Genomic DNA, 56504 nt, shown 5'->3' with positions numbered 1-56504 from the left:
CAGAGCGGTGATCTGCGAGGCCGAGTAGACCATCACCAGACCCAGTACGGTGATCAGCAGGCTGCCGCCGAGGATCAGGTAGTAGGCGGTCAGCGGCCGGTCCCAGGCCTTGCGCGCCCGTGTGTGGAGCCTGCGCAGGGGGTTCTCGCGCGGCGGCCGGGAGACGGGTGGCCGTCGGGTGACGCGCTGGAGGGGCGCACGGCTCGTACGGCTACTCGGCATCGGGGGCGCCCTCGCCGCCGACCGACCAGTTCCGTGTCACGCGTCCCTCCCAGTTTCACCCGGCGCCGCCAGGCGAAGCCTGGCCGGGTCAGCCGTCCGTGGAGGAGAGTTCGCGCACAGCCTCCGCGAACGCGTCCCCACGCCTGTTGTAGTTGACGAACATGTCCATCGACGCACAGGCCGGCGCCAGCAGCACCGTGTCGCCCGTCCGTGCCAGTGTCCGCGCCTCGCGGACGGCGGCGAGCATCGCCCCAGTGTCGGTCCGGTCGAGGTCGACGACCGGCACTTCGGGCGCGTGTCGCGCCAGCGCTTCCCGGATCAGCGCGCGGTCCGCGCCGATCAGCACGACCCCCCGCAGCCGCCCTGCCGCACCGGCGACGAGTTCGTCGAAGGTGGCCCCCTTGGCGAGGCCGCCCGCGATCCACACGATGGACTCGTACGCCGCCAACGAGGCCTGCGCGGCATGCGTGTTGGTGGCCTTGGAGTCGTCGATGTACGCGACGCCGTCCACATCGGCCACGTGCGCGATGCGGTGCGCGTCCGGGGTGAAGGCCCGCAGCCCGTCCCGTACGGCCGCGGCGGGCACCCCGTAGGCGCGGGCGAGGGCGGCCGCCGCGAGGGCGTTGGCGATGTTGTGCGGGGCCGGCGGGCGCACGTCCGCGACCTCGGCGAGTTCCTGGGCGTTCTTCTGCCGGTTCTCGACGAAGGCGCGGTCGACCAGGATGCCGTCCACGACGCCCAGTTGGGACGGCCCCGGGGTACCGAGCGTGAACCCGACGGCCCGGCAGCCCTCCTCGACGTCCGCCTCGCGCACCAGGTCCTCGGTGGCCTTGTCAGCCACGTTGTAGACGCAGGCGACCCGATTGCCCTCGTAGACGCGGCCCTTGTCCGCGGCGTACGCCTCCATGGAGCCGTGCCAGTCGAGGTGGTCGGGGGCGAGGTTGAGGACGGCGGCGGAGTGGGCGCGCAGGGAGGGCGCCCAGTGGAGCTGGTAGCTGGACAGCTCGACGGCGAGGACGTCGTAGGGCTCGTCGCCCAGGACGACGTCCAGCAGCGAGACCCCGATGTTGCCGACGGCGGCCGTGCGCAGCCCCGCGGCCGTCAGGATCGAGGCGAGCATCTGGACCGTCGTGGTCTTGCCGTTGGTGCCCGTGACGGCCAGCCAGGGTGCGGCGTCGGGGCCCCGCAGCCGCCAGGCGAGTTCGACGTCGCCCCAGATCTCCAGACCGGCCGCGCGGGCGGCCGCGAACAGCGGCTTGTCCGGCTTCCAGCCCGGGGTGGTGACGACGAGTTCGGTGCCCTCCGGCAGGGTCGCGCCGTCGCCGAGGCGCACGGTGATGCCGAGTGCCTCCAGGTCGGCGGCCTGCGCGCGGGCACGGTCGTCGTCGCCGTCGTTGACGACCGTGACGGCCGCGCCGAGGCCGTGCAGGACCTTGGCCGCCGGGATGCCGGAGACGCCCAGCCCGGCGACGGTGACGTGCTTACCCTGCCAGTCGGTCACTTGTCCGCTGCCCATCCCGCGTAGAAGAGGCCCAGTCCGACGATCACACAGATGCCCTGGATGATCCAGAAGCGGACCACGACCAGGACCTCGGACCAGCCCTTGAGCTCGAAGTGGTGCTGGAGCGGTGCCATCCGGAAGACGCGCTTGCCGGTGAGGCGGAACGAGCCGACCTGGATGACGACCGACATGGTGATGAGGACGAACAGACCGCCGAGGAGCGCGAGGAGCAGCTCGGTGCGGGAGCAGATCGCGAGACCCGCGAGCGCGCCGCCGAGGGCCAGCGAACCGGTGTCGCCCATGAAGATCTTGGCCGGCGAGGTGTTCCACCACAGGAAGCCGAGGCAGGCGCCCATCAGCGCGGAGGCCACGATCGCCAGGTCGAGCGGATCCCGTACCTCGTAACAGGCGGACGGGTTGGTCAGGGTCTGCGTGTTGGCGCAGGACTCCTGGAACTGCCAGACGCCGATGAAGGTGTACGCGCCGAAGACGAGCACGGAGGCACCGGTGGCGAGGCCGTCCAGACCGTCGGTCAGGTTCACGCCGTTCGACATGGCGAGGATCATGAACAGGGCCCAGATGACGAACAGCACGGGGCCGATCGACCAGCCGAAGTCCTGGACGAAGGAGATCTTGGTGGAGGCCGGCGTCTGGTCGCGGGCGTCGGGGAACTGCAGCGCGAGGACCGCGAAGGCGATACCGACGATCAGCTGGCCGGCCATCTTCGCCTTGGCCCGCAGACCGAGCGAACGGCGCTTGACGATCTTGATGTAGTCGTCGAGGAAGCCGACGAGGCCCATGCCCGCCATCAGGCCGAGCACCAGCAGACCGGAGAAGGTCGGCGGCTGGCCCGAGATCACCTTGGCCAGGAAGTACGCGACGATCGTCGCCAGGATGAAGGCGATACCACCCATGGTCGGCGTACCACGCTTGCTGGCGTGCTCGCGGGGGCCGTCGTCACGGATGTACTGGCCGTAGCCCTTGCGGGCCAGCAGCTTGATCAGCAGCGGGGTGCCGACCAGGGTCAGGAAGAGACCGATGACTCCTGCGAACAGGATCTGATTCATCATCGCGCGGCAACCTCACCCTCGTTGCCGCTGTCGAGCAGCGCCTGCGCCACGCTCTCGAGCCCGACCGACCGGGACGCCTTCACGAGTACGACGTCTCCCGGGCGCAACTGACTGCGCAACAGGTCGATCGCCGCCTGTGCGTCGGACACGTGCACCGACTCCTCACCCCACGAACCCTCGTTATATGCGCCCAGTTGCAGCCAGGACGCTTCCCTGCCCCCGACCGCGACGAGCTTGCCGACATTGAGCCGGACGGCGAGCCGTCCGACCGCGTCGTGCTCGGCGAGCGATTCGTCCCCGAGCTCGGCCATCTTGCCGAGCACCGCCCAGGTCCGCCGCCCCTTGCCCATGGCCGCGAGCGCGCGCAGAGCGGCCCGCATGGACTCGGGGTTCGCGTTGTAGGCGTCGTTGACGACCGTCACGCCGTCCGGGCGCTCGGTGACCTCCATGCGCCAGCGGGAGAGGGAGCCCGCCTCGGAGAGCGCGGTGGCGATCTCACTTGCGGACATGCCCAGCTCATGGGCGACGGCGGCCGCGGCGAGCGCGTTCGACACGTGGTGCTCACCGTACAGGCGCATGGTCACATCGCTTGCACCGGAGGGTGTGTGAAGCCTGAAGGCGGGCTGTCCGGCCTCGGTGAGCGTCACGTTCTCTGCGCGTACGTCCGCTTCGCCGGACTCTCCGAAGAGGATCACCCGGGCCTTCGTGCGGGACGCCATGGCCCGGACGAGGGGGTCGTCGGCGTTGAGGATCGCGGCGCCGCCCTCGTCCGCGGAAGGCAGTGCCTCCACCAGCTCGCCCTTGGCCTGCGCGATCTGCTCGCGGCCGCCGAACTCGCCGATGTGGGCGGTGCCGACGTTGAGCACGAGGCCGATCTTCGGCGGCGTCAGCTCCGTGAGGTACCGGATGTGGCCGATGCCGCGGGCGCCCATCTCCAGGACGAGGAAACGGGTTTCCTCGGTGGCGCTGAGCGCGGTGAGGGGCAGCCCGATCTCGTTGTTGAGGGAACCGGGCGTGAACACCGTCGGCGCCTTGCGCCGGAGCACCTGGGCGATCAGGTCCTTGGTGCTGGTCTTGCCGGCGGAGCCGGTGAGGGCCACGAGGGTCGTGCCGAGCTTGCGCACGACGTGCCGGGCGAGGGCGCCGAGCGCCGCCTGCACATCGGGCACGACGATCGCGGGCACGCCGACGGGACGGGACGCCAGCACCGCTGCCGCGCCCGCCTCGACGACCGCGGCCGCGAAGTCGTGTCCGTCCACGCGCTCGCCGGCGAAGGCGACGAAGAGGCTGCCGGGCTCCACCTCGCGGGAGTCCCGGACGACCGGTCCGGTGACCAGCGCCGACGGATCCGGTATGTCGTGCGTCTGCCCGCCGACGACTTCTGCGATCTCGGCGAGAGAGAGGGCGATCACAAGTTCATCCCTGGGTCTGCTGGATAGCTTCGCGGAGCACCTGGCGGTCGTCGAAGGGACGGACCACGCCGGCGATGTCCTGGCCCTGCTCATGGCCCTTGCCCGCGACCAGCACGGTGTCGCCCGGACGTGCGCGGGCCACCGCAGCGGCGATCGCCGCGGCCCGGTCCTCGAAGAGGAGGACCTCGCCACGCTCGTGGGCCGGCACGGACGCCGCGCCTTCGAGCATGGCCGCGAGGATCGCGAGGGGGTCCTCGGAGCGGGGGTTGTCGGAGGTCAGCACGGCGGTGTCGGAGAGCCGGGCCATGGCGGCGCCCATCGGTCCGCGCTTGGTGGTGTCCCGGTCGCCGCCGCAGCCGAGCACGACGTGCAGGCTGCCCTCGGTGACCTTGCGCAGCGCCTTGAGGACCGACTCGACGGCGTCCGTCTTGTGGGCGTAGTCGACGACCGCGAGGTACGGCTGCCCGGCGTCCACCCGCTCCAGCCGGCCCGGCACGCCCGGTACGGCGGCGACGCCGTCGGCGGCGGTCTGCGGGTCGATCCCGGCGACGGCCAGCGCGGCGACGGCCGCCAGGGTGTTGGCGACGTTGAAGGAGCCCGGCAGCGGCGCCCTGGCGGCGATCCGCTCACCCTTGGGTCCCACCACCGTGAACGTCGAGTCCATCGGCCCGACCAGGACGTCCTCGGCGCGCCAGTCGGCGTCGGGATGCCCCTCGGCGGAGAAGGTGACGACCGGGACCGTGGCCTCGTCGACGAGCCGACGGCCGTACTCGTCGTCGAGGTTGACGACGCCGAGCCTGCTGCGCTCCGGGGTGAAGAGCTGTGCCTTGGCCCGGAAGTAGTCCTCCATGTCGGAGTGGAACTCCATGTGCTCCGGGCTGAGGTTGTTGAAGACCGCCACGTCGAAGACGCAGCCGTCGACCCGGCCGAGAACCAGGGCGTGGCTGGAGACCTCCATGACGACCGAGTCGACGCCGCGTTCGCGCATGACCGCGAAGAGGGCCTGGAGGTCGGTGGCCTCGGGGGTGGTGCGCTCGGACTTGATGCGCTCGTCGCCGATGCGCATCTCGACCGTGCCGATGAGTCCGGTGGAGCGGACGGTCTTCAGGCCGCCCTCCACGAGATACGCGGTGGTGGTCTTGCCCGAGGTGCCGGTGATGCCGATCTGCAGCAGGTCGCCGCCCGGCCGGCCGTAGATGGTGGCCGCCAGCTCGCCCATCCGCGCGCGCGGATGGGCGACGACGAGGGCGGGGAGTCCGGCCGCGGCGGCGCGCTCGGCGCCGCTGGGGTCGGTGAGGACGGCGACGGCACCGAGGCCGACCGCCTGGTCCACGAAGTCGGCTCCGTGCAGACGGGCACCGGGCAGGGCGGCGTACAGGTCGCCGGGTCGGACGGCGCGCGAGTCGTGGGTGATGCCCGTGACCTGGACGGTGTCCGCGCTCGTCGGCTGCTCGGCACCCAGCTGACCGGCGAGTTCCGCGAGGGGTGTGGCGGAGACGTGGGCCGGCCTGGGCGGTCCCGGATACGTCACGGGAACGTCCTTCTGGGTGGTTTGGGACTGATCAGCGTGTGGCACGGCGGTGAGCGTACCGGGCGTACCCCCACGGGAGCCAAAGGGCAGCCCGCGCGAAGCGCGGTCCGGCAAGGGCGCTGGTGGGTGACGGGCGGGCGAGGGTTTGTGCGAGCGGGGCTCGGGGGCGGGGTTCCCGGGGTCGGGGGTGATCATGGTCACGAGGCGGTTCCTGGCTGGTTGCGCTGATCAGCGGGCCGATCAGGGTGGGGGCAGGAGGCGGGTCAGGGTGCGAAGGTGACGGGCAGGTTCGCGGGCTTGGCCCCGGTGGGTGGCACCTGGAGGGACTTCAGGGCGAACTCCATGACCTCCTTGTAGATGGGTCCGCAGATCTGGCCGCCGAAGTAGTTGCCCTTGGTGGCGTTCTGGATCGCGCAGTAGACGGTGATCCTCGGGTTGTCGGCGGGCGCGAACCCGGCGAACGACGACGTGTAGCCCCGGTATCTGCCGGTGGCCGGATCCACACGGTTGGCCGTACCCGTTTTGCCCGCGACCCGGTAGCCCGGGATGCGGGCTTTGGTGCCCGTGCCCTCCTCGTCGTCCACGACGGACTCCAGCATCCGGGCGAGGGTCTTCGCCGTCTTCTCGCTCACGACCCGGGTCTTGCCGGGCTTCGGGGCGGGGGTGAAGCGGCCGTCCGGTCCCTTGGTTCCTCGTACGAGGGTCGGTTCGACGCGTACGCCGCCGTTGGCGATCGTCGAGTAGACGGAGGCCGCCTGCATGGCGTTTATCGACACGCCCTGGCCGAAAGGGATCGTGTACTGCTGCGAGGTCGACCAGTCGCCGGGCGCGGCGAGGATGCCCTTGGTCTCGCCGGGGAAGCCGAGGCCGGTGTAGCTGCCGATGCCGAACTTGCGCAGGTAGGAGTGGAGGATCGTGTTGGACTCGCGCTGGTTCCTGCCGAGTTCGCCGGTGGCGAGGATGGTGCCGATGTTGCTGGACTTGGCGAGGACGCCGTTGAGCGTCAGGTACCAGGTCGGGTGGTCGATGTCGTCCTTGAAGAGCCGGTCGCCCCGGTGCAGCCGGTTGGGCACGGTGACGTGCGTCTGCGGGGTGGCGACGTTCTCCTCCAGTACGGCGGCCATCGACATGACCTTGGCGGTGGAGCCGGGCTCGTAGGCGTCCTGGAGGGCCGCGTTGCCGAGCGCGTCCGGGTTCGCCCTGGTCAGGTCGTTGGGGTCGAAGCCGGGCGAGTTGGCCATGGCGAGGATCTCGCCGGTGCGGGTGTCCTGCACGATCACGTAACCGCGGTCCGCCTTGGACTTCTTCACCTGCTCGGTGATGGCGTTCTGCGCGGCCCACTGGATGTCGCGGTCGATGGTCAGCTCGACGTCGGAGCCGGCCACGGCGGGGGTCTCGGTGGAACCCGCGGTGGGCACGAGACGGCCGCCCGACTGGGCGTAGCGGATCTTGCCGTCCTTCCCCGCCAGACGGCTGTTCCACTGCTGCTCGACGCCACCGCCGCCCTTGCCCTCGGCGTTGACCCAGCCCAGTATCCCGGCGGCGAGGTCACCGTTGGGGTACACCCGCTTGCTGCTGGGCTCCTGGAAGACGCCGGCCAGGACGTTGACGGTGCCCTTCTCGTCCGCGGCCCGCTTGACGAGCGCGGTCTTCAGGTCGCTGATCTGGTTCCAGACCTGCGGGGTCTGGCGGCGGGCGAGCAGCACGTACCGCGTGTTCTTCGTGCGGAGCTTCTCGGTGAGCGTCTCCTGGTCCGCGCCGAGGATCGGCGCGAGGAGCGCGGCGGCCTGCTCGGGCCCGTCGTCGATCTTCAGCTGCTCGCGCGTGAACATCGTGGGGTCGGCCGTGATGTCGTTGGCGTCGGTGCTGATCGCCAGGGCGACGCCGTTGCGGTCGGTGATCCCGCCGCGCTCGGCGGCCAGCACCCGGCCGACGTAACGGTTCTGGTCGGCCTTGGCCGCGTACTCGCTCGCGTCGACGGCCTGCACCTGCAGCAGCCGTACGACGAAGGCGATCATCACCAGGGTCAGCGCGAGGCTCACCATGCGCAGCCGGGGGCGGGGGCTGCCCAGCCGGATGGTGCGCGCGGGCGGCTGCCGGGACGTGGCCGGGCGGCGCTGTGCGGCGGGGCGGGCGCCGGGGCCCGGTCGCCGTTGCTGGCCGCCCGGTCGGACGGGCCGGGCGGGCCCGGGTACGCGGCGGCGCGGGGGCTGCCTGCCTGAGTCGGCCACTTCCGTCACCTGCCGGGGGTCGTCGGGAGCTGGGTGGGCTGTACGGGCGGGATCGTGGGGGTGGGTGTGGGGGTGGGGGTGGGTGTGGGGGTGACCGGGGGCTCCGGCGTCCGCGCGTGCGACTGCGGCTCAGGTTCGGTCGGCGTCGCCGGCGTCGGCGTCGGCGTCGGCGTCGGGGAGCCGGAGGGGGTAGGGCTCCCGGAGGGCGTGGGGCTCCCGGTGGGCGTCGGGCTCACGGGCGGACCGGGGTCGAGGATCTCGGGCGCGAGGACGAGCGGCATCCGGGCCACGGACTGCTGGGCGGCGCTCGGAACACCCTTGACCGTGCCGTCGGGGTTCAGGAAGGCCGGGTCGCCGCCGGGGACCATGCCCAGCTCGCGGGCGCGGCGCTGGAGGGCGTCGGGCGCCGAGTAGGCGTCCACGTCCCGTTGGAGCGCCTGTTCCTCGTCGGTGTAGCTCTTGACGTCGTCCTGGAGGTCGTCGAGCTTGAACGACCCTTCACTCAGCGCGGAGTTCAGCACGAGAAGGCCGATGAGGCCGCCGCCCAGGAGGAGGACGACCAGGAGGACGAAGGGGGTGCGGGCGGCGCCCCTGGGCCGCGTGGGCAGGAGTCGCGCGAGACGGGCCGCCCGGCCCCTCAGTTCGGGTTTCCTGCTCACGCGCCCTCCCTGGGAGTCCGGGCTTCGGACTCGCTCGCCGTCCCCGCGCGTTCGCTTGTCGGACTCACTCACCGTCCCCTTCACGCACCGTGTGCGGTCGCCTCGTACGCCTCATGCGCCTCATGCAGCTCATGTGCATCACGCGCCTCATGCGACGTCCTCCCGCACGCGTTCCGCCCCGCGCAGACGTGCGGGGGCGGCGCGCCGGTTCTCGGCGATCTCTTCCTCGGTGGGAAGTTCGGCACCACGGGTGAGGAGCTTGAGCCTCGGCTGATAGCGCTCGGGGACGACGGGCAGTCCGGGCGGGGCGGTGGTGGCGGCTCCGGCCGCGAACACCTGCTTCACCAGCCGGTCCTCGAGCGAGTGGTACGACAGGACGGCGATCCGGCCGCCGACCGCGAGGGCCTTCACGGCGGAGGGGATCGCCCGCTCCAGGACGGCGAGTTCGCCGTTGACCTCGATGCGCAGGGCCTGGAAGGTGCGCTTGGCGGGGTTGCCACCGGTGCGCTTGGCGGCCTGTGGCAGGGAGTCGCGGATCAGTTCGACGAGGCGGGCGCTGTTGCTGAACGGCTCCTTGTCGCGCTCGCGCACGATCGCGGAGACGATCCGCTTGGCCTGCTTCTCCTCGCCGTAGGCCCGGAGGATCCGGACGAGTTCGCCCGGAGGGTACGTGTTGAGGACCTCGGCGGCGCTGATGCCCGTCGTCTGGTCCATCCGCATGTCGAGGGGGGCGTCCTGGGCGTACGCGAAGCCCCGGTCCGCCTCGTCGAGTTGCATGGAGGAGACGCCCAGGTCGAACAGGATGCCCTGAACGCGTGGCAGGCCCAGGCGGTCGAGCACGTCGGGGAGTTCGTCGTAGACGGCGTGCACGAGGGTGGCGCGCTCACCGAAGGGGGCGAGGCGTTCGCCGGAGAGACGCAGGGCCTCCTTGTCCCGGTCGAGGGCGACGAGCCGTGCCTCGGGGAACCGGGTGAGGAGCGCTTCGCTGTGGCCGCCGAGGCCGAGTGTGCAGTCGACCACCACCGCGCCGGGCGCCGTGAGGGCCGGGGCCAGCATGTCCAGACAACGCTGGAGCATGACGGGGACGTGGCGGCTGTTGCTCAAGGGGCCCTCTCAGGTCCGGCGCGAGCCGCACGTACGCGCCGCGCACGCGGGGAGACGCCGGGCTGTCGCCGGTTCTCCTTGGGGTTTCGGTCCAGCGGGGGGCCTCGCCTCCCGCTCGGCGTCACTTTAGTCCACGGCCCTTCGCGGTCAATCAACCGGCCTGCGCGTCGCGGCGCTCCCCCGGGCGAAGCCGTGAATCCGGAGAAATCACTCGTACGGCCGTGATCCAGCCACTCCTGTGGGTTACCTCACAACAAGGCTCAATGACGTTCTTTGTCCTCTCTCACAGAGCGCCCTCAGCGGTCGTGACCAGTACCGTCTTCGCTATGACGACCTCCGCAGCAGTTCCCACCGGCCCCGAAGGCGCCATATCCGACGGCACCGTCACCGACCGCCTCGTCGAGGCGAACCAGCGCTATGCCGCCGCGTTCTCCGACCCCGGGATGGACGCCCGTCCCGTCCTGCGTGTCGCGGTCGTGGCCTGCATGGACGCCCGCCTCGACCTGCACGACGCGCTCGGCCTCGAGCTGGGCGACTGTCACACCATCCGCAACGCGGGCGGCGTGGTCACCGACGACGTGATCCGCTCCCTCACCATCAGCCAGCGCAAGCTCGGCACCCGCAGCATCGTCCTCATCCACCACACCGGCTGCGGCCTCGAGTCCCTCACCGAGGACTTCCGCACCGAGCTGGAGGCCGAGGTCGGCCAGCGTCCGGCCTGGGCGGTGGAGTCCTTCCGGGACGTGGACCAGGACGTACGGCAGTCCATGCAGCGGATCCGCACCAACCCGTTCCTGCTGCACTCCGACGACGTACGCGGCTTCGTCTTCGATGTGAAGACCGGCCTGCTCCGGGAGATCGACGCGGCCTGAGCACGGTCGAACCGCGCGACCGGAACCGCCCTTCTACTGCCCGAGGGCGGTTCCGCGCAGCCCCGGTTTCCTGTCAATCTGCTGGCATCTCACCCCGTAAAACATCGCAAAACTGACATATCGCGGACAGTTGTCCACAGGCGAGTGACACGGATTGGTAACGGCAGCAAGAATGCCAATGTGGCGTCACGCTGAGCAGTTCACGCGTGGTGTCCGTGTTTCGGGGTGGGCCGGTCCGCATCGCAGAGCGACGGCCCGGAGAAAGAACGGGCCGAGGAGGGCCGGGTGACGACCTATGACGATCGAGCGAGCCTCACTGATCTGACCAGCACTGTGGAGCGAGTCCGCAGTTCGGTCGAAGGAGTGATCGAAGGCAAGCCTGAGGTCGTACGGCTTTCGCTGACAGTGCTGCTCGCCGAGGGACATCTTCTGATCGAAGACGTACCCGGCGTCGGCAAGACCATGCTGGCCAAGGCACTGGCGCGGTCCATCGACTGCTCGGTGCGGCGTATCCAGTTCACGCCGGACCTGCTGCCGTCGGACATCACAGGTGTGTCCATCTGGGATCAGCAGCGCAAGGAGTTCGAGTTCAAACCGGGCGCGATCTTCTCGCAGATCGTGATCGGCGACGAGATCAACCGCGCCTCGCCGAAGACGCAGTCCGCGCTCCTGGAGTCCCTGGAGGAGCGCCAGGTCACGATCGACGGCACCACCTACGAGCTGCCGAGCCCCTTCATGGTGGTGGCCACGCAGAACCCGGTGGAGATGGAGGGCACCTACCCGCTGCCGGAGGCCCAGCGCGACCGCTTCATGGCCCGTGTCTCCGTCGGCTACCCGAGCCCGGAGGCCGAGCTGCAGATGCTCGACGTCCACGGCGGGGTCTCGCCGCTGGAGGACATGCAGCCGGTGGCGCACGCGCACGAGATCGTCAAGCTGATCGAGGCCGTCCGGGGCGTGCACGTCGCGGAATCGGTTCGGCGGTACGCGGTGGACCTGGTCGGCGCCACCCGCACCCATCCGGACCTCAGACTCGGTGCCTCGCCGCGCGCCACGCTGCATCTGCTGCGTGCGGCGAGGGCGACCGCCGCCCTGAGCGGCCGGGAGTACGCGCTGCCGGACGACATCCAGTCGCTGGCCGTGTCCATCCTCGCCCACCGGCTGCTGCCCACCGCCCAGGCCCAGCTCAATCGCCGTACGCCGGAGCAGGTGGTCCAGGAGATCCTCCAGCGCACACCCGTGCCGCAGGCCCCCCAGGCGCAGAGCGGGTACGGCTCGGTCCACACCGCGCCCGCGTACCCGCAGCAGCCGCCGCGGAGGCTTGGATGACCACCGCGGGGCCGGCGCCCGCCCCGGAACAGGACAAGGGCGGCCTGCGCACGGCCCTCGCCGGCCTCACCACGCGCGGGCGCTCCTTCCTGGCCGCCGGCGTGGCGGCCGCCGTCTGCGCGTACGTCCTCGGACAGAGCGATCTGCTCCGGGTCGGCCTGCTGCTCGCCGTGCTGCCGCTGGTCTGCGCGACCGTGCTGTACCGCACCCGCTACCGGGTCGCGGGCAGCCGCCGCCTCTCCCCCGCGCGCGTGCCCGCCGGGAGCGAGGCCCGGGTCCATCTGCGGATGGACAACGTCTCGCGGCTGCCCACCGGGCTGCTGATGCTCCAGGACCGGGTGCCGTACGTGCTCGGTCCGCGGCCCCGTTTCGTGCTGGACCGGGTGGAGGCGGGCGGCCGCCGCGAGGTGTCGTACCGCGTCCGCTCCGATCTGCGCGGCCGCTACCCGCTGGGCCCGCTCCAGCTGCGTCTGACCGACCCGTTCGGCATGTGCGAGCTGACCCGGTCCTTCTCGACGTACGACACGCTGACCGTCGTCCCGCGCGTGGAGGCGCTGCCGCCGGTGCGGCTGAACGGCGAGGCCAAGGGATACGGCGACGGGCGGCAGCGGTCGCTGGCGCTGGCCGGCGAGGACGACGTGATCCCGCGCGGCTACCGGCACGGCGACGATCTGCGCCGGGTGCACTGGCGTTCGACCGCACGCTACGGCGAGCTGATGGTGCGCCGCGAGGAACAGCCGCAGCGTGCCCGCTGCACGGTGCTGCTGGACACCCGGGCCGAGGCGTTCCTCGGCGCGGGCCCCGACTCCGCCTTCGAGTGGGCCGTCTCCGGCGCCGCCTCCATGCTGGTTCACATGCTCGAACGGGGCTTCTCGGTGAAGCTGTTGACGGACACCGGCAACTCGGTGCCCGGCGACGGCGCCGACGGGTTCGCGGGCGCCAGCCAGGAGTCCGCCGACGCGGCCGGTCTGATGATGGACACCCTCGCGGTGATCGACCACTCCGACGGCACGAGCCTGTCACCCGCGTACGACGTGCTGCGCGGTGGCAACGAGGGGCTGCTGGTCGCCTTCCTCGGCGACCTCGACGAGGAGCAGGCGACGGTGATCGGCAAGATGCGCCAGCGCGGCGGTGGGGCGGTCGCCTTCCTGCTGGACAGCGAGGCGTGGACGACCGAACCGGGTGAGGTGCCCGGTGCCGGGAGCGCGAGCGAGGAGTCGCTGCGGCTGCTGCACGAGGCGGGCTGGACGGCGCTGACCGTGCCGCGCGGCGCCTCGCTGACGGACCTGTGGCGACAGGCGGACAGGCAGCGCACCGGAGTGATGTCCGGGAGCGGTACGGAGGGACGGTCATGAGCGGGCGGGCGAGACTGGCGCTGTGCGCCTGGGCCGCCACGATCATGGCCGCGTGTGCACTGCTGCCGCTGGTCGACCCGGCGACGTGGATCTTCCAGGCGGCGCTCATGCTGGGCGTACAGGCCGGCGTGGGAGCGCTCACCCGGCGCGTCCCGCTGGCCAGGCCGCTGACCGTGGCCGCCCAGGCGCTGGTCACCCTGATGATGCTGACGCTGGTCTTCGCCCGGGAGCGGGCGGTGGCCGGGATCGTCCCGGGCCCGGAGGCGTTCCAGTACTTCGCGAGGCTGTTGCAGACCGGCGCCGAGGACGTCGGACGGTACGCCATCCCGGCACCGTTGACCGACGGAATCCGGCTGATGATCATCGGCGGCGTGCTGGTGATAGGCCTGCTGGTGGACGCGCTCGCGGTGACGTTCCGCAGCGCCGCCCCGGCCGGTCTGCCGCTGCTCGCGCTGTACTCGGTCGCCGCGGGACTCTCCGACGGCGCCGCCTGGCTGTGGTTCGTGCTGGCCTCGGCCGGCTATCTGCTGCTGCTCCTGACCGAGAGCCGCGACCGGCTCTCGCAGTGGGGCCGGGTCTTCGCCGGCGCGCCCCAGGGTCCGCGGGCGGAGTCCGCGAACGGCGCCGTGGCACCCGTGCGCACCGGGCGGCGTATCGGCGCGGTCGCGCTGGGCATCGCCCTGGTGGTGCCGCTCGGCCTGCCCTCCCTCGACGGCGGGCTGCTCGACGGCACGGGCGCCGGCATCGGCGGGGGTTCCGGGGGTGGCGGCACGATCGCCGCGGTGAACCCGGTGGTGCAGCTGCGCGGCAGCCTGAACGTGGACGAGGACCGCCAGGTCCTGTCCTACCGCACGAACACCGACGACGTGCAGGAGATGTATCTGCGGATCGTCTCCCTGGACGACTTCAACGGCACCTCCTGGACCCCGACCGAGCGCTCCATCACGGGTGTCCCGGACGACTTCGGCACCCCCACCGGGCTCGCCTCCGATGTCAAGCGGTCGTCGATCGAGACCCGGATCGTCGCGTCGGAGGACTACGAGCAGAACTGGCTGCCGATGCCGTACCCGGTCACCGGCGTGGACATCGACGGCGACTGGCGGTACGAGCCCGTGGGGCGCACTCTCGTCGGTGACCACGGCCAGGACACCAAGGGCGCCCAGTACAAGGTCGAGAGCCTGATCGTGGAGCCCACCGCGGAGCAGTTGGCCTCGGCGCCGGAGCCGCCGCCGTCCCTGCGGCGGGAGTACACCAAGGTGCCGGCCTCGCTGCCGCCGGTGGTGGCACAGACCGCGCTGGAGGTCACCGAGGGCGCGAAGAACAACTACGAGCGGGCGGTGAAGCTCCAGGACTGGTTCGCGTTCAGCGGCGAGTTCACGTACGACACGGAGGTGCGGTCGGGCACGGGCGCTCGGGCGATAGCCCGGTTCCTGCAGGACAAGGAGGGCTTCTGCGTCCACTTCTCCTTCGCGATGGCGTCCATGGCCCGCACCCTGGGCATACCGGCGCGGGTGGCGGTGGGCTTCACCCCCGGCACCCCGCAGACGAACGGCACGATGTCGGTGGGCCTGCGCGACGCGCACGCCTGGCCGGAGCTGTACTTCGAGGGCGTGGGCTGGACCCGCTTCGAGCCGACCCCCAACCGGGGCTCGACTCCCGAGTACACGGTCCCGGAGGACACCGGTACCGGCGGTCTTCCCGAGGTGCCCCGTCCCTCCACGTCGGCGTCCACGGCGCCGTCGGCCGAGCCGTCGGCGAGCGAGAGCTGCACGCCGCAGGAGGCGAAGCTGGGGGCCTGCGGGAGCGAGTCCGCGGCGGCCCTGCCGGGTTCGGACGACGGGGAGCGCTCGTTCTGGGGCCTGGTGTTCTTCTCGCCCTGGACCCTGTTGATCCTCCCGGGAGCGCTTCTGGCGCTGGCGATCCCGTTGCTGCCGATGCTGTGGCGGCTACGGGTCCGGTCCGTGCGGCTGGGCTCGCACCAGGGCGGGGTGCCGAAGGGGACCCAGGCCCAGGAGCCCGCCGTCGCGCGGGAGGTGACCCATGAAGGCGCCGGGGCCCCGGGCTCCCCGGAAGAGCCGGGCAGGGCCACGTCGTACGGCCGTACGGAGGCCGCGGCGGCTCATGCGCTGGCCGCCTGGCAGGAGGTGGCCGACACGGCGTGGGACTACGGGATCGCGCCGGACGAGTCGCAGACACCCCGCAAGGCCGCCGCGCGGATCGTGCGGCTCGGGGAGCTGGAACCGACAGCCGCCGACGCGGTGCACCGGGTGGCGGCGGCGGTGGAGCAGGTTCTCTTCGCTCCGCGTCCTCAGATCCCCGCGGGTCTCGCCCGGGACGCGCACCAGGTCGAGATCGGCCTCAAGGCCCACGCCGGCCGCCGCACCCGACTGCGGGCACTGCTGCTGCCGCGTTCGACCGTCCGGGTGGCGTGGGCCCTTGCCGCGCGCTGGGCGGACACCAGGGACGAGCTGTTGTCCCGCCTCCCCGCGCCGCGCCTGCCCTGGCGGCGCCCCACACCGAGCCGGAACGGCTAGCGCCGACGCGTCACGGTCCTGTCCCCACCGGGTTCGCCCGGCGGGGACAGGACCGTTCGACTGTCGCTGCCGCAGCCGTGGCAGTGGCAGTGGCAGTGGCAGTGGCAGCACGACGATGCGGGCCGGCCCCCCAGGGCCGTACGGCGATGTGGGGCGGCCCCCAGGGCCCCTACGACGATGCAGGGTGGCCCCCGCGGAGGGCGCACGGTGATGCGCGGGCCCTCGCCTGAGGGCATGCTCGAAGGGTGACCGCCGCTCGGGTGGTCACCCTTCGTCCGTGTTCAGCTGTGGCTGTCGGGTCGGCGGTTCGGCGGGCTCAGTGGCCGCCCTGCTCGTCACGACGGCGCTGCCAGCGCTGTTCGATTCGTTCCATCATGGAGCGGCGCTGTCGCGTCTGCCGACGCTCACCGGCGGAGCCTGCGGCACCGGCGGGCTGCTCACCCGGCTTGGGGGCCTTGCGCCAACCGGTTACGGCGAGCACGGCGCAGCCCAGCATGACGAGGAATCCCACCACGCTGACCCAGATCTGCTGTGCGACCATTCCGGCCATGAGGAGCGCGATACCCACCAGAAAGCCCGCGACCGCCTGGTAGACCCGCCGCCGGGTGTACGTACGCAGCCCGCTTCCCTCAAGCGCTGACGCGAACTTGGGATCTTCGGCGTACAGCGCTCGCTCCATCTGCTCGAGCATGCGCTGCTCGTGCTCTGAGAGCGGCACGGAGTCCTCCTCATCGTGCGGTCGCCGGGGCGACCCGGGGGGTCCTCTTCAGGATAGGCAGGGAATCGCCCCCTTGAAACCCGCCCCTCTACGCCAATTCGCCAACCGGAACCCGCCATGGCACCCCGACTCGCTGAGGTGTGAATTCCCCAGCGGACGGCCCGTCATGCCGGAACGGTCTCCCTCGATCATACGGCTCCGAGCGCCCGATCGGGGGGCCTGTGGCGTACTCCATCCGCCGCCGAGCCCCTGATCAGCGGGGCATGCTCGTCCGTCGCGGGAGACGGCTCAGGACTCGGTGGCCCCTCGCGTCTCCCCCAGCACATGAAGTTGGGTGGCCACGGAGTGGAAGGCGGGCAGCTCTGCGGCCACCGCCTCCAGCTTGAGCAGCGCGTCCAGGGCGCCGGGCTCGGTGTCGACGAGGACACCGGGGACGAGGTCGGCGAAGACCCGGACGCCGTGCACGGCGGCGACCCGGAGGCCCGCGCCCTCGACGAGCGCGGTGAGCTGTTCGACGGTGAAGCGGTGCGGAACCGGATCACCCTCGCCCCAGCGTCCGTTCGGGTCGTCGAGCGCCTGCCGGGCCTCCTTGAAGTGCCCGGCGAGGGCGCGGGCGAGGACGGCGCCGCCCAGGCCGGCGGCGAGCAGGCTGAGGACGCCCTCGGAGCGCAGCGCGGCGACCGCGTTGCCGATGCCCTCGGCGGGGTCGTCCACGTATTCGAGGACACCGTGGCAGAGCACGGCGTCGTACCCGCCGCGCTCGACGACGTCGAAGAGGCCGTGCGCGTCGCCCTGGACGCCCCGGACACGGTCGGCGACGCCGGCCTCGGCGGCCCTCCGCTCCAGCGCGAACAGCGCGTTCGGGCTGGGGTCGACCACGGTGACGCGGTGGCCGAGGCGTGCGGCGGGCACGGCGAACCGGCCGCTGCCGCCTCCGGTGTCCAGTACGTCGAGCGACTCGCGCCCCGTCGCCTTCACCCGGCGGTCGAGGGCGTCCTGGAGGACCTCCCAGACCACGGCGGTACGGAGAGAGGCGCGGGGTCGCATCGGGTCCGACACGGCAGTTGACTCCTCGGCGCGGCACCGCCTGGTGTGCGGGCGGAGCGATGGGCTTGCGTCTCCGCCGGGCCGGTGGCCGTGACGGAGGGTGCTGGTGCCCCCAACCCTAATGGGCGGCGCCGGGACGGTCGGTCAGCCCGCGTCCGGGACCTCCGGGCCGCCGTCCCGCCGGGGTTGCGGCAGTACCGGCTGGAGCACCAGCATCCGTTCGACCAGGCGCAGGAACATCGCCACGTCGCGTATGAGGTCGTCGGCGTCGCGCGCGCTCGCCGCGCCCTGTATCCCGGCCTCGGCCCGTGCCCGGCGGGCGGCGCCGGAGGCGAACAGCGCGCTCCACTCGGCGAGTTCGGGCGCTATCTCGGGGAGCACTTCCCAGGCGCTCCGGATCTTGGCCCGGCGCTTCGGGGTGGGTTCGGGGCGCCCCCGGGCGGCGAGCACCGCGGCGGCGGTGCGCAGGGCGGCGAGGTGTGCGGTGGCGTATCGCTCGTTCGGCGTGCGGAGTCCGGACGCCTCGTCGAGCCCGGAGCGGGCCTGGGCGAGCAGGTCGAGGGCGGCGGGCGGGGCCGTCGCCCGGCGCAGCACGGGGTGCACGTCGCTCGCCGGGCCGGTCAGTGAGGGGGCAGGGCCGGTGGCGCGGCGCCGGTTGGCGGCTGCTGCGTGGTAGCTGGCCATGACGAACCTCCTGTCGTCTGCGGACGGCACGCTCTGACACGAGGTGCCGTATGTGCCCATCGTGCGGTATGCCACTGACAATCCGTTCTGACCTGCACTTTTGCTTCGATCAAAGGTTCGGAGTAGTTTTTGCACTGACCAGTCAGTTCAAATATGGCCGGAGGGGTTTCGGAAACATGGCTGAGGCAGGGGAGGCGGACACCGGGCGGGGGACGGCCCACGGTGCCGCCGTCGGCGCGGAGGAGTTCGGGCTCAGAGGTCCGCGCGGCTGGGCCTTCCGGGGCGTCGGGTTCGACGCGGAGGCCGGCTCGCTGGTCGCGATCGCGGGGCCGTCCGGGTCGGGCCGGACCTCTCTGCTGCTCGCGCTGACCGGCCGTATGAAGCCGAGCGAGGGCCGTGCCACGGTCGGCTCCCTACGGCTGCCGAAACGGATGGCGGCCGTGCGCCGCATCAGCGCCCTCGCCCATGTCCCCGGCGTGACGGACCTCGACCCGGCCCTGACCGTCGAGGAGCACCTGCGTGAACGGGCGCTGCTGCAGCGGCGGTTCGACGGCACCCTGCGCGGGCTGCTGCGCCCCCGGGCCGAGCGTGCCGCCGAGACGAGGGACCGGATCGAGGCCGCCGCGACCGCCGCCGGGCTCGACCGCGAGGCGCTGCCCAAGGGCTCGCGGACGGCCGTACGCGACCTCGACCGGATGGAGGCCCTGCGGCTGTCGGTCGCCCTCGCCCTCGTCGCCCGGCCCCGACTGCTGGGCGTCGACGACACCGACCTGAAGCTCTCCGACGCCGAACGGACGGCGATGTGGGCCCTGTTGACATCCCTCACCGAGTCCGGGATCACGGTCGTGGCGGTGTGCAGCGAGGCCCCGGAGGGGGCGGTCGTGGTGACGACGGGGGCCCGTGAACCGAAGAGCGACGAGAAGTCCGACCACGACAACTCCGACCAAGAGAACCAGGACGACGAGAGCTCCGACGCCGAGAACGGCGACGCCGACAGCTCCGACCACGACAAACACGACAAACACGACAACCACGACGACGAGAACCACGACGACGACAAGGAGACGGCAGATGCGCTCGCCGCGACTGGCCGCGCTTGAGCTCAGGCGGTTCGGCCGGGGGAAGCTGCCGCGCGCCGCGCTGGTCTCGCTCCTGCTGCTGCCGCTGCTGTACGGCGCCCTGTACCTGTGGTCCTTCTGGGACCCGTACGGCCGGCTGGACCGCATCCCCGTGGCGCTGGTGAACGACGACCGGGGGGCGTCGGTCGGCAAGGAGAGACTGACGGCCGGCGACGACATCGCGAAGGGGCTGCGGGACAGCGACACCTTCGAGTGGCACCGGGTGAGCGCCGCCGAGGCCCGCGCGGGCGTCGAGGACGGTACGTACTACCTGTCGCTGACCATGCCGGAGGACTTCAGCGAGCGCATCGCGTCCAGTTCGGGGGACGTGCCGGAGACGGGCGCCCTCCAGGTGCGGACGAACGACGCGAACAACTACATCGTCGGGCAGATCTCGCGGACGGTGTTCTCGGAGGTGCGGACGGCTGCGTCGACGAAGGCGTCGCGGTCGTTCCTGGACCGGATCTTCATCTCGTTCTCGGACATCCACGGGAAGACCGAGGAGGCCGCGGACGGCGCCGACGACCTCAAGGGCGGTATCGACAAGGCGGAGCAGGGCTCCAAGGATCTCGCGGACGGGCTGCGGAAGGCCAAGGAGGGCAGCGGGGACCTGTCCGACGGGCTGAATGACCTGGACGAGGGAGCGGGCGACCTCGAGGACGGGGCCCGGCAGGTCGCGGACGGCACCGGGAAGCTCGCCGACAAGGTCGGTGCCGCGGCGGACCAGGTGCGGCCCTTCCTGAAGGAGAACGGCGACACCATCGCCGACACCGCCACCCTGGTCGCCGACTCGGCGGCCACGATCCGTGATCACCTCGACGCGTTCGTCAGGACGGCACCGGCCGCCGCGACCGGCACCCGTACCGCCTCCGACACCCTCGACGACGTCCACCGGCGCCGCTGCGAGGAAGCCGTCCTGCCGGACGCGGCCTGCGCGGACCTGAAGAAGGCGAAGGACGCGGCGGCTCAGGCGGCCGTGCTCGCCGAGGACGTCAACACCGTGGTGAAGAACTACGACGGGGACATGAAGGCCTTCGACAAGGATCTTCAGACCCTGGAGAAGCAGGCCCGCGCCCTCGCGAAGGCGGCGCCCACCCTCTCCACCGACCTCGACGACGCCGTCGCCAAGGTCGACGCGCTCGACAAGGGCGCCGCGCAGGTCGCCAAGGGGGCCAGGGCCCTGCACACCGGCCTCGGGACGGCCAAGTCCGGCGCGGAGGACCTCGACACCGGCGTCGGTGCCCTGAAGACGGGCGCGGTCGACCTCAAGGGCGGCATGTACAAGCTGGCCGACGGCTCCGGGAAGCTCGCGGGCGGTCTGCACGACGGGGCCGAGCGGATCCCCGACTACGACGAGCAGGATCGCGACGAGCGCACCGAAGTGATGGCCGATCCGGTGCAGTTGGCCAGCAGGGACCTGCACAAGGCGCCCAACTACGGCACCGGGTTCGCCCCGTACTTCATCCCGCTGTCCCTGTGGGTGGGCGCGATGGTGGCGTACATGCTGATCCAGCCGCTCAACCGGCGGGCCCTCGCGGCGGGTGCCTCGGCGTGGCGGATCGCGCTGGCGGGCTGGCTGCCGGTGGCCGCCTTGGGCGTGCTGCAGACGGTCGCGCTGATGGCGGTGCTGCACTGGGCGGTCGGCCTGCAGATGGCGCGGGCGGCCGGGACGGTGGGCTTCCTGTTCCTGGTGACGGCGTGCTTCGCGGCGATCGTGCAGTGGCTCAACGCGCGCTTCGGGGCGGCGGGCCGGATCCTCGTCCTCGCCTTCCTGATGCTCCAGTTGACGTCCGCGGGCGGCACGTATCCCGTGCAGACCAGCCCGGACTTCTTCAACGCGGTCCACCCCTTCCTGCCGATGAGCCATGTCGTCGACGCCCTCAGGCGGCTGATCACGGGCGGCGGTCTGGGCCCGGTGTGGCAGGCGTGCGCGGTGCTGGTGGCGTTCACGGTGGGCGCCCTCGCGCTGACCGCCCTGTCGGCTCGCCGCAAACAGGTGTGGACGCTGGACCGGCTGCACCCGGAGTTGAGTCTGTGACCGCGCGGGGAGCGGTTCCCGCCCACGGCGCGGTTCCTGTGACAATCAGGGCCATGGAAAGCAGCAACGCCCCCGGCGGCGCAGGCGGGGGCCGCCGCGAGGCGACCCGGCAGAAACTCTACGAAGCGGCCGTCACCCTCATCGCGGAACAGGGGTTCTCCGCCACCACGGTGGACGAGATCGCCGAACGCGCCGGAGTCGCCAAGGGCACCGTCTACTACAACTTCGCCAGCAAGTCGGTCCTCTTCGAGGAGCTGCTGCGGCACGGCGTGGGACTGCTCACCGCCTCCCTCCGCGAGGCGGCCGAGCGGACCGCGAAGGACGGCGGCAGCAGGGTCGACTCCCTGGACGCGATGGTCCGGGCCGGGCTCGTCTTCATCGACCGCTACCCGTCCTTCACCCAGCTGTACGTGGCCGAGCTGTGGCGCACCAACCGGGCCTGGCAGTCCACGCTCATGGTCGTGCGGCAGGAGGTGGTCGCCGTCGTCGAGGGGGTGCTCCGCGAGGGTGTCGAGCGAGGCGAGCTGAGCGACGAGATCGATGTCGGCCTGACGGCGTCGGCCCTGGTCGGCATGGTCCTGGTGGCCGCGCTGGACTGGAAGGCCTTCCAGCCGGAACGCTCCCTGGACGATGTCCACGCGGCGCTGTCCAGGCTGCTGCAGGGCCGAGTCGGCGGACACGGCTGACCTGCCGGGGCGGAAACGAGAGCGCCGGTCCGAACTGGCCGCGTCCCCCGCGGGCCACCTCGAACCGGCGCTTCCCCGTTCCCCCGTACTCCCCCGTACTCCCCCGTGCCTCGCTCCCGTCGACTCGCGTCGACGGAAGGAGCGGTAGGAGCGCGAGTGCCGTTCCGCCGCCCCGTGTCGGCGGTGCCGGAGCCGTGCCCCTTCCCGTGCCTCCACTCTTCCGTTTCCGCAGGTCGCGACCCATCCGTGCGCGTACTCATCTCCACGACTGGGTACGCGTACTCAGCACTGCGCACTCAGGCCCAGACCGCGCTGTTGCCGACTGGTGACGATCGCGCCCGCGCTCGTACTCCCCGGGTCGTCGGCGCAGCCCGCCACCCAGGGGCGCGGGGAACCGCGCGGCACGCCACGACGCTCCCGCGCCCGCCGGACCGACCCCGACGGACCGGACCCCCCGAGCTCGACCGCGAACAAGGAATGTCAGCGGCGGCCGATAAGGTCGCTGACATGGCAAGGATTGTGGTGATCGGCGCCGGCCTCGGCGCGATGGCAGCCGCCGCCCGGCTGGCCGTCGCGGGCCACCGCGTCGTGGTGCACGAGAGCACGACGACCTACGGCGGAGCCGTGGGCCGCTTCGAGCGCGACGGCTTCGCGTTCGACACGGGACCGGGGCTGCTGCCGCTCCCCGCCGTCCACCGCGATCTGTTCCTCAAGACCGGCAAGGAACCGCTGGAGAAGTGCGTCGACCTGGTCCAGGTCGACCCGGCGGCCCGGCACGTCTTCGCGGACGGCACCGACCTCCTGCTGCCGAACGCCTCACGCGCGGGCGTGGTCGCCGCGCTGAACTCCACGCTCGGCGCGGGCGCCGGCGACCGCTGGGGCGATTTCCTGGTGCGGGCCCGCGAAGCCTGGGACCGCACCCGGCGCCCCCTCCTGGAGGAGCCGCTGTGGTCCGACTGGAAGGTCCTCGCCGAGCGCGAGCCGTACCCCTCGGTCCCCCACAAGCGCCTGCTGCGCACCCGCCGCGCCGCCACCCTCGCGGAGGTCGGCGCGTGGGAGCTGCGCGACCCTCGGCTGACGGCCCTGCTGGAGAGCCACGCCCTCGCGTACGGCCTGGACCCGAGGAGCGTCCCGGCGAGCGCTGCGGTCCTGCCCTACCTGGATCACGCCTTCGGGACCTGGTACGTCCGGGGCGGCGTACGGGAGTTGGCGCGGGCACTGTACGAGCGGTGCCTGGCCCGCAGGGTCGAGTTCGTCTTCGGTGCCGAGGTCACCGGGATCGTCGAGAAGGACGGCCGGGCGGCCGGGGTGGAGCTGGCGGACGGCGCGGTGGCCGGGGCCGACTTCGTGGTCGCCGGGGTCGCGCCCGAGGTGCTGAGCCGCCTGGCGCGGCGGTCGGTCGTGCGGAGTGCCGGCGAGGTACCGGCCCAGCGCGCGACGACGAGCCGGCTGACCGTGCTGCTGGCGCTGCGCGGGGGCCGTCCGCAGGGCGCGGCGCACCGGACGGTGGTGCACGCGGAGGACCGTGACGCCGAGTTGGAGCTCCTGTTCGGTCCGTCACATGGAATGGTCGCCCGGCCCACGATGACGGTGCTGCGGCCGGACGATCCGGGACTGGTCCCGGACGCCGACCATGAGGCGGTCACGATCACCTGCGCGGTCCCCGCCGAGCCCGACTGGAGTCGGGCGGAGTCGGAGGTGTTCGATCTGCGGGCGGAGCAGTTGATCGACGCCGCCGAGCGCGCCGTGCCCGGCCTGCGCGAGCGTCTTCTGTGGAGCGAGGTGCGCACCCCGGCCGACATCGCGCGGACGACGGGTGCGGAGGGCGGCGCGGTCCCGGCCCCGGCGCTCGCCGCGGCGGACGGGCGATGGCTGCACCCGTCCAACACCACCGCTGTGCCGGGCCTGTTCACCGTCGGCGGCTGGTCCCACCCCGGCGGCGGTCTTCCGCACGCCGGGATGTCGGGCGCGCTGGTGGCGGGACTGATCGTGGAGGGACCGGAGTTCCGCGGCTCGCAGTGAGCCCCGGCGGGATCGGACGGGAGGTCGAACGGGTCCTTCAGAAACGGTACTGCTGCTCGTCGTAGCCGTTCTGGCCGTTGCCGTTGCCCTGGTACGGGTACTGCTGGTCCGACGGCAGGTCCGAGCCGAACGGGTCGTCGGTGTTGCGCTGCTGCGGGACCCAGACACCGCCGGGCGGGGTCTCGCCGCCGTAGCCGCCGTTGCCGTACTGGTCCTGGCCGTAGCCCTGTTGACCGTATCCCTGCTGCCCGTAGGACTGGTCGTACGAGGCCGTGGCGTCGTACGTCTGGGTGCCGATGTACGGGTCGGAGTAGGCGGCGTACTGCTGTTGCTGGGACGGGTCGTAGCCGTACCCCTGCTGGTCGTAGCCGTAGTAGGCGAAGGCCTCGTCCTGCGCGGACTGGTCGGCGGTCGCGTGCTGCTGGCCGGCTCCCGCGTAGGCGTTGTCGTCGCCGTAGATGCCGTACGTGCTGGTGTCGTCCGGGAGGGGTTCCGGGGAGTAGACGGTGCTCGTGGCGGCCCCGGAGGGCGTGGACTGCGGGCGGACGAACACGTCGTCGTCGCGGTCGTCGAGCGGGTCGTCGCCCTGGTGGTACGTTCCGGCGGCGGTGGTCTCCAGATCTGTGACCTCAAGGGTCGGGTCCTGGCGGTCCGGTTCGCCGCGGCGACGCTTCTTGCCCGCCTTGGGCAGCCGGCCGCCGTCCTCGCCCTCGCCGGAGCGCGGGCGGACGGCCCAGCCGGCCTCGAAGCCACGACGGAACGACAGCGTCACATAGGTCTGCCCGATCGCGAACCCGATCGCGCCCAGCGCGATGACGATCACGTTGGGGATCAGGACACCGAGGACGACACCGAGGAAACCGCCGAAAGCGAGCAGCCGCCAGCGCAGCCGCGCCTTGTACTGCAGCAGCACCTCACCCAGCAGCCACAACGCGACGACGCCGAACGCGATGTAGAGGACCGCCCAGCCCATGTACGCCCCTCTCCCTGTAGCCGCTCCGCAGTGTGTCGTACGCGAGTGCGACCGGTCTAGGCCCGTGGTGGATGGTGCAGGCCCAGGTTCTCGTAGATTTCCAGAGTCGCGGTGGAGTTGTTCAGGGTGATGAAGTGAAGTCCGGGGACTCCTTCGTCCAACAGCCTCGCGCAGAACTCCGTGGCGAACTCGATGCCAATGGAGCGTACAGCGGCCGGATCGTCTTTGGCTGTGACGATCCGCTCTTTCAGGGCGTTCGGGATGGCGGCGTTGCTGAGTTTGGGCAACCGTTCCAGCATCTTCACGCTGGTGACGGGCATGACCTCGGGAATGACGGGGGTTTCGCAGCCGGCGCTCGCGACCGCGTCCCTCAGACGCAGGTACGACTCGGGGTGGAAGAACATCTGCGTGATCGCGTAGTCGGCGCCGGCCCGGCACTTGTCGACGAAGCGCGCCACGTCGCTGTCCCAGTCCGGGGAGCGCGGGTGCATCTCCGGGAAGGCCGCGACACCTACGCAGAAGTCGCCCGATTCCTTGATGAGCCGGACGAGTTCGGCGGCGTAGGTCAGGCCCTGCGGATGCGCGACCCACTCGGCCAAGGGGTCGCCGGGCGGGTCACCGCGGACCGCGAGGATGTTGCGGATCCCGGCGCCCGCGAACTGGCCGATGATGTTGCGCAGTTCGGCGATGGAGTGGCTGACCGCGGTGAGGTGGGCGACCGGGGTGAGCGTGGTGTCGGCGGCGATCTGCTCGGTCGCCTTCACCGTGCCGGCCCGCGTGGAGCCGCCCGCGCCGTACGTCACGGAGACGAAGCTGGGAGCGACCGCCTCGATCCTGCGGAGGGCGTTCCACAGGTTCCGCTCGCCCTTCGCCGTCTTGGGCGCCCAGAACTCGAAGGAGTACGTGGTCTTGCCCGTGGCGAGCATGTCACGCACGGTGCGTGCGTGGTCAGTCCGGGTAGAAGCGGTTCCTAGGGCCATACCGGCAGGTTAGTCAGGTCGGGCCCGTCCCCCAACCAGACCGGGGCTTTTTGTCCCCTTTGTCGACCTGTTGTCCACGCCTTGGACGGCCGTGGGCCGCAGGCGCGGGCTAGAGGGCGCGCAGCCGCTTGGTGAACTCGGCCGCGGCGGCCCCCGGGTCGTCGGCCTCCGTGATCGCACGGACGACGACCACCCGCCGGGCGCCCGCCTCGACGACCTCGTCGAGGTTGCCGAGGTCGATGCCGCCGATGGCGAACCAGGGACGGTCGGTGGCGAGGGCGGCCGTGTACCGGACGAGGTCCAGGCCGGGGGCGTGGCGGCCGGGCTTGGTGGGGGTGGGCCAGCAGGGACCCGTGCAGAAGTAGTCCACGCCCTCCTGGACGGCCGCGGCGGCGGCCTCCTCCTCGGCGTGGGTGGAGCGGCCGATGAGCACGTCCTCGCCGAGGACGGCACGGGCGGCGGGGACCGGGAGGTCGCCCTGGCCGAGGTGCAGCACGTCCGCGCCGATGGCGTGGGCGACGTCCGCGCGGTCGTTGACGGCGATCAGCTTGCCGTGCCTGCGGCAGGCGTCTGCGACGACCTGGAGGTGCTCCAGCTCCTCGGCCGCCTCCATGCCCTTGTCGCGGAGCTGCACGATGTCCACGCCGCCGCCGAGGACCGCGTCCAGGAACCGCGGGAGGTCGCCCTGGCGCTTGCGGGCGTCCGTGCAGAGGTAGAGCCGGGCGTCGGCGAGCTGTGCGGCGGCGTCGGGCATGGGTGTGTCCCCCGTTGGCATGCGTGGTCCGCGCGGCGCACGGGACGCGACCCTCGCGGGTCGGCTCCCGTGCGCCGCACAGGCGGCTCTTGTGCGGATCGTTCGGGTGTCTCAGGTGTCTCGGGTGTGCCTGGCGTTCCGGGTCAGACGGCGAGCGCCTGGGCGCGGCGCTTCACCTCCGTGCCGCGATTCTCGCTCAGGGCCTGGGCCGGGGTTCCGGGCAGGCTCGGGTCCGGAGTGAAGAGCCACTCCAGCATCTCTTCGTCGGTGAAGCCGTCGTCCTTCAGCAGGGTCAGGGTGCCGGTCAGGCCCTTGACCACCTTGTCTCCGTCGATGAAGGCGGCGGGGACGTGCAGCGCGCGGTTCTCCCCGCGGCGTACGGCGATGAGCTGGCCTTCCTTCACCAGCTGCCGCACGCGGGTCACCTCGACGTCGAGCATCTCTGCGATGTCGGGGAGGGTCAGCCACGCGGGGACGAGAGCATCGATCTTTGCGTCAATCTCGGTCACGTCTCCAAGACTGCCATCTGGGACTGACAGTGGGTAGCCGAGGCGCCTCGGGCGGAGCCGACCGAGGGGCACGGAGTGCGTCGGTCGGCGGGCGAACGCGTCCCGGCTACGCCGTCGCCGCGGTCGCCGCCTTCAGTGGCCTCGCCGGGTCCTCCAGCAGCAGCGGGTCCATCGGGGTGCCCGACTCGATCAGGCGGCGCCCCTGGGCCAGGTCCCGGGGGCGGCCCACCGCCAGCAGGGCGACCAGCCGGGCCTCGCGCAGCCAGCAGACCGACCAGGCGGCGCCGACCGGGTCGCCGCGCCGGACCATGGTGTCGGCGGATGCGTGGTCCCCGGCGTACTGGACGAACCGGCCGAACTGCTCGGACCAGAAGTAGGGCACGGGGTCGTAGGGCGCGGGGGTCTCGCCGACGATGTTCGCGGCGACCGTGCGGGGGCCCTGGAGGGCGTTGTCCCAGTGATGGACGAGGAGGCGCCGGCCGTACCTGCCCGAGGGGAAGGAGGCGCAGTCGCCGACGGCGAACACATCCGGTACGGAGGTGCGCAGATGGTCGTCCGCCACCACCTCGCCGTGGGCGCCGAGCTCGATGCCGGAGCCCTTCAGCCAGGCCGTGGCGGGGCGTGCGCCGATGCCGACGACGACCGCGCCGGCCGGCACCCGGGTGCCGTCGTCCAGGACGACCGTGCCGGGCTCGACACGCTCCACGCGCGCGTGCGTGCGCAGGGTGGTGCCGCTGTCGGCGTACCAGGCGGCCATCGGGGCGGCCACCTCCGCCGGGAGCGCGCCCGCGAGCGGGCGGTCGGCCGCCTCGACGACCGTCACCGCGCAGCCCGCCTCACGGGCGGCCGTGGCGAACTCGGCGCCGATCCAGCCCGCGCCGACGACCACGATGTCGTGCTGCCGGGCCAGCACCGGCCGCAGCCGCTCGGCGTCGTCCAGGGTTCGCAGCAGATGCACCCCGGGCACGCCCTCGGCGCCCGGCAGCATGATCGGTTCCGCGCCGGTCGCGACGACGAGGAGGTCGTACGGGACGGGTCCGTCGGCCGTGTCGAGTTCATGATCGGCGGGGCGCAGGCCGGACACCTCGCGGCCGAGCCGGAGGTCGATGCCGAGCGCCTCGAAGTCGACGTCGAAGGCGGAGCCCTCGGCGTTGCCGAGCAGGACGGCCTTGGAGAGCGGAGGCCGGTCGTACGGCTGGTGCGGCTCGGCGCCGAGGAGCGTCACGTCGCCGGTGAAGCCCTGTTCCCGCAGGGCGACCGCCGTCTGCACGCCCGCCATGCCCGCGCCCACGACGACCACGCGCCGCGCGGGTGATCCGCCCCTGTGCTGCGTCTGCTCGCTCACCCGATCACCATAGACAACTGATATCCGGTCAGGCAGAGGGTGGGTGGGCCGGTCGTACGGCGGGTGGCGGGCGGTGGCCCTCAGCGGGCGCGGTCCGCCGTATCGTCGACCTGCTCCACCACGCTCGTCCCGCTGCCGGACCGCGACTCCCATTCCCAGGTCTCCTCCAGCCGGACCCGCCCGTCGGGCAGTTCGACCACCAGGGACACGCAGTGCCCGGAGGCGGTGGTGCCGTCGGTCTTCAACTGCACGTAGCGAAAGTCCAGCCGGTCCCCCGCGCGCGTGCCCACGAGCCGGCCGCGCACGACGTCGCCGCCCGCGTAGTCGGCCCAGATCTCGCCGTCCTTCTCGTGGTACGTGAAGCGGGTGCGGGTGCCCACCTGACCTGGGGCTTGGTCGGCGACGGGGGCGAGGACGAGACCGTCGAGCGAGCGGGCCATGGGCACGGGCTCCCTTACTGGGACGAACGGCGGGGGCTAGGGTGGGCCACCGTAGAGCACTCGCGGGAGCCCGGACGCACCGGGCTGAGAGGGAGGCTGGCGGCCTCCGACCGTACGAACCTGATCCGGGTCATGCCGGCGAAGGGAGGGGCTGGACGCCCATGTCGCGTACGCACACGTCAGACGTCCTCGTCGTGGGGGGCGGAATCATCGGGCTCGTCACGGCGTGGCGGTCCGCGCAGCGCGGGTTCGCCACGGCCGTGGTCGATCCCGAGCCCGGCGGCGGGGCCGCGCGGGTGGCGGCCGGGATGCTCGCCGCCGTGACCGAACTGCACTACGGCGAGGAGACGCTGCTGGGGCTCAACCTGGAGTCCGCGCGCCGCTACCCGGACTTCGCGGCCGAGTTGACCGAGACCACCGGCCTCGGCCTCGGCTACCGCCGCTCCGGCACACTCGCCGTCGCGCTCGACGCCGACGACCGCGCCCATCTGCGCGAACTGCACGCCCTGCAACGTCGGTCGGGCCTCGACTCGGAGTGGCTGAGCGGACGGGAGTGCCGTCGGCTGGAGCCGATGCTCGCGCCGGGCGTGCGCGGCGGCCTGCGGGTCGACGGCGACCACCAGGTCGACCCGAGGCGGCTCGCCGCGGCCCTGGTCGCGGCCTGCGAACGCGCCGGGGTGGTGTTCCACCGGGCCTGGGCCGAGGAGCTGTCGGTGGCCCGGGAGCGGGCCACGGGCGTCCGCACCGGCGCGGGCGACCGGCTGGACGCCGGGCACACCGTCCTCGCCGCGGGCAGCCTCAGCGGGCGGCTCGCCGGCGTCCCGGCCGAAGTGCGGCCACCGGTGCGGCCGGTGAAGGGACAGGTGCTGCGGCTGACCGTGCCGAAGCCGTACGCGCCCTTCCTGAGCCGTACCGTGCGGGCCGTGGTGCGGGGCAGCCACGTCTATCTCGTGCCGCGCGAGAACGGCGAACTCGTCGTCGGCGCGACCAGTGAGGAACAGGGCTGGGACACGACGGTCACCGCGGGCGGGGTGTACGAACTGCTGCGGGACGCTCATGAACTCGTCCCCGGCATCACCGAACTGCCGCTCACCGAGACCCGCGCCGGACTGCGCCCCGCCTCGCCCGACAACGCCCCGCTCCTCGGCCCCAGCGGGCTGGACGGCCTGCTCCTCGCGACCGGCCACTACCGCAACGGCGTGCTTCTCACGCCGGTCACCGGCGACGTCATGGCCCAGGTGCTGACGACCGGTGAACTGCCGGCGGAGGCGCGCGACTTCACCCCCCTGCGGTTCCGCGCAGGCGCGGCCCGTGAACTCCTGGAGCAGCCCGTATGAGCACCACCGGGACCCTGACCGTGTCCGTCAACGGGGAACGGCGGCAGATCGCCCCCGGCACGGCCCTCGACGCGGTCGTGCGGACGCTCACGCCGTCCGTCTCGGGTGTCGCCGCCGCCCTCAACGAAACCGTCGTCCCGCGCGCGCGGTGGACGACCACCGCCCTCGCCGAGGGGGACCGTGTCGAGGTCCTCACCGCCGTCCAAGGAGGCTGATCCCATGGCAGACGACCCCTTCGTCCTCGGCGGCACGACCTACGCGTCCCGCCTGATCATGGGGACCGGCGGCGCGAGCGGCCTGGACGTCCTGGAGCGCGCGCTGGTGGCCTCCGGCACGGAGCTGACCACGGTCGCGATGCGCCGGGTGAACCCCGATGTGCAGGGCTCGGTGCTGTCCGTGCTCGACCGGCTCGGCATCCGGGTGCTGCCGAACACGGCAGGCTGTTTCACGGCGGGCGAGGCCGTGCTGACGGCCCGCCTCGCGCGCGAGGCGCTCGGTACGTCCCTGGTCAAGCTGGAGGTCATCGCCGACGAACGCACGCTGCTGCCCGACCCGGTCGAACTGCTCGACGCCGCCGAGACGCTCGTCGACGACGGTTTCACCGTGCTGCCGTACACGAACGACGATCCCGTGCTCGCGCGGAAGCTCCAGGACGTGGGCTGTGCCGCGATCATGCCGCTCGGGTCGCCCATCGGCTCCGGGCTCGGCATCCGCAACCCGCACAACTTCCAGTTGATCGTCGAGCACGCGCGCGTGCCGGTGATCCTGGACGCGGGTGCGGGGACGGCGTCGGATGTCGCGCTCGCGATGGAGCTGGGGTGCGCCGGTGTCATGCTCGCCTCGGCGGTGACGCGGGCGCAGGAGCCGGTCCTGATGGCCGAGGGCATGCGGCACGCGGTGGAGGCCGGACGGCTGGCGTACCGGGCGGGCCGCATCCCCCGCCGTCACTTCGCGGAGGCCTCGTCGCCCGGCGAGGGGCTGGCGCGGCTGGACCCGGAGCGCCCGGCGTTCTGAGGCGGAGCTCACGCCCCCCTCACTCGAACAGTCGAACGACTTCGGTCGGAGACCCGCTCGTCACAGCCCTCCGGCCTCGGTCACAGCTCTGCTGCAGTACGGCCCGCGGACCAAGGGACCCATGGGCCTGTCGGCGGCGGCTCGTACACTCACCTGCGTGGACACGACCCTTCAGGACCCGCTTGTCGGCCAGGTGCTCGACGGTCGGTATCGAGTCGAGGCGCGGATCGCGGTCGGCGGGATGGCCACGGTCTACAGGACCGTGGACACCCGTCTCGACCGCGTGCTCGCGCTCAAGGTGATGCATCCGACGCTGGCCGCGGACCGGACGTTCGTCGAGCGGTTCATCCGGGAGGCGAAGTCGGTGGCCCGGCTCTCCCACCCGAACGTGGTGGGGGTCTACGACCAGGGCACCGACGGCTCGTACGTCTATCTCGCGATGGAGTACGTCGCCGGCTGCACCCTCCGTGACGTGCTGCGCGAGCGCGGGGCGTTGCAGCCCCGCGCCGCGCTGGACATCCTGGAGCCGGTGCTCGCCGCGCTGGGTGCCGCGCACCGCGCCGGGTTCGTGCACCGGGACATGAAGCCGGAGAACGTGCTGATAGGGGACGACGGCCGGGTCAAGGTCGCCGACTTCGGGCTCGTCCGGGCCGTGGACACCGTCACCAGCACCACCGGCACCGTCCTCGGCACCGTCTCCTACCTCGCCCCCGAGCAGCTGGAACACGGCACGACCGACACCCGTGTCGACGTGTACGCGTGCGGCGTGATGCTCTACGAGATGCTCACCGGCGGCAAGCCCCACTCCGGCGACTCCCCCGCGCAGGTGCTCTACCACGCGCTCCACGACGACGTGCCGCCGCCGTCGGCCGCGGTGCCGGGGCTGCCCTACGAGCTGGACGAACTGGTCGCCTCGGCGACCGCCCGCAATCCGGAGCTGCGGCCGTACGACGCCGTGGCACTGCTCGCGCAGACACTGGAAGCGCGGGCCGGGCTGAGCGGCGAGCAGCTGGACGCGGTGCCGCCGCAGGCGATAGCCGGCGGCCACGACACCACGGAGGACCGGACGAGCGTGATCCCGCGCACCCTGTCCGTGTCACGGTCGGTGGGGCTGGATCCCGACGAGCGGTTGAACCGCACGAGCCGGTTCGAGTCTCCTCCGCCGCCGTCCCGGCGCACCCGCACCTCTCCCGCGTCCCGGCGTGGGCTGTGGGCGGCCGTCGTCGCCGCGGTACTCGTGCTGGGCGTGGGCGGGGGTGTCTGGTACATCAACTCGGGCCAGTTCACGCAGGTCCCGGCCGTGTTGCAGCAGAGTGAGGCGGTCGCCACGAAGCGGCTGGAGGGTGCCGGGCTGGACGTCGACGTCAAGCAGGCGTACAGCGACACCGTCAAGCGCGGCAGGGTGATCGGCACCGACCCGGCGCCCGGCGAGCGGATCCGGGACAACGACACCGTGACGGTGACGATCTCCAAGGGCCCGCAGACCGTGGCGGTGCCGGACCTGAAGGGTTACCGGCTGGACGTCGCGAAGACCCGGCTGAAGGACGACGGTCTCGAACCGGGCGTGGTGACGCGGGAGTTCAGCGACGAGGTCATCAGGGGGCAGGTGATCAGCACCCGGCCGGGCGCGGGCACGGAGATCTCGTCCGGCGCGGCGGTCAGGATCGTGGTCAGCCGGGGCGCCCCGGTGGAGGTGCCCGAGGTGTCGGGCGCGTCCGTCGCGGACGCCACCGCCGAGCTGGAGCAGGCGGGCCTGAAGGTGAAGATCGCCTCCGGACGGGTCAACTCCGAGTTCGACAAGGGGCTCGTGGCCGAGCAGGCTCCGGGCGTGGGCAAGCAGGTCGGCCAGGGCGACACCGTCACGCTGACGCTCTCCAAGGGGCCCGTGATGGTCGAGGTCCCCGACGTCGTGGGCGACAGCGTCGACGAGGCGACCCAAAGGCTCAAGGACGCCGGTTTCGAGGTCGAGGAGGACCGAGGGCTCCTCGGGCTCTTCGGCGACGAGGTCAGGAAACAGTCGGTGGACGGCGGGGACACGGCACCCAAGGGCTCGACCATCACCATCGAGATCCGCTGACGGGCCGGCCCGGCCGTCGCCTCGAACCGTCGGCCGGGCACCGCGGGCCGCATGACACCCTGGTGCGGTGAGCACTCAGCAGTCCCCCGGGCGGGCGGGCACCGCCCCCGGTCACTCCGGCCCCTTGGGCCCCTTGAGCCCTTCCCGCAACCCCGTCGGCGGTCATGTCCCCGTCGCCGGGGGCCTGAACTCCGTCGGGCTGACGTATGCCCGTGATCTGAAGGCCGAGACCGTTCAGGTCTTCGTCGCCAATCCGCGTGGCTGGGCGACTCCGGTGGGCAATCCCCGGCAGGACGAGGAGTTCCGCGCGGCCTGCGCCGAGGAGTCGATCCCCGCGTACGTCCACGCGCCGTACCTGATCAACTTCGGTTCGCACACCGAGGCGACGGCGGAGCGGTCCGTGGAGTCGATGCGGCACTCGCTGCGCCGGGGCCGGGAGATCGGTGCGCTCGGGGTGGTCGTGCACACGGGGAGCGCGACCGGCGGGCGGGACCGGTCGGTGGCGCTCAAGCAGGTGCGGGAGTATCTGCTGCCGCTGCTGGACGAGTTGACCCACGACGACGACCCGTATCTGCTGCTGGAGTCGACGGCCGGCCAGGGAGCCTCGCTGTGTTCCCGCACCTGGGACTTCGGGCCGTACTTCGAGGCCCTGGACGCCCATCCGAAGCTGGGAGTCTGCCTGGACACCTGCCACATCTTCGCCGCGGGGCACGACCTGACCGGGCCCGACGGCATGCACCGGACGCTGGACCTGCTGGTGGACACCGTCGGAGAGGGCCGGCTGAAGCTGATCCACGCCAACGACTCCAAGGACGTGGTCGGCGCCCACAAGGACCGCCACGAGAACATCGGCTCCGGCCACATCGGCGAGGACCCCTTCCGCGCCCTGATGACCCACCCCGCCACGGAGGGCGTCCCGCTGATCATCGAGACCCCCGGCGGCAAGGAGGGCCACGCGGCGGACGTGGAACGCCTGAAGAAGCTCAGGGACGGCTGACGCCCCCCCTCGCGGACCGTCAGAGCTCGGGCCCGTCCCCCGGTTCCTCCTGGTAGGAGTAACGCTGCTCCTGCCAGGGGTCGCCGATGTTGTGGTAGCCGCGCTCCTCCCAGAAGCCGCGGCGGTCGGCGGTCATGTACTCGATGCCGCGGACCCACTTGGGGCCCTTCCAGGCGTAGAGGTGGGGTACGACGAGACGCAGGGGGAAGCCGTGCTCGGCGGTGAGGAGCTCGCCGTCCTTGTGGGTGGCGAAGATCGTGCGGTCGTCGGCGAAGTCGGCGAGGCGGAGGTTGGAACTGAAGCCGTACTCCGCCCACACCATCACATGGGTGACCTCGGCGGCGGGCGGCGCGGTGTCCAGGATCGTCCGGGCCGGAATGCCTCCCCACTCGGCGCCGACCATGCTGAACTTCGTCACGCAGTGCAGGTCGGCCACGACCGAGGCGTACGGCAGGGCGGTGAACTCGTCGTGGGTCCAGGCGTGCTTCTCGCCGTCGGCGGTGGCGCCGAAGACCCGGAAGTCCCAGCGCTCGAGACGGAACTTGGGGACGGGCCCGTAGTGGGTGACCGGCCAGCCGCGCTGGAGCCGCTGTCCCGGGGGAAGCTGCGACGACGCCGCGTTCTCAGATGCGCGATCTCCTGATTCGCGTTCCACCGGCTGACCCATGACTCCATCCTGACAGACCCTGAGTGGTGCACATGACCAGGGTCCACCCGACCCGGACATTTAGAACTAAGGCTGCACTTACTTACTAAGCTTGCACTTACTGGACGATCTTCGACAGCGGTGCAATCATCGCGGCGCAACCTCCCAGTTCCCCGCTTGGAAGGAGCCTCTGCGATGCAGGGCGACCCCGAGGTCATCGAATTCCTCAACGAGCAGCTGACCGCTGAGCTCACCGCGATCAACCAGTACTTCCTGCACGCCAAGATGCAGGAGAACTTCGGCTGGACGAAGCTCGCGAAGTACACGCGGCACGAGTCGTTCGACGAGATGAAGCATGCGGAGGTGCTCACCGACCGGATCCTGTTCCTGGACGGGCTGCCGAACTACCAGCGGCTGTTCCACGTCCGGGTGGGCCAGACGGTCAAGGAGATGTTCGAGGCCGACCGGCAGATCGAGGTCGAGGCGATCGACCGCCTCAAGCGCGGTATCGAGGTGATGCGCAACAAGGGCGACATCACCTCCGCGAACATCTTCGAGTCGATCCTCGAGGACGAGGAGCACCACATCGACTACCTCGACACCCAGCTGGAACTGCTGGAGAAGCTCGGTGAGGCGCTCTACATCGCGCAGCTGATCGAGCAGCCCGAGAGCTGAGCCGGGGAACACCCCGAGGGCCGGGTCAGGCCGCTTCCTCGAGCTCGGTGAAGACCGACTCGCCCTGGTCGGCCGACTCACGGCGCGGGCACGCGCCCCTGCCGAGGATCGCCTGGATCCGCCGGACGCACGAGCCGCAGTCCGTACCCGCCTTGCAGGCGGACGCGATCTGGCGAGGGGTGCAGGCGCCGTCCGCCGCATGTTTCTTGACCTGCTGCTCGGTGATGCCGAAGCAACTGCAGACGAACACGCGGTTCACCTCCCGCCGGGATCGATAGGTGACGCCATCCCGATGATCGGTGAGGCTAACCTAACCTTACCCGGCATGCCGGAACCGCAAAAGTGGAGTGGGGCCCGGATCGTATGTGATCCGGGCCCCACTGCACTGCGTTGTCACGGCGTCGCTAGTCCCGGTACAGCTCCGCGACCAGGAACGCCAGGTCCAGCGACTGGCTGCGGTTGAGCCGCGGGTCGCAGGCCGTCTCGTAGCGCTGGTGCAGGTCGTCGACGAAGATCTCGTCGCCGCCGCCCACGCACTCGGTGACGTCGTCGCCGGTGAGCTCCACGTGGATGCCGCCCGGGTGGGTGCCGAGGCCCTTGTGGACCTCGAAGAAGCCCTTGACCTCGTCGAGCACGTCGTCGAAGCGGCGGGTCTTGTGGCCGGAGGCCGCCTCGAAGGTGTTGCCGTGCATCGGGTCGCTCACCCAGGCCACGGTCGCACCGGAGGCGGTGACCTTCTCCACCAGCTCGGGCAGCTTGTCACGGACCTTGTCCGCGCCCATGCGCACGATGAAGGTGAGCCGGCCGGGCTCGCGGTCCGGGTCGAGGCGCTCGATGTACCGCAGCGCGTCCTCGGCCGTGGTCGTCGGGCCGAGCTTGATGCCGATCGGGTTGCGGATCTGCGAGGCGAACTCGATGTGCGCGTGGTCCAGCTGCCGGGTGCGCTCACCGATCCACACCATGTGCGCCGAGACGTCGTACAGCTGGCCCGTGCGCGAGTCCACGCGGGTGAGCGCCGACTCGTAGTCGAGCAGCAGCGCCTCGTGCGAGGAGAAGAACTCGACGGTGCGGAACTCCTCCGGGTCGGCCCCGCAGGCGTGCATGAAGTTCAGCGCGTTGTCGATCTCGCGGGCGAGCTGCTCGTAGCGCTGGCCGGACGGGGACGACTTCACGAAGTCCTGGTTCCAGGCGTGCACCTGGCGCAGGTCGGCGTAGCCGCCGGTGGTGAAGGCGCGCACCAGGTTGAGCGTGGAGGCGGAGGCGTGGTACATCCGCTTCAGGCGCTCGGGGTCCGGGACCCGGGCGGCCTCGTTGAAGTCGAAGCCGTTGACCGAGTCGCCGCGGTACGTCGGCAGGGTCACGCCGTCACGGGTCTCGGTGCCCTTGGAACGGGGCTTGGAGTACTGCCCGGCGATCCGGCCGACCTTCACGACCGGCACGGAGGCCGCGTACGTGAGGACCGCGCCCATCTGGAGCAGCGTCTTCAGCTTGTTGCGGATGTGGTCGGCCGACACGGCGTCGAAGGCCTCGGCGCAGTCGCCGCCCTGGAGGAGGAACGCCTCTCCCTTGGCGACGGACGCCATCCGGGCGCGCAGCTGGTCGCACTCGCCCGCGAAGACGAGCGGCGGATACGACTCGAGCTCCGCAACGACTGCGCGCAGAGCCTCGGTGTCGGGGTACTCGGGCTGCTGCGCCGCGGGCAGGTCTCGCCAGGTGTTGCCAGCGCTCGCGCTGGACTTAGCGTTCACGGTCACGACGTCCACATTACGGGGTCATGTCGGGCGTCCATCCCCGTGCTCATCAAGTGAGACGGACCCCGCTCGATCGGAGCGGGGTCCTCGGGTGCGTCGAGGGCGCCTCAGTGGAGCCCCATGACCGCCGGGTCGTCGAAGCCGACGGCGAAGACCGTGCGCAGGGAGAGGTCGGCCTCGCCCCGGTAGCCGTCGCAGGCGTTCCGCCGCTCGTCGGCCTCCTCCACGGCCTCGAACTCGTACGGGAAGCTCGCCCGCAGGGCGGTGCCGGCGCAGATGTGTTCCGTGAGCCCCCACAGCTCGTCCACGCGTGCCGTGCCGAGCCTCGGCCAGTGGCTCAGGGCCTGGGGGGTGCCGACCGCCCAGTTGCCGCTCGCGTGGGGCAGGCCGCCGACCGTGACGTTGCAGGCCGTCGGGGCGCGGGTGTCGCCCACCCAGGTGCGGGAGAACACGGCGGGCTGGAGGGCGCAGCCCTTGTGGAAGGCGAAGTTCAGCAGCCCGGTGTCGTCGGTCCAGGTCATGCCGCCCTGCAGCCCGACATAGCGGGTCGCCGCGTACGCGTCCTGGATCACCGTCTTGCCGCCGGACATGTTCAGCAGTCCCGGATAGGTCGAGGCGCTGGTCGGATTGAGCTGGTAGCGCACGATCCGGGCGCCCGCGGCGCCGCCGTACCACTCACCGGCGACCAGCTTGTACGGGCTGCCGCCGCTCTTGTCGAGGGAGAGCCAGGAGTAGCAGAGCGAGTCGGGGTCGGGGGTCCCGTCGACGGCGTCGCTGTCGCAGCCGCCGGAGGGCGGCGGGGAGGCCTGCTTGTAGTAGTGGGTCTGCGGCAGGACGTACGGGTGGCCGCAGGCGCTCGACCGGCCGGAGACGCTGTCGACGCCGTAGGTGTTGAGCCCGGAACCGTAGGTGTCGACCTTGCTCAGCTTGTTGACGTCGAAGACGCGGATGCCGCCGGTGGTGTCGGTGACGTAGAGGTGGTTGGCGTACCAGACGATGCCGCCGCCGTGGCCGGTGACGAACTTGAAGTTCTGGCCGCCGGAGGTCGGCTCGACGAGCAGGACGTGGCGGTACTTGAGTGTGTCGCGGTCGATGAAGGAGAGCCTGAGCAGGTTGTTGGTGCGGCACTTGTCGGCCGGCTCGACCGTGCCCGTCGCATCGGTCCGGAAGGTCTTGTAGTGCCAGGCGACCGCCGTGACGCTCCTGCCCTGGATCGCCCCGTCCGCCCCGTCGGCGGTGCCGGTGGTGCTCATGCCCTGGGGCCACCAGCGGGGCGTGGTGTCGTCGCCGAGCGCCGAGGACCAGCACCAGGCGATCTTCCGGTCCACCGGCGGCAGCGCCTTGGTCTCGTCGCCGGCGCAGGCGCGCATCGAGCCCAGGTTCATGCCGGGATCGGCCGCTCCCGCCGAGTCCGTCGTGTACTCGGTGGTGACGACGTCGTCGAGGTCGGCGTCGGCCAGCCGACCGGCGAGGGTGGTCGCGGCCGTCGCGGTGCTCGTGTCGGTCATCTTGAACAGGTCACCGGCGAGCGCCAGTCGAGTGGTGGTCGGCTCCTCCGCGGCCGAAGCGGGTTGTCCGGTCAGCCCGGCGAGCAGGGCGGCCGTCGCCGCCACGAGGGCCAGGGGTCGCGTTCTCGGTATGAGTGGCACGCGTGATCCTAAGCCGACCACCAGGTGTCGATCATGTGAGTTTCCGGAGTTTCTCCGGTAGGGTGCGGCGCATGTTCGCGCACCCGACCCAGAACTGGTGGTGGACCGCTCATCCGGCGGCCCACTGACTGCGCGTACGCAAGACTTCGCGAAGGCCGCCCGAGGGGCGGCCTTCGGTGTTTCCAGGGCCGGGCCGTTCCTCTCGATCACCACGACTCACCACGACGACCGTGATCCCCAGGGAAGAGGAACCCATGGACCTGACCCGGCTCCTGTCCGACGACCGCCCGTTCGCCTTGTTGCGGCGCCGCACACCCGGCCTCCACGACCACGACACGGTGGAGCTGCTGATCGGCCCGGTGACGACGTACGAGCGTCTCGCCGACCTCCCCGACGAGGGGCTGGCGCTCGTCCCGTTCCGGCAGATCCGCGAACGCGGCTTCGACGTCCGCGACGACGGGACGCCCCTGTCGGTGCTGGTGCCGGAGGAGTCGTACGAACTGCCGCTGGAGCGGGCTCTCGCGCAGTTGCCCGCGCACGACGTCCGGGTCGAGGGCGGTGGCTTCGACGTGGGCGACGAGGAGTACGCCGAGATCGTCGGCCGGGTGCTGCGCGAGGAGATCGGGCGGGGCGAGGGCGCCAACTTCGTGATCCGGCGGACGTACGAGGGCACGGTCCCGGGCTTCGCCCGCGCCGACGCGCTCGCGCTGTTCCGGCGGCTGCTGGAGGGCGAGCGGGGGGCGTACTGGACGTTCGTGGTGCACACCGGGGAGCGCACCCTCGTCGGTGCCAGCCCCGAGGTGCATGTGCGGATGTCCGGCGGGACGGTCGTGATGAACCCGATCAGCGGGACGTACCGCTATCCGGCCGAGGGCCCCACCCCGGAGGATCTGCTGGCCTTCCTCGGTGACGGCAAGGAGATCGAGGAGCTGTCGATGGTCGTCGACGAGGAGCTCAAGATGATGTGCACGGTCGGTGACATGGGCGGGGTCGTGGTCGGGCCCCGGCTGAAGGAGATGGCGCATCTGGCGCACACCGAGTACGAGCTGCGCGGGCGGTCCTCGCTGGACGTGCGGGAGGTGCTGAGGGAGACGATGTTCGCGGCGACGGTCACCGGGTCGCCGGTGCAGAACGCCTGCCGGGTGATCGAGCGGTACGAGCCCCTCGGGCGGGACGGTGTGGGGCGCGGGTACTACGCCGGGGCGTTGGCGCTGCTGGGGCGTGACGCGGGCGGTGCGCAGACGCTGGACTCGCCGATCCTGATCCGTACGGCCGACATCGCGGCGGACGGACGGCTGAAGGTGCCGGTGGGGGCCACGCTGGTGCGGGGGTCGGACCCCGCGAGCGAGGTCGCCGAGACCCATGCGAAGGCGGCGGGGGTGCTGGCGGCGCTGGGGGTACGGCCCGGACGGCCGGGGCGGGAGCGGGTGCGGCCGGGGCTGGCCGAGGATCCCCGGGTGCGGGCCGCGCTGGACGGGCGGCGGGCCTCGCTGGCGCCGTTCTGGCTGCGGATGCGGGAGCGGACGGGCGAGCTGACCGGGCACGCTCTCGTCGTCGACGCCGAGGACACCTTCACGGCGATGCTCGGGCATCTGCTGCGGTCGTCGGGGCTGGAGGTGACGGTGCGACGGTATGACGAGCCGGGGCTGCGGGAGGGCGTGCTCGCGCACGAGGGCGTGGTGGTGCTGGGGCCCGGGCCCGGGAATCCGTCGGACGGGGACGACCCCAAGATGGGGTTCCTGCGGTCGCTGACCGCCGAGGTGCTGCGGGGGCATCGGTACGGGGTGCTCGGGGTGTGTCTCGGGCACGAGCTGATCGCGGCGGAGTTGGGGCTGGAGATCGTGCGGAAGCAGGTGCCGTACCAGGGGGCGCAGACGGAGATCGATCTGTTCGGGCGGCCGGAGACTGTGGGGTTCTACAACAGTTTCGTGGCCCGCTGCGACGACGCGGAGGCCGGGGAGTTGGCGGCGCGGGGCGTCGAGGTCAGCCGTGGTGAGGGTGGGGAGGTGCACGCGCTGCGGGGTGCCGGGTTCGCGGGGGTGCAGTTCCATCCGGAGTCGGTGCTGACGCTGGACGGGGTGAGTGTGGTGCGTGAGTTGGTGGTGGGGGTGCAGTCGCTGCGGGCGGTGTAGGCCCTGCGGGGGGTGCGGGGTCGTGGGTCGGGTGCGGGTGGGTGGGTGGGTGGTGGCTGGTCGCGCAGTTCCCCGCGCCTCTTTCGGGCCTCCGGCCCTCAGGGCGAAAGGCACGGGGCGCAGCCCCTGCTCTTCAGGGGCGCGGGGAACTGCGCGCCATGACGCGCCCGCCTCAGCCGAAGAAGACGCCGACCTCCTCGTAGAGCTTCGGGTCGACGGTCTTCAGGCGGGCCGTCGCGTCGGCGATGGGGACGCGGACGATGTCGGTGCCGCGGAGGGCGACCATCTTGCCGAAGTCGCGGTCGCGCACCGCGTCGATGGCGTGGAGGCCGAAGCGCGTGGCGAGCCAGCGGTCGAAGGCCGAGGGCGTGCCGCCGCGCTGGACGTGGCCGAGGACGGTCGTACGGGCCTCCTTGCCCGTGCGCCTCTCGATCTCCTTGGCCAGCCACTCGCCGACGCCGGAGAGACGGACATGACCGAAGGAGTCGAGCGAGCCGTCCTTGAGGACCATCTCGCCGTCCTTCGGCATGGCCCCCTCCGCGACGACCACGATGGGCGCGTACGAGGCCTTGAACCGGGACGTCACCCAGGCGCACACCTTGTCGACGTCGAAGCGCTGTTCGGGGATGAGGATGACGTTGGCGCCGCCGGCGAGGCCGGAGTGGATGGCGATCCAGCCGGCGTGACGGCCCATCACCTCCACCACCAGGACGCGCATGTGGGACTCGGCGGTGGTGTGGAGGCGGTCGATCGCCTCCGTGGCGATGCCGACCGCCGTGTCGAAGCCGAAGGTGTAGTCCGTGGCGGAGAGGTCGTTGTCGATCGTCTTGGGGACGCCCACACACGGCACCCCGTACTCGTCCGACAGGCGAGCCGCCACCCCGAGCGTGTCCTCGCCGCCGATGGCGACGAGCGCCTCGACCTCCTGCTTGGCGAGGTTCTCCTTGATCCGGCGGATGCCGTTCTCCTCCTTGAGCGGGTTGGTGCGCGAGGAGCCGAGGATCGTGCCGCCGCGGGGCAGGATGCCGCGCACGGCGGGGATGTCGAGGCGGACGGTGTCGTTCTCCAGCGGTCCCCGCCAGCCGTCCCGGAAGCCGACGAAGTCGTAGCCGTACTCCTGCACGCCCTTGCGGACGACGCCTCGGATGACGGCGTTGAGCCCGGGGCAGTCGCCGCCTCCGGTCAGTACTCCGACGCGCATGGAAATGTCCCTTCGCCGCGGTTGCCTGGTGAGGGTCACGCTAATAGTGATCCAGGTCACTTCGGCATGAACGGGAAGCCAATTCCGGCGAATTACGGCCGATTGAGGGTGAGTTGACCGGAGTTGATCAAATCGCCATCACTCTATGGGGTGATTCGACACGTTTACTCGTCGTCGAGACCACGCTCTATGGCATAGCGGACCAGCTCCACCCGGTTGTGCAGTTGGAGCTTGCCGAGGGTGTTCTGGACGTGGTTCTGGACCGTGCGGTGCGAGATGACGAGACGCTCGGCGATCTGCTTGTAGCTCAGGCCCTTGGCGACGAGCCGCAGCACCTCGGTCTCGCGGTCGGTGAGTTGCGGGGCCTTCGGCTCGTCGGCGCCCGGGGCGGGCGCGGGCTCGGAGGCGAGGCGGCGGTACTCACCGAGCACCAGGCCCGCGAGACCGGGAGTGAAGACGGGGTCGCCGACGGCGGTGCGGCGTACGGCGTCGATCAGCTCCTCCGTCGACGCCGACTTCAGCAGATAGCCGGTCGCGCCGGACTTCACCGCCTCCAGGACGTCCGCGTGCTCCCCGCTCGCCGACAGCACGAGGACGCGCAGGGCGGGGTTGGCTCCCACCAGTTCCTTGCAGACCTGTACGCCCGGCTTCGCGGGCAGGTTCAGGTCCAGGACGAGCACGTCCGGCCCGGTGGCGTGGGCGCGCCGTACCGCCTGTTCGCCGTCGCCCGCCGTGGCGACCACGTCGAAGCCGGACTCGGCCAGGTCGCGGGCGACGGCGTCGCGCCACATGGGGTGGTCGTCGACCACCATGACCCTGATCGGGCCGCCGCCCCCGCCGGGCCGCGCCACCGCGTCCACCGACCCGGCGCCCACCGACGGGCCGTCCGTGGGCCTTACGACCGCCGCCCCGCCGTCGTCCACGCTCTCCACGCTCTCCGTCACCGTTTCTCCGCCTTCCCCCGTACGCCCCTCGGCCCCTGTGCGGCCTTGGGTACCTTCAGTTCGACTTCCGTGCCCTGGCCCGGCACCGAGATCAGCTCGGCCGTGCCGCCGATGTCGCGCAGCCGCCCCCGGATGGAGAGGGCCACCCCGAGCCGGCCCTCGCCCTCGGCCTGGGCGAGCCGCCCCTCGGGGATGCCGGGGCCGTCGTCCCGTACCGTCACGATGATCTCGTCCGGCCAGTCCTCGACCAGGATCCAGGCCCGGGCCCCGTCGCCGGCGTGCGCGCGCACGTTGTCCAGGGCGGCACCGACCGCCGCGGCCAGCTCCCGCGCGGCCCCCGGGGCGAGCGGCACCGGGCCGCCGGGCTCGGAGAAGGTGACCTTCGCACCGGCGTACGGGGCGAGCAGGGCCCGCAGGTCCACGGGGTCCCCGGCGGCGCCGGCGTCGGACGCGTCCGGCTCGTCCACCACGCGGACGAGGGCCCCGTGGGCCGCGTCCTCCGAGATCCGGGAGACGGGGACCAGGCCGCCGGAGACCAGGGTGCGCAGGGCGACCTCCTGCTCGCCCGCCATCCGGCCCAGTTCGGCGGCCTCCCCGCCGAGGGCGGTGCCGCGCCGCTGGACCATGGCCAGGACCTGGAGAACGCTGTCGTGGATGTCGCGGGCGAGGCGTTCCCGTTCGCGGGTGGCGGCCTCGATCTCCAGGGCGCGGGCAAGGGTGCGCTCGGAGGCGCGGGCGACCTCGACGACGTAGCCGATGGCGATGGAGGCGACCCAGACCAGCAGGACGTTGTGGATGGTGTCGCGGGTGGGGGCGCCCCGGTGGACCAGGTTGGCGACGGCGACGAGCGTGGAGGCGAAGGCGGCCCAGCGCCAGCCGCCCTTGATGGCGAAGGCGAGGACGGCGCCGGCGGTCCATATCGACGGCAGCGTGGGGCCTCCGGCCTCCACCCGCGCGGTGGAGTCGGCGAGCCGGGTGAGCAGGATGCCGACGATCGCGATGGTCAGGTCGGCGGCGAGGAACCGCTTGGTGCAGCTGGCGGCGCTCGCGACCTTGGGCAGGGTCACCAGCGTCCAGCCGGCCAGCACCGCGTAGTAGGCGACGGCCAGCCAGGGGCGCTCGAACTTGTCGTACGCGCTGACGAAGAGGCCGACGGCGTAGATCATCGTCAGCACCCGGTAGCCGGTGAGCGCACGCCACAGCGGCTGCTCCACCGACATCGCCATGACCCGCTCGAGCTTCGGCACGTCCCCACCCCCTGTTGACTCGCCACCGGGCACCCCCGGCATACGCGTCCGGAACGCGACCGTACCCGGAGACCCGGCGGTCACGAAGCCGGGCGCTCCCTGTCCGTACCGTCCTTGTCCGTGCCGTCCTTGTCGGCGCGGGCCTTCTCGGCCTGTTCCCTCAGCTCCCTGGCGGCCTGTTCCTTCGCAGCCTTGGCGAGGGCGGCCCTGGCGGCCTTGTCGGCCTCCTTCTCGGCCTTGGCCGCGTCCGCGATCTGCCGCTTGGCGGCGGTCGCGTACATGTCGACGTACTCCTGGCCGGAGAGCTTCATGATCTCGTACATGACCTCGTCGGTCAGCGCCCGCAGGACGAAGCGGTCGTGCTCCATGCCCTGGTAGCGGCTGAAGTCGAGGGGCTTGCCGATGCGGATGCCGGGGCGCATGACCTTGGGCAGGACCTTGCCCGGGGGCTGGATCTTCTCCGTGTCGATCATGGCGACGGGGATGACGGGCGCGCCGGTGGCGAGGGCCACGCGGGCGAGGCCGCCGGGCTTGCCCCGGTAGAGGCGACCGTCGGGCGAGCGGGTGCCCTCCGGGTAGATGCCGAAGAGTTCGCCGCTCTCGATGACCTGTATGCCGCTCCTGATCGCGGCCTCACCCGCGCCGCGCGCGCCGGAACGGTCCACCGGGAGCTGGCCGACGCCCTTGAAGAAGGCGGCCGTCAGCTTGCCCTTGAGGCCGGGGGTGGTGAAGTACTCGGCCTTCGCGATGAACGTGACCTTGCGGTCCAGGACCGCGGGGAGGAAGAACGAGTCCGAGAAGGAGAGGTGATTGCTCGCGAGGATCGCGGCGCCCTCGGCCGGAATGTTCTCCAGGCCCTCCACCCAGGGCCTGAAGGTGACCTTGAGCGGTCCCCCGATAGCGACCTTCATCGCGCCGTACAACAACCGAGTGCCTCTCTGTGATCCGTGGAGGAGACCTTAACCCGGACGCCCGAGGAAGAGTCCGACAGGTCCGACCGGTGTCGGGCGAAGCCCCTGGTCGGTGTCAGTGCGGTCGCGTACGGTGAACCACATCCGGACTCATTCACACCCTTCTCATGAACAGGAGACCGAACCGTGCCGGTCCTTCCTGGAGCCGAGCCGTTCCACCACGAGGGCGGGGAGGTCGGAGTCCTCCTCTGCCACGGTTTCACCGGGTCACCACAGTCTCTGCGGCCCTGGGCGGAGTATCTCGCCGAACGCGGGCTGACCGTCGCGCTGCCCCTGCTGCCGGGCCACGGCACCCGCTGGGAGGACCTCCGCCCGACGGGCTGGCAGGACTGGTACGCGGAGGTGGACCGCGAGCTGCGGACCCTGCGTGAGCGCTGTACGCGGGTCTTCGTCGCGGGGCTGTCCATGGGCGGCGCCCTGGCGCTGCGGCTGGCCGCGAAGCACGGGGACGCGGTCGCCGGCGTGATGGTCGTCAACCCGGCGAACAAGGTGCACGGCCCGGCCGCGCACGCCCTTCCCCTGCTCCGGCACTTCGTCCCCACCACGAAGGGGATCACCAGCGACATCGCCAAGGAGGGCGTCGAGGAGGTGGGGTACAGCCATGTGCCGCTGCACGCGGCCCACTCCCTGCGTAATTTCCTGCGCCTCGTCGACGGCGAACTGCCCCAGGTCACCCAGCCGTTGCTGCTGCTGCACAGCCCACGGGACCATGTGGTGCCGCCCGTCGACTCCGAGCGCGTCCTCGGCCGGGTGTCCTCGACGGACGTCACGGAGGTCCTGCTGGAACAGAGCCACCATGTCGCGACGTTGGACCACGACGCGGACCGGATCTTCGAGGAGAGCCACGCGTTCGTCACCCGGCTGGTGGCGGGATCCGATGCGCCTCGCGCGACGGAGTCCGCGGCGGGTGTGAAGAAGTCCGACGCGGAATCCGTACAGCAGTCTGATTCGGGGTCCGCGGATCGGATCGGTCCGGGATCCTTGGAGCAGAGGGAAGGGACGGCCACTGGTGGCTGAGCACGACTCCGAGCGTGAGCCGGAGGAGCAGGGGGCGCCGCTCGGCGCCTCACCCGGTGACTCACGGGGCGACTCCTCGGGCAGCTCCGCAGGCGGCCCCGCCAAAGGCGCCGGGGGCGCCTCGTCCGGCGATACGCCGGGCGAGGAGCAGCTCGCGGGCGAGGAGCAGCACGTGCCGTTCGACGAGGACGCCGCCTGGCGGGCCATCGTCGCCGGGTTCGGTGAGGAGCCGCCGGACCCGCCGGGTGCCAAGCCGTTCAGGTCCGTGGAGGACCTGGCCCTCCTGGAGGCCGAGCCGGAGGAATCCGCGGACAAGACGTCCGACGGCGCCGCGGGACCCGCGGCCCCCAGGCCGCTCGGCAGCTCGGTCGCGTTCGCGCCCGGTGTCGGGGCCGGCCCGCGCGACTACAGCGTGCCCGACCCGGTCGGCGAGGACACCGGCGACGAGGACTCCGACGAGGACGACGAGGACGACGAGGGTCACTTCGTGCCGCCCGAGCCGCCCCCGCTGCCGGAGGCCGACGCGACCGCCAAGTTCGCCTGGCTGGGCGTCGTCGGCGGGCCGGTCCTGCTGCTGCTCGCCGTGCTGCTCGGCTGGGAGATGACCTGGTGGCTCACCACCCTGGGCATCGGCGGCTTCCTCGGCGGCTTCGCCACGCTGGTGATGCGGATGAAGGGCGACGACGAGGACGACGACGATCCGGGCCGGGGCGCGGTCGTCTGACCCCACCGCCACCGACGTCGCGTCGCGTACGAGGGCCCGCCCGGGAACGTTCCGGGCGGGCCCTCGCCGTCGCCCGGTGCCCCGTGCCGTGCGCCTCGGCGGCGGAATGGAACTCGATTCCGGTGAACGGCGAAGTACGGGTGCACGACCCGAACGAGCCCAAGCGTTCGAGGCGTTCGGACGAACGAGAGGAGCCCCGATGCCCGTCGGACCACCGGGACTCGGCACCCGCGAGAGAGAGCGCGAGAGAGAGCGCGAGGAAAGTGACGCCCGCGTGATCGAGCGGTCCCGGGACGAGCCCGAGCTGTTCGCCGTCCTCTACGACCGCCATGCCGACGCCGTGCACCGTTACGCGGCTCGGCGGCTGGGTCCCGAGGCGGCGGAGGATCTGATGGCGGAGACCTTCGCCATCGCCTTCCAGCGGCGGCACACCTACGACCTGGAGCGGCTCGACGCCCGCCCCTGGCTGTTCGGTGTCGCCACCAACCTCGTCGGCCGGCACCGGCGGGCCGAGGCGCGCCGCTTCAGGGCGCTGGCCCGGCTGCCGGAGCCGGTGGAGCACGAGGAGCCGGTCGCGGACCGGGCGGTCGCCAGGGCCGGTGCCACGGGGGTGCGCCGGGAACTGGCGGCGGCGCTGGCCGGGTTGTCCGCCCGGCACCGCGACGTGGTGCTGCTGGTGGCCTGGGCCGGCCTCGACTACGAAGAGGCGGCCCAGGCCCTCGGCGTGCCCGTCGGCACGATCAGATCCCGGCTGAACCGGGCTCGCGGCAGACTGCGCGCAGCACTGGGCGGATCCGATCCGACCGCTTTCCGAGAGGCAGACGCCCATGCGTGACATCGACGACCCGAGGGCCCTGTGGGAGCTGCGGGACCTCGCCGCCTACGACGCGGGGGCGCCCCCGCTGGACGAGGAGACCCGGCGGCGGGGGCGGGCCCGGCTGCTCGCCACCGTCACCGCGCCGGACGCGGACCGGACGCGGAAGCCGGCCTTCCGGCTCGCCTCACCGGTACGGCGCCGTCCGGTCCTGCGGATCGCGCTGAGCGGGCTGGTCGCCGCCGCCGTCACCGCCGGTGTCCTGGTCGCCGTGGGGCACGACGGTGACGACGGCCGGGGCAGGACCGCGAAGCCGCCGGTGACCGACCTGCCGCCGATGCGGAACGTGAGCGCGCGGACGGTGCTCAACGGGGCGGCCACGTACGCGCGACAGCACGAGAAGCCGGTCAGCCCGCGGGACGACCAGTTCGTCTACACGAAGGAGATCATCAAGGAGACCAACCAGAAGACCGGGACGACGAAGACCCACGTCGCCGAGAACTGGCGCTCGGTGGACGGCTCCCGGCGCTCGTGGGTCATGGAGCTCAGCAAGGGGTGGTGGGCGCCTCCGCTGAAGGACAACGAGAGCGTGTGGCCGCCGCAGGACTGGAGCAGGCTGCGGAAGCTGCCGACCGACCCGGAGCAGTTGATCCTGGCGATCCAGAGGGAGTCCTTCGGGCGCCAGGGGGAGGACGCCTCCCTGGACGACATCACCGACCAGGAGTGGTCGCACATCCACTTCAGCCTCGCCGGACTGCTCAAGCTGGTCCCGGTGATGCCGGAGGGGCTGCGGCCGGCGGCGTACGAGGCGCTCGGGATGGTGCCGGGTGTCAAGGCGGTGCCCAACCAGAAGGACGCCAAGGGCCGGGTCGGCGTGGCCATCACCTACAACGACCCGACCCTGCCCGAGGGAGCCTCCAGCTACGGCGGCCACTTCATCTTCGACCCGGTGACGTACGCCTTCCTCGGCTTCCGTGACGAGCGTTCCTCGGGCGACGGCAAGGACATGAAGGTGTACACCCAGCTCTCGTACCTGGACAGGTGGGCGATCGTCGACAGGGTCAAGCAGTACCCGTCGGCCGCGGGCTAGGGGCGGTACGGCACCTCTAGGCCTCGGCGGGGACTCTGAGGGCGGCCAGGACCGGCAGGTGGTCCGTGGCCGCCCTCAGGTCGTCGTCGGTGATGCCGGGGAGGTCGAGGGGGACGCCGCAGCCGAGGACCTCGATGCCGCCGGTGGCCAGGATCGCGTCGATGCGCTGGTGGGGGTCGGTGGGGGTGGAGGTGTACTCGCCGCCCCACGGGCTGATGGTCCAGCAGTCCTGGAGTTCGCCGGCGAGGCGGCGGAACGTGCGGCCGTGCGGGCGCTCGTTGAGGTCGCCGCCCGCGACCGCGTGCGGCACACCCAGGCCGGCGAGGTGGTCCAGGAGCATGCCGCCCTGCTCGTACCGCTCGTCCTTGTGGAGGGAGAGGTGGCAGGACAGGACGCCGAGGCGGGCGCGGCCGAAGCGGACCACGGCCGTGGCGAAGCCGCGTCGGTGCAGGCCCGGGGTGAGGGGCAGGAGGACGTCCTCGGTGTGCTCGACCGTGGCGCGGAGGCCGCACAGCAGCGCGGGCCCCGAGGCGGTGGCCCCGCCGGAGAGGGTGACCAGGCCGGAGGCGGCGGCGAGCCTGGCGAGCTTCTTGCGCCAGCGGAAGAAGCGGGGGGCCTCCTGGACGAGGACCAGGTCGGGGGCGCAGGCGGTGATCACTCGGGCGAGGGCGGAGGTGTCGTCGCGCATGGAGCGGATGTTGTAGCTGAGGACCCGGATGGTTGCCGAACCGTCGGGGTTGGTGCGGGAGTTGGGCAGCGGGGTGGTCGCCATGAGGATCAAGATACGCCCAGGAGCTCGGGGCATTTGTCCGTTGGCGACTACAGGTGCGTCGTGGTTTCCCCCGCGGTTCCCCGCGCCCCTGAAGGACAAAAGCCAGGGGCGCGGGAAGTGCCCCTCGGCTACATGATCGGGTCGGGTTCTCTCGCCAGGTCCGCCGCGCCCACCAGGCCCGCCTCGTTGCCCAGCCGGGCGGCGATGACGTCGGCGACCGGGCGCCAGTTGCCGCCCACGAGCCAGCGCTTGTAGGACTTACGGATGGGGTCGAGGACCAGTTCGCCCTCGTCCGACAGGCCGCCGCCGACGATGAAGGCGGAGGGGTCGAAGAGGGAGGCGAGGTCGGCGAGGCCGGCGCCGGCCCAGCGGGCGAGTTCGCGGTAGGAGTCGACGGCGACGGGGTCGCCCTGGCGGGCGGCCATGGAGATGTGCTTGCCCTCGATGCCGTCCGGGGTGCCGTCGCCGAGGCCGAGGAGGAGTTCCGCGTTCTCCGGGGTGGCGTTGGCGCGCTGCTTGGCGTAACGGACGAGGGCCCGGCCGGAGGCGTACTGCTCCCAGCAGCCCTGGCTGCCGCAGCCGCACAGCAGGCCGTCGGGGACCATCCGGATGTGGCCGAACTCGGCGGCCACGCCGTAGTGCCCGCGGCGCAGCTTGTTGCCGATGATGATGCCGCCGCCGAGACCGGTGCCGAGGGTGATGCAGATGACGTTGCGGTGGCCCTTGCCCGCACCGAACTTGTACTCGCCCCAGGCGGCGGCGTTGGCGTCGTTCTCCACGACGACCGGCAGGCCCACGCGGGCCTCGACCTTCTCCTTGAGCGGCTCGTTGCGCCAGTCGATGTTGGGGGCGAAGTAGACCGTCGACCGCTGACGGTTGACATAGCCGGCCGCGCCGATGCCGACACCGACGATCTCGTGTCCGGCTCGCGCGCCCTCGACGGCGGCGGCGATGGCGTCCACGATCCCCTCGGGCGTGCCCGGGGTCGGCACCTTGTGGGTCGAGAGGATGTTGCCTTCCTCGTCGACCACACCGGCCGCGATCTTGGTACCGCCGATGTCGACGCCGATGGTGAGTCCCATGAATCCCTCAGTTTCGGTCGAGCCCCGCTACGGCCAACCGTACCCGAGGCCCTGCCCCGGGACTCCCGGCGTCCGCCCGGCGGACGGGCCCGCCGTCAGTCCAGGTCGATGCGCTCCCCGGGCCCCGGATCGTCACCCTGGTCGCGGCCTCCCTGGTGGCCGGTGGCCCGGTTCGTCCAGCGGCGCTCCTGAGCCTCGACGGCGGAGCGGTACGCGGCGAGGAGTTCACCGCCGGCGGCGGCGAGATGGTCGAAGACGTCCGGGTTGCGTTCGATGACGGGTTCGACGGCGGCCTTGGCCTGTCGGACGACCTGGTTGACCATCTGCTGGGCCGCGCCGCCGGCGACCGCGCCGAGCAGCGGCGACTGCAGCCCGGACAGCTTGTCCGCGACGGTGTCGACCAGCTTGCGCAGTTCCTCGGCGGCCGAGCCCGGGGGCGGCCCGTACCGGGCGCGACGGCGGGCCTTCTCCGCGATCAGATCCTCCTCGCACGCCGTCGCCCAGGCGTCGGCGTCGGTGGCGCGCACACGGTCGCTCTCGCGTGCCCGCTCGGCCGTCGGTACCTCCTCGGCCGCGTCCCTGCGAGCGGCCGCGTCCTCACGAGCGGCGTCGGACGTGGGGCGCTCTTCGCTCATGGCGGGCTCCTGCCTACGGTTCGTACCTTCGACGTTACCCGAACGGCCGTATGCGGTTCACCGGGTCCGGGGCCACAACTGCGGGTCCGGCGCGAATCGGATCCTCAGGCTGCCGTCGCGCAGGGCCGCGCCGTCGACCGTGCAGCGGCGCAGTGCCGACGGCAGCGGAACGATACGGCGCATCGGGCCCGCCGTGACGACCAACTCGTCGCCGCGCCGGATGAGATCCAGCTCGTCCCGTATCGCGCCGGGCAGCGGGATGTGCCACACGAGCACGCCCTCGTCCCCGAGGTTGTCGGTGACGGGCCAGACGACGCGTGCGGGAGAGTCACCCGTACCGGGTACGCCGAGAGCGGCGAGGTCGTCGGGGCCGCGGGGGTCGCGTCCGAGGTGGCCGACGCCCCGTACGGGACGGGTCGCGCCCTGCTCCTCCCACTCCTCCAACGCCTTGCGCTGCTGGGCGACGAGGCCGGCGAGCCAGGTGTCGTGCGTGCCCTGGGGCAGGACGCGGTTGGCGATCAGCAGGTCGACGGGGAGGGCCCGCAGGGCGAGTCCGACGCCCGCGAGGCGCATCTGGTCGGCGCCGGCCGGACCGGGCTCCGCGACCAGTCGCACACTCGTCCCCGGGTCCTCGACGATCGCGGCGACGGCGGCCAGTTCGACGTCCCAGCGGGCGGCCGTCTCGTACAGCCACTCGGAGGGCATCGGCACTCCGGCGAGCCGGCCGAGGACCGGCCGCAGCGCACGGGCCGCCTGTCGCTCCGGTGGGAGCAGCCGGCGCAGGTACCGCCGCAACTCCTCGGGGAGACCGAGCAGGGCGAGGGCCTGTGGTGCGGGGGGCAGATCGACGACGAGCAGGTCGTACGCCTCCGACAGCGCGGCGTCGCGCAGCGCCCGCAGCAGGGCGAGTTCCTCGGCGCCGGGCAGGGGCGTGAGCTCCTCGGCGTCCAGCCGTCCCGCGCCCAGCAGGTCGAGGACGGACGCGGCGCGCTCCTGGAACGCGACGAGGTCCTCCCGGAAGCCGGCCGCGGCGTCGGGGCGCCAGGCGGTGAGGTTCGGCGCCACCTTCACGGGTTCCGGTCCCGTGGCCGTGCCGAGGGCCGCGCCCAGCCCGTCCGCGCGGTCGGCGCTGAGGACCAGCGCGCGGGTGCCCGCGCGGGCCGCGTCCAGCGCCGTGGCCGCAGCGACCGTCGTACGGCCGCTGCCGCCTTGCCCGGTGATCAGGATGGTGCGCATGGGGGTGAACGGTAACCCAGCGGGACCGGGACCGGCGCCACGTCGGCACCCGACGCTGGGGCTGAGCGGGGATGGGGACGCTTACCGGCGCTCACCGGGTGCCGCCTGCGCCCACCCGTGCCGCCCCAGCGGCACGACCGCCCGCAGTCGGGGGCAACGGGGCGCGCCCCGTCAGGGGCAAAAAAACTACACGCCGGACTCCACCCTCTTCTTCAGGCCCGCCAGCGCCCGGTCGATGATGACCTTCTCCGCCTTGCGCTTGATCATCCCGAGCATGGGGATCTTGACGTCGACGGTGAGCTGGTAGGTCACCTCGGTCACCGAGTCGCTCACCGGCTTGAGGATGTAGGAGCCGTCGAGGGAGCGGAGCATCTGGGACTTGACCAGTGTCCAGGAGACCTCGTTCGCCCCGGTCCAGGTGTACGCCAGCGTCTGATCGTCCTTGATCGCGCCCGCGTCCATGACGAGCCGGACCTGCTCGGCGCGGCCCTGGCCGTCGGTCTCCAGCACCTCCGCCTCCTTCACCTCGCCCGTCCAGTCCGGGTAGCGGGCGAAGTCGGCGATCACTCCCATGACGTCGGCCGCCGCAGCCTCGATCGTGATGCTCGAACTCGTGAATTCCGCCATCGCCGTGGCTCCTCCAGAGACTGTCCGGTGAGGGAGGTGGGTGCGCACGTATGTGCAGCGTGAAGGCTACCGCGCGCCCGCCGAACCCTTGCCACCCCACCCGGCGTTCACCACTCCAGCGCCCACGGCTTCCCGCTGCCCGCGAAGTGTCCGACGTTGACGCACTCCGTCGCCCCGATCCGCATCCGCCGGGCCAGCGGCTGGTGGACGTGCCCGAACAGCGCGTACCGGGGGCGGGTCCTGCGGATCGCCTCCAGCAGCGCCCGGCTCCCCCGCTCGAATCGGCGCGCCACCGTGTCGTAGATCAGTTCGGGCACCTCCGGCGGGATGTGCGTGCAGAGCACGTCCACCTCTCCCACCGCCTCGATCTTGGCCGCGTACTCCTCGTCACTGATCTCGTAGGGGGTCCGCATGGGGGTGCGCAGACCGCCGCCCACGAAGCCGAAGACCCGGCCGCCGATCTCCACCCGTTCGCCGTCGAGCACGGTCGTCCCCGGGCCCGCGTACTCGGGCCACAGTTTCGGTATGTCGACGTTGCCGTAGGTGGCGTACGTCGGTGTGGGGAAGGCCGCGAACAGTTCGGCGTACTGCTTGCGGACGGCCCTCTCGATCACGGCGGAGCGGTCCTCGCCCACGCCGGCCCAGAGCCGGGCCCCGAGTTCGCGCGCCTCCTCGAACCGCCGGGCGGTGCGCAGTTCGACGAGCCGGGTGGCGTTCTCGGCGCCGAAGAGGTCGGGGAAGATGCCGCGGGAGTGATCGGCGTAGTCGAGGAAGAGAACCAGATCGCCCAGGCACACCAGGGCGTCGGCGCCCTCACCCGCCGAGGCCAGGTCGTGCGCGTTGCCGTGCACGTCGCTGACCACGTGAATGCGCGTTCTGCCGTTACCGTCCGGTGTGCGTGCCATGACGATCAAGCGTAGGCGCGTGCGGCATACGTGAACAGAGCCGGTCGCACGTGCGGTTACTGGCCAGTCAGCAAGTGAGGGGATTATTCTTCCCGGGGAGAGCCCCCATGTGTGACGCGGAGAACATCTCACCGGACCCCCCTCGCGGAGAGGCCATACCGACGGGTAACGTCCGGGCAGTCCAGTTGTGCTCAGGTTTTCAACCAGTCAGACCCAAGGAACCACGCGGGACCTGAGCGCTCGCCCAGCCTTGGACCGCACCGTCGCAGCAACACAGAGTCGTGGCGCCGGCGCCCTATGAGGAGCAGCAGTCTTGCGCGAGTTCAGCCTTCCGGCTTTGTACGAGGTCCCGACGGACGGCAATCTGACCGACATCGTCCGCAGAAACGCCGCGCAGCATCCCGATGTCGCCGTGATCGCCCGCAAGGTGGACGGCGCCTGGCAGGACGTGAACGCCGTCCAGTTCCTGGCCGAGGTGCGCACCGCGGCCAAGGGGCTCATCGCCGCCGGGGTCCAGCCGGGCGACCGGGTCGGCCTGATGTCCCGCACCCGCTACGAGTGGACTCTGCTGGACTTCGCGATCTGGACGGCCGGCGCGGTCACCGTGCCGATCTACGAGACCAGCTCGCCGGAGCAGGTGCAGTGGATCCTCGCCGACTCGGGCGCGACCGCCATGATCGTGGAACTGGACGGGCACACGGCCGCCGTCGAGTCGGTGCGCGACCGGCTGCCGGCGTTGAAGCACGTCTGGCAGATCGAGGGCGGCGGGGTGGAGGAGTTGGGCCGCCTCGGCCAGGACGTCACCGACGCGGCCGTCGACGAGCGCAGTTCGCTGGCGAAGGCAGACGACCCGGCGACCATCGTCTACACCTCCGGTACCACGGGCCGCCCGAAGGGGTGCGTGCTCACCCACCGCAGCTTCTTCGCCGAGTGCGGGAACGTGGTGGAGCGGCTGCGGCCCCTGTTCCGTACGGGCGAGTGCTCGGTCCTGCTCTTCCTCCCGCTCGCGCACGTCTTCGGACGGCTCGTGCAGGTCGCGCCCATGATGGCGCCGATCAAGCTGGGCACCGTACCGGACATCAAGAACCTCACCGACGAGTTGGCCTCCTTCCGTCCGACGCTGATCCTCGGTGTGCCGCGGGTGTTCGAGAAGGTCTACAACTCGGCGCGGGCCAAGGCGCAGGCGGACGGCAAGGGCAAGATCTTCGACAAGGCCGCGGACACGGCGATCGCGTACAGCAAGGCGCTGGACAGCGCGTCCGGCCCGGCCCTCGGTCTGAAGATCAAGCACAAGGTGTTCGACAAGCTCGTCTACAGCAAGCTGCGCGCGGTGCTCGGCGGCAAGGGCGAGTTCGCGATCTCGGGCGGCGCCCCGCTGGGCGAGCGCCTGGGCCACTTCTTCCGGGGCATCGGTTTCACGGTCCTGGAGGGCTACGGTCTCACCGAGTCCTGCGCGGCGACCGCGTTCAACCCCTGGGACCGGCAGAAGATCGGTACGGTCGGACAGCCGCTGCCGGGGTCCGTCGTCCGGATCGCGGACGACGGGGAGGTGCTGCTGCACGGCGAGCACCTGTTCAAGGAGTACTGGAACAACCCGGGCGCGACCGAGGAGGCGCTGGCCGACGGCTGGTTCCACACCGGTGACATCGGCACCCTCGACGAGGACGGCTATCTCCGGATCACCGGCCGCAAGAAGGAGATCATCGTCACCGCGGGCGGCAAGAACGTCGCCCCGGCCGTGATCGAGGACCGTATCCGCGCCCACGCGCTGGTCGCGGAGTGCATGGTGGTGGGTGACGGACGGCCGTTCGTCGGCGCGCTGGTCACCAT

At 71.7% G+C, this 56504-nt stretch carries 52 protein-coding genes and 1 riboswitch (2 of these 53 only partly in view); of the genes, 21 read left to right on the top strand and 31 right to left on the bottom strand.

What is annotated here, in order from left to right:
• The 8 genes from ftsW to rsmH all read right to left on the bottom strand — a co-directional run.
• On the bottom strand, nucleotides 1-222 hold the 5' end (the start) of the coding sequence (ftsW, locus tag K1J60_RS33255; protein ID WP_060885025.1) for a putative lipid II flippase FtsW. Its footprint begins 1128 nt before the window's first position; the window shows 222 of its 1350 coding nt (coding positions 1-222); it begins with the start codon at nucleotides 220-222; its stop codon lies off the left edge, out of view.
• An 88-nt stretch (nucleotides 223-310) separates the two neighbouring features.
• Entirely contained in the window at nucleotides 311-1738 is a 1428-nt protein-coding gene (gene murD / locus K1J60_RS33250) for a UDP-N-acetylmuramoyl-L-alanine--D-glutamate ligase (protein ID WP_220649435.1), read from the bottom strand.
• Nucleotides 1720-2793 carry a phospho-N-acetylmuramoyl-pentapeptide-transferase gene (mraY, locus tag K1J60_RS33245; protein WP_220649434.1) on the bottom strand — a complete coding sequence of 358 codons (1074 nt, stop codon included), beginning with the start codon at nucleotides 2791-2793 and terminating at the stop codon, nucleotides 1720-1722. Before mraY ends, murD begins: the two co-directional genes overlap by 19 nt.
• Nucleotides 2790-4205 (bottom strand): UDP-N-acetylmuramoyl-tripeptide--D-alanyl-D-alanine ligase, encoded by a 1416-nt coding sequence (locus tag K1J60_RS33240; RefSeq protein ID WP_220649433.1) that lies wholly within the window; start codon nucleotides 4203-4205, stop codon nucleotides 2790-2792. Before K1J60_RS33240 ends, mraY begins: the two co-directional genes overlap by 4 nt.
• Nucleotides 4206-4209: 4 nt before the next feature.
• On the bottom strand, nucleotides 4210-5736 hold the full coding sequence (locus K1J60_RS33235) for a UDP-N-acetylmuramoyl-L-alanyl-D-glutamate--2,6-diaminopimelate ligase (protein WP_220649432.1): 1527 nt from the start codon (nucleotides 5734-5736) through the stop codon (nucleotides 4210-4212).
• 263 nt (nucleotides 5737-5999) lie between these two features.
• On the bottom strand, nucleotides 6000-7781 hold the full coding sequence (locus tag K1J60_RS33230) for a peptidoglycan D,D-transpeptidase FtsI family protein (protein WP_317619758.1): 1782 nt from the start codon (nucleotides 7779-7781) through the stop codon (nucleotides 6000-6002).
• Between the two features lie 191 nt (nucleotides 7782-7972).
• Nucleotides 7973-8626, bottom strand: coding sequence for a hypothetical protein (locus K1J60_RS33225; RefSeq protein ID WP_220649430.1), 654 nt, complete (start codon nucleotides 8624-8626; stop codon nucleotides 7973-7975).
• Between the two features lie 147 nt (nucleotides 8627-8773).
• On the bottom strand, nucleotides 8774-9730 hold the full coding sequence (gene rsmH / locus K1J60_RS33220; protein WP_220649429.1) for a 16S rRNA (cytosine(1402)-N(4))-methyltransferase RsmH: 957 nt from the start codon (nucleotides 9728-9730) through the stop codon (nucleotides 8774-8776).
• A 326-nt stretch (nucleotides 9731-10056) separates the two neighbouring features.
• Here rsmH and K1J60_RS33215 point away from each other — a divergent pair, with 326 nt between their 5' ends.
• From K1J60_RS33215 to K1J60_RS33200, 4 genes are all read left to right on the top strand, one after another.
• Nucleotides 10057-10602 (top strand): beta-class carbonic anhydrase, encoded by a 546-nt coding sequence (locus K1J60_RS33215; protein ID WP_033528125.1) that lies wholly within the window; start codon nucleotides 10057-10059, stop codon nucleotides 10600-10602.
• Between the two features lie 285 nt (nucleotides 10603-10887).
• Nucleotides 10888-11928, top strand: coding sequence for an AAA family ATPase (locus K1J60_RS33210; RefSeq protein ID WP_220649428.1), 1041 nt, complete (start codon nucleotides 10888-10890; stop codon nucleotides 11926-11928).
• Nucleotides 11925-13283, top strand: a complete 1359-nt coding sequence (locus K1J60_RS33205) for a DUF58 domain-containing protein (RefSeq protein WP_220649427.1) — start codon at nucleotides 11925-11927, stop codon at nucleotides 13281-13283. Before K1J60_RS33210 ends, K1J60_RS33205 begins: the two co-directional genes overlap by 4 nt.
• The gene (locus tag K1J60_RS33200; protein WP_220649426.1) at nucleotides 13280-15817 is read left to right on the top strand and encodes a transglutaminase TgpA family protein; all 2538 of its coding nucleotides are present in this window, start codon (nucleotides 13280-13282) and stop codon (nucleotides 15815-15817) included. Before K1J60_RS33205 ends, K1J60_RS33200 begins: the two co-directional genes overlap by 4 nt.
• Before the next feature lie 316 nt (nucleotides 15818-16133).
• Here the strand turns inward: K1J60_RS33200 and K1J60_RS33195 are convergent, their stop codons facing one another.
• The 3 genes from K1J60_RS33195 to K1J60_RS33185 all read right to left on the bottom strand — a co-directional run bounded on the left by K1J60_RS33195 (nucleotide 16134) and on the right by K1J60_RS33185 (nucleotide 18266).
• Nucleotides 16134-16535, bottom strand: coding sequence for a DUF3040 domain-containing protein (locus K1J60_RS33195; RefSeq protein WP_220649425.1), 402 nt, complete (start codon nucleotides 16533-16535; stop codon nucleotides 16134-16136).
• A gap of 288 nt (nucleotides 16536-16823) precedes the next feature.
• A complete protein-coding gene (locus K1J60_RS33190; RefSeq protein WP_220649424.1) occupies nucleotides 16824-17594 on the bottom strand; it encodes a class I SAM-dependent methyltransferase in 771 nt (256 codons plus the stop codon).
• Nucleotides 17595-17726: 132 nt separating this feature from the next.
• Nucleotides 17727-18266: an SAV_6107 family HEPN domain-containing protein gene (locus K1J60_RS33185; RefSeq protein WP_220649423.1), complete on the bottom strand. Its 540-nt coding sequence runs from the start codon at nucleotides 18264-18266 to the stop codon at nucleotides 17727-17729.
• A gap of 176 nt (nucleotides 18267-18442) precedes the next feature.
• On the opposite strand from K1J60_RS33185, the gene K1J60_RS33180 reads away from it, so the two are divergent.
• The 4 genes from K1J60_RS33180 to K1J60_RS33165 all read left to right on the top strand — a co-directional run bounded on the left by K1J60_RS33180 (nucleotide 18443) and on the right by K1J60_RS33165 (nucleotide 24130).
• Entirely contained in the window at nucleotides 18443-19366 is a 924-nt protein-coding gene (locus tag K1J60_RS33180; protein ID WP_220649422.1) for an ATP-binding cassette domain-containing protein, read from the top strand.
• Nucleotides 19338-21422, top strand: a complete 2085-nt coding sequence (locus tag K1J60_RS33175; protein WP_220649421.1) for a YhgE/Pip domain-containing protein — start codon at nucleotides 19338-19340, stop codon at nucleotides 21420-21422. The genes K1J60_RS33180 and K1J60_RS33175 overlap by 29 nt, the downstream gene beginning before the upstream one ends.
• A gap of 53 nt (nucleotides 21423-21475) precedes the next feature.
• Nucleotides 21476-22108, top strand: coding sequence for a TetR/AcrR family transcriptional regulator (locus K1J60_RS33170; protein WP_220649420.1), 633 nt, complete (start codon nucleotides 21476-21478; stop codon nucleotides 22106-22108).
• A gap of 507 nt (nucleotides 22109-22615) precedes the next feature.
• A complete protein-coding gene (locus tag K1J60_RS33165; protein ID WP_220649419.1) occupies nucleotides 22616-24130 on the top strand; it encodes a phytoene desaturase family protein in 1515 nt (504 codons plus the stop codon).
• A 37-nt stretch (nucleotides 24131-24167) separates the two neighbouring features.
• On the opposite strand, the gene K1J60_RS33160 is transcribed toward K1J60_RS33165, so the two are convergent.
• The 6 genes from K1J60_RS33160 to K1J60_RS33135 form a co-directional block, all read right to left on the bottom strand.
• Complete coding sequence (locus tag K1J60_RS33160) at nucleotides 24168-25103, bottom strand: SCO2102 family sporulation regulator (RefSeq protein WP_220649418.1); 936 nt, start codon at nucleotides 25101-25103, stop codon at nucleotides 24168-24170.
• Nucleotides 25104-25159: 56 nt separating this feature from the next.
• Nucleotides 25160-26083 (bottom strand): methylenetetrahydrofolate reductase [NAD(P)H], encoded by a 924-nt coding sequence (metF, locus tag K1J60_RS33155; protein ID WP_220649417.1) that lies wholly within the window; start codon nucleotides 26081-26083, stop codon nucleotides 25160-25162.
• Between the two features lie 109 nt (nucleotides 26084-26192).
• Entirely contained in the window at nucleotides 26193-26837 is a 645-nt protein-coding gene (thiE, locus tag K1J60_RS33150) for a thiamine phosphate synthase (RefSeq protein WP_220649416.1), read from the bottom strand.
• A 143-nt stretch (nucleotides 26838-26980) separates the two neighbouring features.
• Nucleotides 26981-27346 carry an Rv2175c family DNA-binding protein gene (locus K1J60_RS33145; protein ID WP_033528139.1) on the bottom strand — a complete coding sequence of 122 codons (366 nt, stop codon included), beginning with the start codon at nucleotides 27344-27346 and terminating at the stop codon, nucleotides 26981-26983.
• A 106-nt stretch (nucleotides 27347-27452) separates the two neighbouring features.
• The gene (locus tag K1J60_RS33140) at nucleotides 27453-28691 is read right to left on the bottom strand and encodes an NAD(P)/FAD-dependent oxidoreductase (RefSeq protein WP_220649415.1); all 1239 of its coding nucleotides are present in this window, start codon (nucleotides 28689-28691) and stop codon (nucleotides 27453-27455) included.
• A gap of 80 nt (nucleotides 28692-28771) precedes the next feature.
• Nucleotides 28772-29131: a hypothetical protein gene (locus K1J60_RS33135; protein ID WP_220649414.1), complete on the bottom strand. Its 360-nt coding sequence runs from the start codon at nucleotides 29129-29131 to the stop codon at nucleotides 28772-28774.
• A gap of 52 nt (nucleotides 29132-29183) precedes the next feature.
• Nucleotides 29184-29295: riboswitch (TPP riboswitch) on the top strand.
• On the opposite strand from K1J60_RS33135, the gene thiO reads away from it, so the two are divergent.
• The 5 genes from thiO (at nucleotide 29293) to K1J60_RS33110 (ending at nucleotide 34556) form a co-directional block, all read left to right on the top strand.
• Nucleotides 29293-30468, top strand: coding sequence for a glycine oxidase ThiO (gene thiO / locus K1J60_RS33130; RefSeq protein ID WP_220649413.1), 1176 nt, complete (start codon nucleotides 29293-29295; stop codon nucleotides 30466-30468). (Overlaps the previous riboswitch by 3 nt.)
• Nucleotides 30469-30482: 14 nt before the next feature.
• Nucleotides 30483-30683, top strand: a complete 201-nt coding sequence (gene thiS / locus K1J60_RS33125; protein ID WP_220651819.1) for a sulfur carrier protein ThiS — start codon at nucleotides 30483-30485, stop codon at nucleotides 30681-30683.
• 4 nt (nucleotides 30684-30687) lie between these two features.
• A complete protein-coding gene (locus K1J60_RS33120) occupies nucleotides 30688-31482 on the top strand; it encodes a thiazole synthase (protein WP_220649412.1) in 795 nt (264 codons plus the stop codon).
• Between the two features lie 157 nt (nucleotides 31483-31639).
• Nucleotides 31640-33559, top strand: coding sequence for a Stk1 family PASTA domain-containing Ser/Thr kinase (pknB, locus tag K1J60_RS33115; RefSeq protein ID WP_220649411.1), 1920 nt, complete (start codon nucleotides 31640-31642; stop codon nucleotides 33557-33559).
• 67 nt (nucleotides 33560-33626) lie between these two features.
• The gene (locus tag K1J60_RS33110; RefSeq protein WP_398683667.1) at nucleotides 33627-34556 is read left to right on the top strand and encodes a deoxyribonuclease IV; all 930 of its coding nucleotides are present in this window, start codon (nucleotides 33627-33629) and stop codon (nucleotides 34554-34556) included.
• 19 nt (nucleotides 34557-34575) lie between these two features.
• Here K1J60_RS33110 and K1J60_RS33105 read toward each other — a convergent pair whose 3' ends face one another.
• Nucleotides 34576-35223 (bottom strand): sulfite oxidase-like oxidoreductase, encoded by a 648-nt coding sequence (locus K1J60_RS33105; protein ID WP_220649410.1) that lies wholly within the window; start codon nucleotides 35221-35223, stop codon nucleotides 34576-34578.
• Nucleotides 35224-35397: 174 nt separating this feature from the next.
• Here K1J60_RS33105 and bfr point away from each other — a divergent pair, with 174 nt between their 5' ends.
• Nucleotides 35398-35877, top strand: coding sequence for a bacterioferritin (bfr, locus tag K1J60_RS33100; protein ID WP_220649409.1), 480 nt, complete (start codon nucleotides 35398-35400; stop codon nucleotides 35875-35877).
• A gap of 25 nt (nucleotides 35878-35902) precedes the next feature.
• On the opposite strand, the gene K1J60_RS33095 is transcribed toward bfr, so the two are convergent.
• The 3 genes from K1J60_RS33095 to K1J60_RS46255 all read right to left on the bottom strand — a co-directional run bounded on the left by K1J60_RS33095 (nucleotide 35903) and on the right by K1J60_RS46255 (nucleotide 39277).
• On the bottom strand, nucleotides 35903-36136 hold the full coding sequence (locus tag K1J60_RS33095; RefSeq protein WP_033528147.1) for a (2Fe-2S)-binding protein: 234 nt from the start codon (nucleotides 36134-36136) through the stop codon (nucleotides 35903-35905).
• 145 nt (nucleotides 36137-36281) lie between these two features.
• Nucleotides 36282-37631, bottom strand: a complete 1350-nt coding sequence (locus tag K1J60_RS33090) for a class II 3-deoxy-7-phosphoheptulonate synthase (RefSeq protein WP_033528217.1) — start codon at nucleotides 37629-37631, stop codon at nucleotides 36282-36284.
• A 104-nt stretch (nucleotides 37632-37735) separates the two neighbouring features.
• A complete protein-coding gene (locus K1J60_RS46255; protein WP_259408034.1) occupies nucleotides 37736-39277 on the bottom strand; it encodes a hypothetical protein in 1542 nt (513 codons plus the stop codon).
• A gap of 71 nt (nucleotides 39278-39348) precedes the next feature.
• Here K1J60_RS46255 and K1J60_RS47240 point away from each other — a divergent pair, with 71 nt between their 5' ends.
• Together K1J60_RS47240 and K1J60_RS33075 are read left to right on the top strand one after the other, a co-directional pair.
• Nucleotides 39349-39405 carry a trp operon leader peptide gene (locus K1J60_RS47240; RefSeq protein ID WP_352173385.1) on the top strand — a complete coding sequence of 19 codons (57 nt, stop codon included), beginning with the start codon at nucleotides 39349-39351 and terminating at the stop codon, nucleotides 39403-39405.
• 126 nt (nucleotides 39406-39531) lie between these two features.
• Nucleotides 39532-41409 (top strand): anthranilate synthase family protein, encoded by a 1878-nt coding sequence (locus K1J60_RS33075; RefSeq protein WP_220649407.1) that lies wholly within the window; start codon nucleotides 39532-39534, stop codon nucleotides 41407-41409.
• A gap of 172 nt (nucleotides 41410-41581) precedes the next feature.
• Here K1J60_RS33075 and K1J60_RS33070 read toward each other — a convergent pair whose 3' ends face one another.
• The 4 genes from K1J60_RS33070 to K1J60_RS33055 form a co-directional block, all read right to left on the bottom strand.
• Nucleotides 41582-42610, bottom strand: a complete 1029-nt coding sequence (locus tag K1J60_RS33070) for a 6-phosphofructokinase (RefSeq protein WP_220649406.1) — start codon at nucleotides 42608-42610, stop codon at nucleotides 41582-41584.
• Between the two features lie 164 nt (nucleotides 42611-42774).
• Complete coding sequence (locus K1J60_RS33065; protein WP_220651816.1) at nucleotides 42775-43422, bottom strand: response regulator; 648 nt, start codon at nucleotides 43420-43422, stop codon at nucleotides 42775-42777.
• Nucleotides 43423-43550: 128 nt separating this feature from the next.
• Nucleotides 43551-44801, bottom strand: a complete 1251-nt coding sequence (gene macS, locus K1J60_RS33060; RefSeq protein ID WP_220649405.1) for a MacS family sensor histidine kinase — start codon at nucleotides 44799-44801, stop codon at nucleotides 43551-43553.
• 80 nt (nucleotides 44802-44881) lie between these two features.
• The gene (locus K1J60_RS33055; protein WP_220649404.1) at nucleotides 44882-45712 is read right to left on the bottom strand and encodes a lysophospholipid acyltransferase family protein; all 831 of its coding nucleotides are present in this window, start codon (nucleotides 45710-45712) and stop codon (nucleotides 44882-44884) included.
• A gap of 186 nt (nucleotides 45713-45898) precedes the next feature.
• Between K1J60_RS33055 and K1J60_RS33050 the strand changes: the two genes are divergently transcribed.
• The 4 genes from K1J60_RS33050 (at nucleotide 45899) to K1J60_RS33035 (ending at nucleotide 49417) form a co-directional block, all read left to right on the top strand.
• Nucleotides 45899-46789 carry an alpha/beta hydrolase gene (locus K1J60_RS33050; protein ID WP_220649403.1) on the top strand — a complete coding sequence of 297 codons (891 nt, stop codon included), beginning with the start codon at nucleotides 45899-45901 and terminating at the stop codon, nucleotides 46787-46789.
• Nucleotides 46782-47513, top strand: coding sequence for a hypothetical protein (locus K1J60_RS33045; protein WP_220649402.1), 732 nt, complete (start codon nucleotides 46782-46784; stop codon nucleotides 47511-47513). Before K1J60_RS33050 ends, K1J60_RS33045 begins: the two co-directional genes overlap by 8 nt.
• A 199-nt stretch (nucleotides 47514-47712) precedes the next feature.
• Complete coding sequence (locus K1J60_RS33040) at nucleotides 47713-48348, top strand: RNA polymerase sigma factor (protein ID WP_220649401.1); 636 nt, start codon at nucleotides 47713-47715, stop codon at nucleotides 48346-48348.
• Complete coding sequence (locus K1J60_RS33035; protein ID WP_220649400.1) at nucleotides 48341-49417, top strand: CU044_5270 family protein; 1077 nt, start codon at nucleotides 48341-48343, stop codon at nucleotides 49415-49417. Before K1J60_RS33040 ends, K1J60_RS33035 begins: the two co-directional genes overlap by 8 nt.
• A 16-nt stretch (nucleotides 49418-49433) precedes the next feature.
• On the opposite strand, the gene K1J60_RS33030 is transcribed toward K1J60_RS33035, so the two are convergent.
• The 6 genes from K1J60_RS33030 to K1J60_RS33005 form a co-directional block, all read right to left on the bottom strand.
• The gene (locus tag K1J60_RS33030; RefSeq protein ID WP_220649399.1) at nucleotides 49434-50189 is read right to left on the bottom strand and encodes an endonuclease/exonuclease/phosphatase family protein; all 756 of its coding nucleotides are present in this window, start codon (nucleotides 50187-50189) and stop codon (nucleotides 49434-49436) included.
• A 128-nt stretch (nucleotides 50190-50317) separates the two neighbouring features.
• Nucleotides 50318-51271 (bottom strand): ROK family glucokinase, encoded by a 954-nt coding sequence (locus tag K1J60_RS33025; protein ID WP_086784412.1) that lies wholly within the window; start codon nucleotides 51269-51271, stop codon nucleotides 50318-50320.
• 95 nt (nucleotides 51272-51366) lie between these two features.
• Entirely contained in the window at nucleotides 51367-51906 is a 540-nt protein-coding gene (locus K1J60_RS33020) for a DUF5304 domain-containing protein (RefSeq protein ID WP_220649398.1), read from the bottom strand.
• Between the two features lie 57 nt (nucleotides 51907-51963).
• Nucleotides 51964-53142 (bottom strand): ArsA family ATPase, encoded by a 1179-nt coding sequence (locus tag K1J60_RS33015; RefSeq protein ID WP_220649397.1) that lies wholly within the window; start codon nucleotides 53140-53142, stop codon nucleotides 51964-51966.
• 186 nt (nucleotides 53143-53328) lie between these two features.
• The gene (locus K1J60_RS33010) at nucleotides 53329-53769 is read right to left on the bottom strand and encodes an SRPBCC family protein (RefSeq protein ID WP_220649396.1); all 441 of its coding nucleotides are present in this window, start codon (nucleotides 53767-53769) and stop codon (nucleotides 53329-53331) included.
• Between the two features lie 107 nt (nucleotides 53770-53876).
• On the bottom strand, nucleotides 53877-54632 hold the full coding sequence (locus tag K1J60_RS33005; protein ID WP_220651815.1) for a metallophosphoesterase family protein: 756 nt from the start codon (nucleotides 54630-54632) through the stop codon (nucleotides 53877-53879).
• A gap of 355 nt (nucleotides 54633-54987) precedes the next feature.
• On the opposite strand from K1J60_RS33005, the gene K1J60_RS33000 reads away from it, so the two are divergent.
• Nucleotides 54988-56504 carry the 5' portion of an AMP-dependent synthetase/ligase gene (locus tag K1J60_RS33000; protein ID WP_220649395.1) on the top strand. The gene runs 280 nt beyond the window's last position, so 1517 of the gene's 1797 nt are visible here — the first part of the coding sequence; it begins with the start codon at nucleotides 54988-54990; its stop codon lies off the right edge, out of view.

The organism is Streptomyces akebiae, assembly GCF_019599145.1.
GTDB lineage: Bacteria > Actinomycetota > Actinomycetes > Streptomycetales > Streptomycetaceae > Streptomyces > Streptomyces akebiae.
The sequence above is the reverse complement of the archived record's forward strand: the minus strand, read 5'-3'. Positions and strand labels throughout refer to the sequence as shown.

Excerpts from the sequence above, each read along its gene's own strand:
- murD (WP_220649435.1), bottom strand. The coding sequence starts at position 1,738 with ATGGGCAGCGGACAAGTGACCGACTGGCAGGGTAAGCACGTCACCGTC.
- mraY (WP_220649434.1), bottom strand. The coding sequence starts at position 2,793 with ATGATGAATCAGATCCTGTTCGCAGGAGTCATCGGTCTCTTCCTGACC.
- K1J60_RS33230 (WP_317619758.1), bottom strand. The coding sequence starts at position 7,781 with ATGGTGAGCCTCGCGCTGACCCTGGTGATGATCGCCTTCGTCGTACGG.
- K1J60_RS33215 (WP_033528125.1), top strand. The coding sequence starts at position 10,057 with ATGACGACCTCCGCAGCAGTTCCCACCGGCCCCGAAGGCGCCATATCC.
- K1J60_RS33205 (WP_220649427.1), top strand. The coding sequence starts at position 11,925 with ATGACCACCGCGGGGCCGGCGCCCGCCCCGGAACAGGACAAGGGCGGC.
- K1J60_RS33200 (WP_220649426.1), top strand. The coding sequence starts at position 13,280 with ATGAGCGGGCGGGCGAGACTGGCGCTGTGCGCCTGGGCCGCCACGATC.
- K1J60_RS33185 (WP_220649423.1), bottom strand. The coding sequence starts at position 18,266 with ATGGCCAGCTACCACGCAGCAGCCGCCAACCGGCGCCGCGCCACCGGC.
- K1J60_RS33180 (WP_220649422.1), top strand. The coding sequence starts at position 18,443 with ATGGCTGAGGCAGGGGAGGCGGACACCGGGCGGGGGACGGCCCACGGT.
- K1J60_RS33175 (WP_220649421.1), top strand. The coding sequence starts at position 19,338 with ATGCGCTCGCCGCGACTGGCCGCGCTTGAGCTCAGGCGGTTCGGCCGG.
- K1J60_RS33170 (WP_220649420.1), top strand. The coding sequence starts at position 21,476 with ATGGAAAGCAGCAACGCCCCCGGCGGCGCAGGCGGGGGCCGCCGCGAG.
- K1J60_RS33165 (WP_220649419.1), top strand. The coding sequence starts at position 22,616 with ATGGCAAGGATTGTGGTGATCGGCGCCGGCCTCGGCGCGATGGCAGCC.
- K1J60_RS33160 (WP_220649418.1), bottom strand. The coding sequence starts at position 25,103 with ATGGGCTGGGCGGTCCTCTACATCGCGTTCGGCGTCGTCGCGTTGTGG.
- metF (WP_220649417.1), bottom strand. The coding sequence starts at position 26,083 with ATGGCCCTAGGAACCGCTTCTACCCGGACTGACCACGCACGCACCGTG.
- thiE (WP_220649416.1), bottom strand. The coding sequence starts at position 26,837 with ATGCCCGACGCCGCCGCACAGCTCGCCGACGCCCGGCTCTACCTCTGC.
- K1J60_RS33135 (WP_220649414.1), bottom strand. The coding sequence starts at position 29,131 with ATGGCCCGCTCGCTCGACGGTCTCGTCCTCGCCCCCGTCGCCGACCAA.
- thiO (WP_220649413.1), top strand. The coding sequence starts at position 29,293 with ATGTCGCGTACGCACACGTCAGACGTCCTCGTCGTGGGGGGCGGAATC.
- K1J60_RS33120 (WP_220649412.1), top strand. The coding sequence starts at position 30,688 with ATGGCAGACGACCCCTTCGTCCTCGGCGGCACGACCTACGCGTCCCGC.
- K1J60_RS33105 (WP_220649410.1), bottom strand. The coding sequence starts at position 35,223 with ATGGGTCAGCCGGTGGAACGCGAATCAGGAGATCGCGCATCTGAGAAC.
- bfr (WP_220649409.1), top strand. The coding sequence starts at position 35,398 with ATGCAGGGCGACCCCGAGGTCATCGAATTCCTCAACGAGCAGCTGACC.
- K1J60_RS33075 (WP_220649407.1), top strand. The coding sequence starts at position 39,532 with ATGGACCTGACCCGGCTCCTGTCCGACGACCGCCCGTTCGCCTTGTTG.
- K1J60_RS33070 (WP_220649406.1), bottom strand. The coding sequence starts at position 42,610 with ATGCGCGTCGGAGTACTGACCGGAGGCGGCGACTGCCCCGGGCTCAAC.
- K1J60_RS33065 (WP_220651816.1), bottom strand. The coding sequence starts at position 43,422 with ATGGTGGTCGACGACCACCCCATGTGGCGCGACGCCGTCGCCCGCGAC.
- K1J60_RS33055 (WP_220649404.1), bottom strand. The coding sequence starts at position 45,712 with ATGAAGGTCGCTATCGGGGGACCGCTCAAGGTCACCTTCAGGCCCTGG.
- K1J60_RS33040 (WP_220649401.1), top strand. The coding sequence starts at position 47,713 with ATGCCCGTCGGACCACCGGGACTCGGCACCCGCGAGAGAGAGCGCGAG.
- K1J60_RS33035 (WP_220649400.1), top strand. The coding sequence starts at position 48,341 with ATGCGTGACATCGACGACCCGAGGGCCCTGTGGGAGCTGCGGGACCTC.
- K1J60_RS33030 (WP_220649399.1), bottom strand. The coding sequence starts at position 50,189 with ATGGCGACCACCCCGCTGCCCAACTCCCGCACCAACCCCGACGGTTCG.
- K1J60_RS33025 (WP_086784412.1), bottom strand. The coding sequence starts at position 51,271 with ATGGGACTCACCATCGGCGTCGACATCGGCGGTACCAAGATCGCGGCC.
- K1J60_RS33020 (WP_220649398.1), bottom strand. The coding sequence starts at position 51,906 with ATGAGCGAAGAGCGCCCCACGTCCGACGCCGCTCGTGAGGACGCGGCC.
- K1J60_RS33015 (WP_220649397.1), bottom strand. The coding sequence starts at position 53,142 with ATGCGCACCATCCTGATCACCGGGCAAGGCGGCAGCGGCCGTACGACG.
- K1J60_RS33010 (WP_220649396.1), bottom strand. The coding sequence starts at position 53,769 with ATGGCGGAATTCACGAGTTCGAGCATCACGATCGAGGCTGCGGCGGCC.